48 protein-coding genes, 1 pseudogene, 1 riboswitch and 1 other annotated feature (2 of these 51 cut by a window edge) are annotated in these 52,157 nt (G+C 45.2%); of the genes and pseudogenes, 45 read left to right on the top strand and 4 right to left on the bottom strand.

The annotated features are described in order from the left end of the window. The 4 genes from DWW60_RS09175 to DWW60_RS09190 all read left to right on the top strand — a co-directional run. A protein-coding gene (locus DWW60_RS09175; protein WP_117875139.1) for an HD domain-containing phosphohydrolase crosses the window boundary here: on the top strand, nt 1–1,649 show its 3' portion. Its footprint begins 253 nt before the window's first position; 1,649 of the gene's 1,902 nt are visible here — the last part of the coding sequence; its start codon lies off the left edge, out of view; the stop codon is at nt 1,647–1,649. Between the two features lie 21 nt (nt 1,650–1,670). Beyond that, nucleotides 1,671–2,078, top strand: a complete 408-nt coding sequence (locus tag DWW60_RS09180) for an Hpt domain-containing protein (RefSeq protein WP_158547589.1) — start codon at nt 1,671–1,673, stop codon at nt 2,076–2,078. Between the two features lie 138 nt (nt 2,079–2,216). After that, entirely contained in the window at nt 2,217–2,465 is a 249-nt protein-coding gene (locus DWW60_RS09185) for a hypothetical protein (RefSeq protein WP_117875141.1), read from the top strand. Nucleotides 2,466–2,498: 33 nt separating this feature from the next. Next, a complete protein-coding gene (locus DWW60_RS09190) occupies nt 2,499–2,717 on the top strand; it encodes a hypothetical protein (protein ID WP_147341855.1) in 219 nt (72 codons plus the stop codon). A 139-nt stretch (nt 2,718–2,856) separates the two neighbouring features. On the opposite strand, the gene DWW60_RS09195 is transcribed toward DWW60_RS09190, so the two are convergent. Further along, entirely contained in the window at nt 2,857–4,152 is a 1,296-nt protein-coding gene (locus DWW60_RS09195; protein ID WP_117875145.1) for a serpin family protein, read from the bottom strand. Nucleotides 4,153–4,421: 269 nt separating this feature from the next. Here DWW60_RS09195 and DWW60_RS09200 point away from each other — a divergent pair. The 16 genes and pseudogenes from DWW60_RS09200 to DWW60_RS09275 form a co-directional block, all read left to right on the top strand. Continuing rightward, nucleotides 4,422–4,799 (top strand): annotated as a pseudogene (locus DWW60_RS09200) (DUF4186 domain-containing protein); the annotation flags it as partial. Nucleotides 4,800–5,471: 672 nt separating this feature from the next. Continuing rightward, complete coding sequence (locus DWW60_RS09205; RefSeq protein ID WP_015534224.1) at nt 5,472–5,726, top strand: helix-turn-helix domain-containing protein; 255 nt, start codon at nt 5,472–5,474, stop codon at nt 5,724–5,726. A 230-nt stretch (nt 5,727–5,956) separates the two neighbouring features. After that, nucleotides 5,957–6,361: a MerR family transcriptional regulator gene (locus DWW60_RS09210; protein WP_117875147.1), complete on the top strand. Its 405-nt coding sequence runs from the start codon at nt 5,957–5,959 to the stop codon at nt 6,359–6,361. A gap of 21 nt (nt 6,362–6,382) precedes the next feature. Then, nucleotides 6,383–8,134 carry a 1-deoxy-D-xylulose-5-phosphate synthase gene (locus tag DWW60_RS09215; protein ID WP_117875149.1) on the top strand — a complete coding sequence of 584 codons (1,752 nt, stop codon included), beginning with the start codon at nt 6,383–6,385 and terminating at the stop codon, nt 8,132–8,134. A 310-nt stretch (nt 8,135–8,444) separates the two neighbouring features. Beyond that, entirely contained in the window at nt 8,445–9,782 is a 1,338-nt protein-coding gene (locus tag DWW60_RS09220) for a TrkH family potassium uptake protein (RefSeq protein ID WP_117875151.1), read from the top strand. Between the two features lie 15 nt (nt 9,783–9,797). Continuing rightward, nucleotides 9,798–10,445: a potassium channel family protein gene (locus tag DWW60_RS09225; RefSeq protein WP_015534220.1), complete on the top strand. Its 648-nt coding sequence runs from the start codon at nt 9,798–9,800 to the stop codon at nt 10,443–10,445. A 15-nt stretch (nt 10,446–10,460) separates the two neighbouring features. Beyond that, a complete protein-coding gene (locus DWW60_RS09230; protein ID WP_015534219.1) occupies nt 10,461–10,715 on the top strand; it encodes a hypothetical protein in 255 nt (84 codons plus the stop codon). Nucleotides 10,716–10,778: 63 nt separating this feature from the next. Then, nucleotides 10,779–12,755 (top strand): ATP-binding protein, encoded by a 1,977-nt coding sequence (locus DWW60_RS09235; protein WP_015534218.1) that lies wholly within the window; start codon nt 10,779–10,781, stop codon nt 12,753–12,755. Next, nucleotides 12,748–13,449: a response regulator gene (locus tag DWW60_RS09240; protein ID WP_015534217.1), complete on the top strand. Its 702-nt coding sequence runs from the start codon at nt 12,748–12,750 to the stop codon at nt 13,447–13,449. Before DWW60_RS09235 ends, DWW60_RS09240 begins: the two co-directional genes overlap by 8 nt. A 322-nt stretch (nt 13,450–13,771) precedes the next feature. Then, a complete protein-coding gene (locus tag DWW60_RS09245; protein WP_117875153.1) occupies nt 13,772–14,713 on the top strand; it encodes an EamA family transporter in 942 nt (313 codons plus the stop codon). 160 nt (nt 14,714–14,873) lie between these two features. Beyond that, nucleotides 14,874–15,071, top strand: coding sequence for a zinc dependent phospholipase C family protein (locus DWW60_RS13690; RefSeq protein WP_243002943.1), 198 nt, complete (start codon nt 14,874–14,876; stop codon nt 15,069–15,071). Between the two features lie 262 nt (nt 15,072–15,333). Further along, nucleotides 15,334–16,578: an ammonium transporter gene (locus tag DWW60_RS09255; protein WP_117875155.1), complete on the top strand. Its 1,245-nt coding sequence runs from the start codon at nt 15,334–15,336 to the stop codon at nt 16,576–16,578. A 247-nt stretch (nt 16,579–16,825) separates the two neighbouring features. Next, complete coding sequence (locus DWW60_RS09260; protein WP_004850656.1) at nt 16,826–17,173, top strand: P-II family nitrogen regulator; 348 nt, start codon at nt 16,826–16,828, stop codon at nt 17,171–17,173. Between the two features lie 327 nt (nt 17,174–17,500). After that, entirely contained in the window at nt 17,501–20,167 is a 2,667-nt protein-coding gene (locus DWW60_RS09265; RefSeq protein ID WP_117875157.1) for a cation-translocating P-type ATPase, read from the top strand. A 363-nt stretch (nt 20,168–20,530) separates the two neighbouring features. Further along, nucleotides 20,531–20,899 (top strand): CidA/LrgA family protein, encoded by a 369-nt coding sequence (locus DWW60_RS09270; RefSeq protein ID WP_022216747.1) that lies wholly within the window; start codon nt 20,531–20,533, stop codon nt 20,897–20,899. After that, on the top strand, nt 20,892–21,584 hold the full coding sequence (locus tag DWW60_RS09275) for an LrgB family protein (RefSeq protein ID WP_117875160.1): 693 nt from the start codon (nt 20,892–20,894) through the stop codon (nt 21,582–21,584). The genes DWW60_RS09270 and DWW60_RS09275 overlap by 8 nt, the downstream gene beginning before the upstream one ends. On the opposite strand, the gene DWW60_RS09280 is transcribed toward DWW60_RS09275, so the two are convergent. Continuing rightward, nucleotides 21,577–22,755 (bottom strand): helix-turn-helix domain-containing protein, encoded by a 1,179-nt coding sequence (locus DWW60_RS09280; RefSeq protein WP_442871948.1) that lies wholly within the window; start codon nt 22,753–22,755, stop codon nt 21,577–21,579. The genes DWW60_RS09275 and DWW60_RS09280 overlap by 8 nt on opposite strands. Here DWW60_RS09280 and DWW60_RS13920 point away from each other — a divergent pair. The 3 genes from DWW60_RS13920 to DWW60_RS09290 all read left to right on the top strand — a co-directional run bounded on the left by DWW60_RS13920 (nt 22,652) and on the right by DWW60_RS09290 (nt 24,118). Then, nucleotides 22,652–22,885: an iron-containing alcohol dehydrogenase gene (locus DWW60_RS13920; protein ID WP_055224435.1), complete on the top strand. Its 234-nt coding sequence runs from the start codon at nt 22,652–22,654 to the stop codon at nt 22,883–22,885. The genes DWW60_RS09280 and DWW60_RS13920 overlap by 104 nt on opposite strands. Then, complete coding sequence (locus tag DWW60_RS13925; protein WP_022216750.1) at nt 22,840–23,166, top strand: iron-containing alcohol dehydrogenase; 327 nt, start codon at nt 22,840–22,842, stop codon at nt 23,164–23,166. Before DWW60_RS13920 ends, DWW60_RS13925 begins: the two co-directional genes overlap by 46 nt. A 280-nt stretch (nt 23,167–23,446) precedes the next feature. Further along, complete coding sequence (locus DWW60_RS09290; RefSeq protein ID WP_015534207.1) at nt 23,447–24,118, top strand: YoaK family protein; 672 nt, start codon at nt 23,447–23,449, stop codon at nt 24,116–24,118. 147 nt (nt 24,119–24,265) lie between these two features. Here DWW60_RS09290 and DWW60_RS09295 read toward each other — a convergent pair whose 3' ends face one another. Further along, nucleotides 24,266–25,738 (bottom strand): DUF1846 domain-containing protein, encoded by a 1,473-nt coding sequence (locus tag DWW60_RS09295; RefSeq protein ID WP_015534206.1) that lies wholly within the window; start codon nt 25,736–25,738, stop codon nt 24,266–24,268. A 287-nt stretch (nt 25,739–26,025) separates the two neighbouring features. Between DWW60_RS09295 and DWW60_RS09300 the strand changes: the two genes are divergently transcribed. The 6 genes from DWW60_RS09300 to DWW60_RS09320 all read left to right on the top strand — a co-directional run bounded on the left by DWW60_RS09300 (nt 26,026) and on the right by DWW60_RS09320 (nt 30,056). Continuing rightward, a complete protein-coding gene (locus DWW60_RS09300; RefSeq protein ID WP_055147786.1) occupies nt 26,026–26,502 on the top strand; it encodes a methylglyoxal synthase in 477 nt (158 codons plus the stop codon). A 190-nt stretch (nt 26,503–26,692) separates the two neighbouring features. Then, nucleotides 26,693–26,830, top strand: coding sequence for a hypothetical protein (locus tag DWW60_RS13410; RefSeq protein ID WP_158565899.1), 138 nt, complete (start codon nt 26,693–26,695; stop codon nt 26,828–26,830). A gap of 132 nt (nt 26,831–26,962) precedes the next feature. Next, the gene (locus tag DWW60_RS09305) at nt 26,963–27,898 is read left to right on the top strand and encodes a DUF4097 family beta strand repeat-containing protein (RefSeq protein ID WP_158565901.1); all 936 of its coding nucleotides are present in this window, start codon (nt 26,963–26,965) and stop codon (nt 27,896–27,898) included. Nucleotides 27,899–27,924: 26 nt separating this feature from the next. Next, complete coding sequence (locus DWW60_RS09310; RefSeq protein WP_117875167.1) at nt 27,925–28,455, top strand: GNAT family N-acetyltransferase; 531 nt, start codon at nt 27,925–27,927, stop codon at nt 28,453–28,455. 289 nt (nt 28,456–28,744) lie between these two features. Next, nucleotides 28,745–29,281: a TIGR01440 family protein gene (locus DWW60_RS09315; protein ID WP_117550523.1), complete on the top strand. Its 537-nt coding sequence runs from the start codon at nt 28,745–28,747 to the stop codon at nt 29,279–29,281. A 28-nt stretch (nt 29,282–29,309) separates the two neighbouring features. Beyond that, entirely contained in the window at nt 29,310–30,056 is a 747-nt protein-coding gene (locus DWW60_RS09320) for an HAD family hydrolase (protein ID WP_158564600.1), read from the top strand. 78 nt (nt 30,057–30,134) lie between these two features. Here DWW60_RS09320 and panD read toward each other — a convergent pair whose 3' ends face one another. Further along, a complete protein-coding gene (panD, locus tag DWW60_RS09325; RefSeq protein ID WP_015534201.1) occupies nt 30,135–30,521 on the bottom strand; it encodes an aspartate 1-decarboxylase in 387 nt (128 codons plus the stop codon). 163 nt (nt 30,522–30,684) lie between these two features. On the opposite strand from panD, the gene DWW60_RS09330 reads away from it, so the two are divergent. The 16 genes from DWW60_RS09330 to DWW60_RS09405 all read left to right on the top strand — a co-directional run. Next, complete coding sequence (locus DWW60_RS09330) at nt 30,685–32,433, top strand: alpha/beta hydrolase fold domain-containing protein (RefSeq protein ID WP_022216758.1); 1,749 nt, start codon at nt 30,685–30,687, stop codon at nt 32,431–32,433. A gap of 55 nt (nt 32,434–32,488) precedes the next feature. Continuing rightward, nucleotides 32,489–33,454 (top strand): glycoside hydrolase family 25 protein, encoded by a 966-nt coding sequence (locus tag DWW60_RS09335; RefSeq protein ID WP_022216759.1) that lies wholly within the window; start codon nt 32,489–32,491, stop codon nt 33,452–33,454. 82 nt (nt 33,455–33,536) lie between these two features. Beyond that, nucleotides 33,537–34,070 (top strand): N-acetylmuramoyl-L-alanine amidase family protein, encoded by a 534-nt coding sequence (locus DWW60_RS09340; RefSeq protein WP_117875171.1) that lies wholly within the window; start codon nt 33,537–33,539, stop codon nt 34,068–34,070. An 84-nt stretch (nt 34,071–34,154) separates the two neighbouring features. Then, nucleotides 34,155–34,292, top strand: a sequence feature (ribosomal protein L10 leader region). A gap of 36 nt (nt 34,293–34,328) precedes the next feature. Further along, a complete protein-coding gene (gene rplJ, locus DWW60_RS09345) occupies nt 34,329–34,817 on the top strand; it encodes a 50S ribosomal protein L10 (protein WP_015534197.1) in 489 nt (162 codons plus the stop codon). Nucleotides 34,818–34,983: 166 nt separating this feature from the next. Beyond that, the gene (gene rplL, locus DWW60_RS09350; protein ID WP_015534196.1) at nt 34,984–35,352 is read left to right on the top strand and encodes a 50S ribosomal protein L7/L12; all 369 of its coding nucleotides are present in this window, start codon (nt 34,984–34,986) and stop codon (nt 35,350–35,352) included. A 287-nt stretch (nt 35,353–35,639) separates the two neighbouring features. Continuing rightward, the gene (rpoB, locus tag DWW60_RS09355; RefSeq protein WP_022216760.1) at nt 35,640–39,542 is read left to right on the top strand and encodes a DNA-directed RNA polymerase subunit beta; all 3,903 of its coding nucleotides are present in this window, start codon (nt 35,640–35,642) and stop codon (nt 39,540–39,542) included. A gap of 17 nt (nt 39,543–39,559) precedes the next feature. Continuing rightward, nucleotides 39,560–43,282, top strand: coding sequence for a DNA-directed RNA polymerase subunit beta' (gene rpoC, locus DWW60_RS09360; protein WP_015534192.1), 3,723 nt, complete (start codon nt 39,560–39,562; stop codon nt 43,280–43,282). A 179-nt stretch (nt 43,283–43,461) separates the two neighbouring features. After that, nucleotides 43,462–44,004, top strand: coding sequence for a hypothetical protein (locus DWW60_RS09365; RefSeq protein ID WP_015534191.1), 543 nt, complete (start codon nt 43,462–43,464; stop codon nt 44,002–44,004). A gap of 93 nt (nt 44,005–44,097) precedes the next feature. Further along, complete coding sequence (gene rpsL / locus DWW60_RS09370; protein ID WP_004850608.1) at nt 44,098–44,517, top strand: 30S ribosomal protein S12; 420 nt, start codon at nt 44,098–44,100, stop codon at nt 44,515–44,517. A gap of 166 nt (nt 44,518–44,683) precedes the next feature. Continuing rightward, nucleotides 44,684–45,154, top strand: coding sequence for a 30S ribosomal protein S7 (rpsG, locus tag DWW60_RS09375; protein ID WP_004850607.1), 471 nt, complete (start codon nt 44,684–44,686; stop codon nt 45,152–45,154). A gap of 92 nt (nt 45,155–45,246) precedes the next feature. Then, on the top strand, nt 45,247–47,364 hold the full coding sequence (gene fusA / locus DWW60_RS09380; RefSeq protein WP_071849530.1) for an elongation factor G: 2,118 nt from the start codon (nt 45,247–45,249) through the stop codon (nt 47,362–47,364). A 202-nt stretch (nt 47,365–47,566) separates the two neighbouring features. After that, nucleotides 47,567–48,754, top strand: a complete 1,188-nt coding sequence (gene tuf, locus DWW60_RS09385; RefSeq protein WP_055147771.1) for an elongation factor Tu — start codon at nt 47,567–47,569, stop codon at nt 48,752–48,754. Between the two features lie 266 nt (nt 48,755–49,020). Further along, nucleotides 49,021–49,590 (top strand): helix-turn-helix domain-containing protein, encoded by a 570-nt coding sequence (locus DWW60_RS09390; protein WP_117875173.1) that lies wholly within the window; start codon nt 49,021–49,023, stop codon nt 49,588–49,590. A gap of 161 nt (nt 49,591–49,751) precedes the next feature. Continuing rightward, nucleotides 49,752–49,849: riboswitch (purine riboswitch) on the top strand. 77 nt (nt 49,850–49,926) lie between these two features. Beyond that, nucleotides 49,927–51,300, top strand: a complete 1,374-nt coding sequence (locus DWW60_RS09395) for an NAD(P)/FAD-dependent oxidoreductase (RefSeq protein WP_117875175.1) — start codon at nt 49,927–49,929, stop codon at nt 51,298–51,300. A gap of 267 nt (nt 51,301–51,567) precedes the next feature. Then, complete coding sequence (locus tag DWW60_RS09400) at nt 51,568–51,867, top strand: MurR/RpiR family transcriptional regulator (RefSeq protein ID WP_255415669.1); 300 nt, start codon at nt 51,568–51,570, stop codon at nt 51,865–51,867. Beyond that, a protein-coding gene (locus DWW60_RS09405; RefSeq protein ID WP_117875179.1) for a Gfo/Idh/MocA family protein crosses the window boundary here: on the top strand, nt 51,864–52,157 show its 5' end (the start). It continues 678 nt past the right edge of the window; 294 of the gene's 972 nt are visible here — the first part of the coding sequence; its start codon is at nt 51,864–51,866; the stop codon falls past the right edge of the window. Before DWW60_RS09400 ends, DWW60_RS09405 begins: the two co-directional genes overlap by 4 nt.

A 52,157-nucleotide genomic window follows, 5' to 3' on the forward strand; every position in this document is an offset into this window, starting at 1 on the left:
TACTGAACTTTCTCACGAATGAATCGGATTATTATCTCCAGGATATAGATGCGGCGTTCACAGGTGTATATGGCGTTATAAACGGCGAATACCTGGATGGCATAGGCTGGGTTCCCGGCGATGATTATGTGCCTCAGGAGCGCGCATGGTATAAGGCAGCAGTGGCGGCAGACGGCCAGCCAACCCTGGGCCAGCCGTACATCGATGCGCAGACAGGAGATATTCTGATGTCAGTCAGCCAGTTACTCTACGATGGCGAGAGTGTAATATCTCTGGATGTAACACTGGATCCAATACAGTCAGAGACGGAAAATATCAAATTAAATGGTCAGGGATATGCATTCGTCTGCGACAAGTCAGGATTGGTGATAACCCACTCGGACAAGAAAGAGGTAGGCCAGAACTACACTCAGGGAGAAATGTCTGTACTCATGAAGGGGATAGCGGACAATGACGGCGAACCGTTTCAAACAGTTGTTAATGATAAGAAGGTGACAGTTTTCAGCTATTCCATAATAGATGAATGGTATGTGGTCATGGTCATCACGAATGAGAAGCTGTACCACGGAATAAGAAAACTGATAGGCCACGATATAGGCGTTGGAATAGTTCTATACATAATTATAGTGTTCTTCTGTACCAGATCCAAGAATAGTACGGATGCGATCATGAGCCGGCTCGATGAGACAAATAACGAACTCACAGACCTGAATAATATGGTCATGCAGGCATTTGCCAAGACGATAGATGCAAAGGACAAATACACAAAAGGTCATTCTGTGCGAGTCGCCAGATACAGCCGTGAGCTGGTGAAACGGATGGGCGGCACGATCAAGGAGCAGGACGAGATGTATCAGATAGCACTGCTCCATGATATGGGCAAGATACGTATTCCTGACAACATAATCAACAAGCCGGGAAGACTTACGGATGAAGAATTCTCCATGATAAAGCTTCACTGTGTAAATGGATACCATATTCTCAAGAATATAAATGCATTTCCGGACCTGGCGGTGGGCGCAAAGTATCACCATGAGAGGTACGATGGAACAGGATATCCAAGTGGGCTCAAGGGAGAAAATATACCAAGGTGTGCAAGGATCATAGCGGTGGCAGACAGCTACGATGCCATGACATCCAACCGAAGTTACAGATACGCCCTGCCGCAGAAGATAGTGCGCGATGAGATGGAGAAGGGCAAGGGCAGTCAGTTCGATCCGGACATTGCAGAAGTCATGCTCAGGATGATAGACGAGGATGAAGACTACCACATGAGACAAGCCGAGAAGATGGTAAGCAATATCCTTGTTGTAGATGACGAGAAGATAAATATCAGACTTATAGAGAATATCTGCAAAAATGAGCCTCTCTACAAGGTTATTGCGGCAGAGAGCGGAAAGCAGGCCATAGACATAGTGGGAAATCAGCAGATAGACCTGATATTGCTCGACATCGAGATGCCAGACATGGATGGATTCCAGACGCTGGAAGAGATACGCAAGATCACAGACGTACCGGTCATATTCGTAACAGCTTATAAGGATTATAAGCTGATAGAGAGAGCGAGACAGATGGGGGTTGAGGATTATATTACGAAGCCGTTTCTTCCAATAGTATTCCTTGAGACCTTGTACGGAGTTATCGGTTAAATACAGATGGGGGGGACGACTTTGGAAAAGAAGCTGGTGAGGGATGTGTTGGATTTAGACGTTATGGGAAAACAGGATTCAGACACATCCTGTAAAGAAGTTAACATTGACCATGAGAAGGGCCTTACATACTGCGGGGGCAGTGAAAGCTTTTTGAAGGAAATAATTTCAATGTACGCAGCTGACGACAAGCGCACAGAGATACAGAAGGCTTTTGATGAAAAAGATTGGGACGGCTACAGGATATTGATACATACGGTAAAAAGTACATCCAGAACGATCGGAGCCATGGAGCTGGGCGATGAGGCGCAGGAGCTGGAGAATGCGGTTAAAGAATTTGATGTGGATATGATCTGCAAGATGCATGAGAGTGTGATGGCTTCTTACTCGGCTGTACTTGACTGGTGCCGTGTGACAACCGCTCAGTAGGTCCGATATTTTCACAAGACGATAGAATGTAGAACATAGTGCACATATGCAATATTGCAATATGCACAAAAACAGATTACTAATACATGAATACTTGTCATTTTCCCATATAATAATACGTCATTATGATATACAATATTGTATTATTTGAAAAATGGGGGAGACCAGACATTTGTTAAGCAGACAGATCCGGCATCCATACATGAGAATGATGTCATATCATTTTATTCATCGGATCCGGCTCTTTCTGGTGCGGTAAATACACATAGAGTTGTCTCGATAGAGACGGATGGTAATAATTACAGGTATATTACAAAAGGCGATGCCAATAATGTGGTGGACCGTTACGGTGTGGACTCAAGAGATCTGCTTGGCAAGGTGGTGTGATCATCGCTCATACTTGGCAAGATAGTGAGGCTTGTGTCCAACCCACTTATATTTGTACCCATAATTCTTGTTCCGCTTGCCATTATACTCATAGCCAACCTCGTAAAGACTGTATCCTATGCAAGAAAGATAGCAAAGGATGAGGAGGAAGCAGCTATAAAAGAGGCAATCCAGTATATACGGGAGAAGAATCTCAGAGAAACAGGTGACACGACAGAATCCAATGAGAATTCAGAGAGAAAGTTGGAATAGTGGGTCTATAGAAAAAAGCACACAAGATTTTGAGATCTTGTGTGCTTTTTTGATATTCGCAAAGAAAAGTGAAAATGTTCCATTCCTTTGCGAGTAAAAGCTGCTGAAGCAAGTCCTGGTATGTGTCGATAATCAAAAATTACAGCGAATTCACCCTGCCCATGAACAGGATCATGCCAGTGCTCTGATCTTCAATCACATACACAAATGGCTTGTCCACAATAAAGTTATATGTTTCCTCACTTGGCATCATTGCTGTTTCCTTGATCATGATGTCTGTCTCTGCTGCGGCTTTGGTTCCGTTCTCGTCCACGATCACCTTTGCTTTGTGGTTGACTGATGAAACGGCTATGCCATCGGCGATCTTGGAGAAGTCAGCACTCTCCGAATATGCCGACTGGATTCCCATGTTTTTCAGAATGTCGTCAAGACCGTCGATACTCTGCTCATCTGTGAATTTTGGGAGCTGGAGGGTATCGATCTCTACGTTGCTGGCATCATCCAGAGAGTCGATGAGTTTCTGTTTTTCTTCGTTGCTTAGTTTGTCAAAGAGTTCATTTATGTCTCCGTCATCGGCGGTTGGCATGAACACCTTCATGACAACATTGTCGCCGTCGTATGGAAGTGTGATTCCCTTGATCTCGCCGTTGTCCATGTATGCGAAGTGCTCACCGTAGAGATGCATCATATCAACAACGCTTTCCTTATCGGTTCCGTAGAAACTGCTCTGAAAAGTTTTATCCTCGGTAAAAGGAGTATCCCATTTTCCTTCGAAATAAACTGCGTTTATGAGCATCATCACGGTTCCACCAGGAATCTCCTTTAAGATTTCAGGGATCATCTTGTTGGTGTTGTCACTCACCCAGTTGTTGACATTTTGAACGACCTTGTCTGCCTGACCATCGAAGTCGGCTTCGTAGATTTCACCGGAGTAATAATCCTTGGCAGGTGTAAGAAAGTCGGAATTTATATTGGCCGCCCAAGTCGTTCCCTTGTTCATCCATACTGAATTTGCTGTGTTGACAAATGTATTCTGAGACCAGTCCTTTGACAGATATGCCTTCATCTCATCGTTCCACTCATCAAGGTCTGTTATGCCGAGAGCGTTTTCTAGCTCATTTTTTGTTGTACCGCCGGCACCTACATCCAGCATGGACAGTGCACTTGCAATGCTGTAAGGCGAGTAAAATATGTTCTTGTCAGTTGGAAGTGCAGAATACATATTCATAGAGAATTCGTTGATTCCGTTCTTTAGCTGGTCAAATGATGTTATATCCGTTTTGACCGAAGTCACAGTGATGTTGTCAGTGAGGGAAGTGACCGACGAATCAGTTTTGGTGTGACCGGGATTATTCCCCGGTGTATTTGTGCCGCAGCCGGCAAGACCTGCACACATACAGGCGCTGAGTAGTAAAGCTGTCATTCGTTTTTTCATAGTTGAAACCTCCTTATTGTAAAGCCCATCGTATCGTCCCGATGATTTATTGTAACTGGTATATCATTAACTCTCAATATATATACGAGTATCAAGAGTTTTTTTATGGTCTTTAAAAAATTTTTTTTATAAGATTCGTGAGGCAGTGAACAATGAACTTGGAAAATGTACGGATTAGATATATATTAGACACAGAGGCTTAATCAGCTTCTATAATCAGTTTTCATACGGAGGAAATACGATGGCACTTATAAATGGAGATGATAGGGTTGACAAAGGAAGAATGGTACGCCCGGCTTTTTGAGCGTCTGGGAAGGTCGAAATTTCGCAGTGGATTTCATTTGACACAGAAAGATATCGACTATATACATGAAAAGGGGCTGGATACCATAAGACAGCATGCACGGGATTTCATAGCGCAGAGGGAAGCTCCGGCATTCATACCAAATGACGGAAAGCAGACTCCCATGCGGGGACATCCGGTGTTTGTGGCACAGCATGCCACGGCTACATGCTGCCGGGAATGCATACGTAAGTGGCATACATTTGCCCCGGGAGTGGAGCTTGGTCCAAGACAGCAGGAGTATCTGGTGGATGTTATCATGACCTGGATAGTGAGGGAGCTGGCAGCTGCGGAAGAGAAAGTGGCAGAAGAAACAGCGACTGAAGATGCAGTGACATCGCAGACTGGAAAAGTGATGGCAGATGAGGCGGTGACGTTGCAGGCCAGAAAAGAGATGTCAAATGATATAAAAAGGCCATAAAAATGTATGTTTTCTACCAGTAGTGTAATGACAAATAATTATATCTGTGGTAGAGTACATTTTAGGTGGTCAAATAAAAGAAGAAAATCAGGACACACCAATAAAAAATGACTTAGGAAAAGGAACCCGGAAGGGTAGTCAGGAAAGGAAAGAATCATGTTAAGTATAGTTTTCGCTAAATACATAACCCGAGAGTTTAATAGTGATGTGGCAGGGAATACTTTACATACAGATGATAAGCTGCGTGAACATATGTACTCATATGGTACAGGGCGAGAGCGTACGGAACATGATCATACAAATATGCTGACCTGAATGATCTGAGCAAATACATAACAGATCAGATAGGTTTCGATAGACTGAGATCAGCCAGATCTATCAGCATTTATAGATTGGAATCATGATGTACGAAAAAGCGTCCATCCATGTGAGTATTATAGAAGTATTCATGTGGATGGGCGTTTTTTGCGTGTTTTTTAACTCGTCTTTGTGAAGAAGAAATCTGTCACAATTGTAGCAATGCAGATGAGATGAGAATTTTGGGAGGGAAGTATTATGTGTAATGTACCAACAATTGACATGACAGGAACAGGCAGAAATATTGTGAAGCTTAGACAGAATGCAGGTTTTTCTGTAAAGGATCTGCAGGATATATTTGGATTTGCCACTCCAAATGCGATATACAAGTGGCAGAAGGGTATGGCTATGCCAACCGTAGATAACCTGATCATTCTGGCCGCCATCTTTGGTGTAACAGTGGATGATATCATTGCAGTAAATATCTGCTCGACAGTTGGAATCAGTGCGTAGCATAAAAATTTACATATTCATGTATATAAAGGCGGACAGCGGTAACTACGTTGCCCGCCTCTTTTATATCCTGTATGGGGTCAGGCACCTCCGTCCCCAGGGGGGAGAAAATTGGGGGTTGACTTGGAGTGAGCTCCAAGTGATATATTCAATGTAACATATAGGTATTGTGTGAGTGCATATAGCTATAAATAGAAAGGTTTTCTTGAAATTAGGAAAGAGGTGGCAATATGACTATCAAAGAAGTAAGTGAAAAGTTTGATATCACCGCTGATACGCTCAGGTATTACGAGAGGGTTGGGCTTATCCCTCCTGTTGCTAGAAATGCTAACGGTAACAGGGATTATCAGGAAAATGATGTCAGTTGGGTTGAACACACTGTATGCATGAGAAATGCTGGTGTTCCGATAGAGGCGCTTATTGAATATGTAAAACTGTTCCAGATGGGAGATGCTACATTTGGCGCGAGGCTGGATCTCCTTAAGGAGCAGTATGAGAAACTTGAGGAGCAGAGAAAACAGATCGAAGCCACCATGGATAGATTACATTACAAGATATCCAAATATGAGGAGGCCGTGAAGACCGGCAAGCTTGTATGGGACGGGAAAATTACCGATGGCGAATGCACTATGTAAAAACAGGAGGATAAAGAAAAAATGTATATTGAAAATATCAACGGACCACAGGATGTAAAGAAACTGACAGTAGACGAGATGGGAACACTTGCAGACGAGATGAGACATGCACTTCTCATCAGAGCCAGCAAACACGGCGGACATTTTGGACCGAACTTTGGTATGGTTGAGGCAACCATAGCACTTCACTATGTATTTGAGTCACCTAAGGATAAGATTGTGTATGACGTGTCACACCAGAGCTATCCGCACAAGATGCTTACTGGAAGAAAGGATGCCTACCTCTATGAGGAGCACTATGATGATGTGACTGGTTACAGCAACCCGCATGAGAGCGAGCACGACTTCTTCGCGGTTGGACATACTTCAACATCCATCAGTCTGGCTGCAGGCCTTGCAAAGGCAAGGGACCTTCAGGGCGCAGAGGGCAATGTGATAGCGGTGATAGGCGATGGCTCCCTGTCAGGAGGAGAGGCCCTTGAAGGCTTGGACTACGCTAAAGAACTGGATGGCAACCTCATCATAGTTGTAAATGACAACGATATGTCCATAGCTGAGAACCACGGAGGACTCTATACAAATCTCAAATTACTCAGAGATACTAAGGGAACAGCAGAGTGCAATCTGTTCCGCGCCATGGGACTTGATTATTATTACGTGCACGAAGGCAATGATGTGGCAGCCCTCATAGACACATTCCAGAAGGTAAAAGATTCAAAGAAGCCTGTTGTGGTCCACATCAGAACCCTCAAGGGAAAGGGTTATGCACCAGCCGAGGAGCACAAGGAGCAGTGGCACTACAGCGGACCATTTGACATAGAGACAGGAAGATCGTTATTTGAAGGTGACGAGGAGGACTACTCAAGCGTGTCCTGTGATTACCTGCTTGACAAGATGAAGAAGGATCCAAAGGTCGTTGCCATCACAGCGGGAACACCGACAGTTATAGGATTTACAGAGGATAAGAGACGTGAGGCCGGAAAGCAGTTTGTTGACGTGGGAATCGCAGAGGAGACAGCGGTGGCACTTGCGTCGGGAATTGCAGCAGGCGGCGGAAAGCCAGTGTTCGGTGTGTACAGCTCATTTGTGCAGAGAACATTTGACCAGATATCCCAGGATCTCTGTATCAACAACAATGCAGCCACTATAGTGACATTTGCAGGGTCTGTATATGGAATGAACGATGTGACACATCTGGGCTTTCAGGATATCCCGATGCTTTCAAATATCCCGAATCTTGTATATCTTGCTCCGACAACAAAGGAAGAGTATATTGCCATGCTTGACTGGAGCATAGAGCAGAATGAGCAGCCGGTGGCCATCAAGCTTCCAGGTGGTGCGATGGTAAGTGGAAGACCTGTTACGAAGAACTTTGGAGATCTGAATAAATATGAGGTGACACAGAAGGGAAGCAAGGTTGCCCTACTCGGCCTTGGAACCTTCTACAGTCTGGCAAATGCCGTGGCAGACGAGATGAAGAGTGAGCTTGGAATAGATGCCACTGTCATCAATCCTTATTATATCACAGGGCTTGACGAGGAGCTTCTCGAAAGCCTCAAGGTAGATCACTCGGTTGTCGTCACCATCGAGGATGGTATACTGGACGGCGGATTTGGCGAGAAGATTGCAAGATTCTATGGTGATTCGGATATGAAGGTACTGAATTATGGTCTTAAGAAGGAATTCCTTGACAGGTACGATGTCGAAGAGGTTCTTAAGGATAATCGTCTTGATGCGGAGATGATCGCAGAGGACGTTAAGGGATTGTTGTAAAGTATATGATTATCTATGATAGATATGTTTATATGAATAATTTATTAGTAGAAATATAGAACAGACATAAAATGCCCCATATAATTCTGAAATTATTTATTCCCAGAAATTATATGGGGATATTTTATTCAAATGTCTGATCATGATATGATGCCGAGTTCTGTCAGAATTGATATGGCTCCTTCGGCGGTGTCTTTGTCAAAGCCGAGAGCCTTAATGCAATCTTAATACAGCACACCGGATCATTACACCGTTTTTTTATATTTCATGATATACTCTTTGTAAACAAACAAAAATAGGAGAAGTATATATGTCTGAAATTACACATAGAAAAAAGCGACTGTCATCCTTTAAGCTGATCGTTTTGGGCTTTGCCGGGGTTATTCTGCTCGGAGCACTGATATTGATGCTGCCGTTTTCATCGACTGCCGGAGTTGTTACGCCGTTTCACGAGGCGCTGTTCACATCGACCTCGGCCGTTTGCGTTACGGGGCTGGTCGTGCAGGATACGGGCAGTTATTGGTCCGCTTTCGGGCAGACGGTAATACTGCTGATGATCCAGATAGGCGGGCTCGGTGTTGTGACAGTTGCGGCATTTTTCGCCATGCTGTCCGGCAGAAAAATATCGCTGATGCAGCGCAGTACCATGCAGGACGCCATCTCTGCCCCGAAGGTCGGCGGGATCGTCCGCCTGACCCGCTTTATTGTACGGGGAACTTTTTTGATCGAGCTTATCGGAATGATCGTCATGCTGCCGACATTTTGTGGAAACTTCGGTATCAAGGGAATTTGGATGGCGGCATTTCATTCGATTTCCGCCTTTTGCAACGCCGGCTTTGACATACTCGGCACCGCAGAAAACAAATACCCGTCTCTTACGGGATACATCGGAGAGCCTACAATAAACATTGCAATTATGCTTTTAATTATTGTGGGCGGTATTGGATTTTTGACCTGGGATGATATTTACACAAACAAGTGGCATTTCAAAAAATACCGTATGCAAAGTAAGGTCATATTGGTAACAACGGCAATCCTCATTATCGCTCCCGCAGTATTCTTTTTCTTCTGTGATTTTACGGGGCTGCCGCTCGCCGAAAGGATTCTTGCGTCGCTTTTTCAGTCTGTCACACCGAGAACCGCCGGTTTCAATACCGCCGATCTTCCCGCTATGACCGGTTCCTCCAAGGCAATTATGATTCTGCTGATGCTCGTCGGCGGATCGCCCGGCTCCACGGCAGGCGGTATGAAAACGACCACGCTTGTCGTTCTGATTCTGAGTGCATTCTCCGTCTGTTGCAAAAAGGACGATGTCGAAGTCTGCGGCAGGCGCATTGACGGTTCGGCAGTGAAAAACGCCGCAGCCGTTGCCGTAATGTATTTCCTGCTGTTTTTTGTCGGCGGCATTGTTATCAGCACGGCAGAAGGTCTGCCGCTTAGCACCTGCCTTTACGAAACGGCGTCCGCTGTCGGAACGGTCGGGCTTACCCTTGGGATCACACCGCAGCTCGGTGTTCTTTCTCAGCTTATTTTGATCGTCTTGATGTATCTCGGCAGAGTCGGCGGACTTACCCTGATTTACGCGGCGATCTCCAATAAAAATCAGAGCGGTGCAAAGCTGCCGCTCGAAAATATCACAGTCGGATAAAGGAGTTACTATATTATGAAAAACATATTGTTGATAGGTCTCGGCAGATTCGGTAGGCATATCGCTTTGCAGCTGAATAAGCTCGGGCATGAGGTGATGGCGGTAGACAGCAACGAAGAAAGGGTCAATAAAATTCTGCCGATCGTTACTAACGCACAGATAGGTGACAGCACAAACACGGAATTTTTAAAGTCGCTCGGAATCGGAAACTTTGATGTGTGCATAGTCACCATAGGAGGAAATTTTCAAAATTCGCTGGAAACCACTTCTTTGCTGAAAGAACTCGGCGCAAAATTAGTTGTATCCCGTGCCGAGCGTGATGTGCAGGAGAAATTTCTTCTGCGTAACGGAGCGGACGAGGTCGTTTACCCAGAAAAACAGGTAGCAAATTGGGCTGCTATTCGGTACACCGCCGATCACATACGGGATTACATCGAGGTCGATGAGGCTCATGCCATTTTTGAGGTAGAGGTTCCGGAGGGGTGGATCGGAAAAACCGTCGGAGAGCTGGATATCCGCAGAAAATACAGCATCAATATCATGGCGACCAAGGAGAACGGAAAAATCAATATGGCAGTTTCACCGGAAACCGTTCTTACGAACAAGACCACTCTTTTGGTTCTCGGTGCTTACAAAGAACTGCAAAAGTGTTTTCGCATTTAACAGAGGTGAGTGAGGATGGCTGAACTATTGCTGATCGTCAGCCTGCTTGGCATATTTGCTTTCGGATTTTATCTTATGAGCAGGCTGGATCGATTTCTTGAAGAAAACAGAAAAGCATTGTTAAAGGAAAACGAATCCCGTGAGCCTTCCGAAATTCTGCTGCCGCAGGGGCTGTCCGAAAGTGAAATATTATGTGAGATCCGCCGTTTTCGTGAAACGCACGGAAATGTCGATATTATTCTTTCCGATGGGCAGAAGAATGATTTTTAGACTGCGGTAGATTTTTTTACAGTTTTACTGTATAATAATAAAATAAAAATGGCGGTGAAACCGATGAAAGTACAAAACGAACAGTCAAAATTCGATACAGACGAGCATATCCTTGTCTGCCTATCCTCTTCTCCGTCCAATGCAAGGATCATACACACCGCCGCAAAGATGGCTAAGACCCTTCATGCAAGATTTACCGCCATCTATGTGCAGACGGATACGGTCATAAATGATGAGGATCAGTCCCGACTTTCGCAGAACATACAGCTCGCGCAAAGGCTCGGCGCCGAGATCGTTATGACGCACGGCGAGGATGTACCGCTGCAGATCTCGGAATATGTCAGGCTTTCCGATGTCACAAAAATTGTGATCGGGCAAAGCAGTGCCAGACGCAGATGGCTGTTCGGAAGACCGACTCTCACTGAAAAGCTGATCTCCTCCGCCCCCGATGTTGACATTCATATTATTCCCGATGCACTGAACTACACAAAGCCGCACAGACGCCGTCTGTTCTTAGGTGCAGAGATACCGTCGCTGCGGGATATTGCCGTGACCGTCTTGGCGCTTGCCGTATGTACGGCGATCGGGTTTCTGTTCGACCATCTCGACTTTCCCGATACCAATATCGTTACGGTATACATCCTAGGTGTGCTGATGATCTCCGTTTTGACCAAAGGATACCTTTGCAGTATGGCAGGCTCACTTCTAAGTGTTGTATTGTTCGGATTTTTCCTTACCGAACCCAGGTTGTCCTTTCAGACATATGCCGTAGGCTATCCCGTTACCTTTGCAGTCATGCTGGCGTCTTCCGTTCTCACCGGCACGCTTGCCTCGAAGCTGAAAGATCATGCAAGGCTCTCGGCTCGCTCCGCGTTCCGTGTGCAGGTGCTGTTCGACACTGATCGTCTGCTGCAAAAAGCAAAAAGCAACGATGATGTTTTAAGCGTGACCTGTATGCAGCTCTCGCGGTTGCTTGACCGAAGCATTGTTGCCTATACGAAAGGCGAAAACGGAATGTTGTCCGGGCGGCTGTATGCCGAAAAAAAGGATACACACGCTGAAAAGCTGCTAAGCGATGCAGAGCGGCAGACCGCAGAATGGGTGCTTCAAAACGGTTGCCGTGCAGGAGCAGCGACAGCACAGTTTGGAAAATCCGAATGTCTTTATCTTGCGATCCGTGCAGGCGGCAGAGTATACGGTGTAATCGGGATACCGATGAAACCCGAAAAGCCCGATTCATTTGAGAGCAGCATCGTACTTTCGGTTGTGAACGAATGTGCGCTGGCAATGGATAATGCTCACAACGCCGCCGAAAAGGAACGGGCGGCAGATCTTGCAAAAAGCGAGCAGCTGCGCGCCGACCTTTTGCGGTCGATCTCACACGATCTGCGCACGCCGCTTTGCTCCGTTTCGGGTAATGCGGACACGCTTTTGCATAACGGAAACTGCCTGGACGAAGCAACCAAGCAGCAGATCTATAAAGATATTTATGACGATTCCGAATGGCTGATCGGCGTGGTGGAAAATCTGCTGTATGTTACACGGCTGAATGACGGACGCCTGAAGCTGGAGCTTACCGACCAGCTTGTAGACGAAGTGGTCAACGAAGCCGTTTCGCACTTGAAGAAAAAATCCGTCGGACACAAGGTGACGGTAAGGTGCGACGATTTGATCCTTGCCCGTATGGACGCACAGCTTATCGTGCAGGTCATTGTCAACCTTATTGATAATGCTTTGAAATATACCGAACAAGGCTCCGAGATCTGCGTAAGTGCCGAAAAACAGGGCGGGGATGCCGTAATCCGAGTCGCCGATAACGGAAACGGAATTGCAGACGATATGAAACCGCATATTTTTGAGATGTTTTACACCGGGAAAAATACCGTTGCAGACAGCCGCAGAAGCTTCGGGATCGGGCTTACCCTGTGTAAATCTATCGTAGAGCTGCACGGCGGAACGCTGACGCTTACGGATAACGTACCGCACGGCTGCATATTTACCTTTACTTTACCGCTCAGCGAGGTGACTCTGAATGAATAAACCCCTTGTTCTCGTTGTGGAGGACGACCGTCCCGTCCGCAATCTGATCGTAACAACATTAAAGGCGCACGATTACCGCTACCTGACCGCGGAGAACGGACACAGCGCTATTATAGAAGCGACCTCCCATAACCCGGATATCGTTCTGCTGGATCTGGGGTTGCCGGATATCGACGGCACACAGGTGATCGAAAGCATCCGCTCATGGTCAAATATGCCCATTATTGTGATCAGTGCGCGCAGCGAGGATAAAGACAAAATCACGGCGCTGGATGCCGGGGCGGACGACTATCTGACAAAGCCCTTTTCCATAGAGGAGCTTTTGGCACGCCTTCGGGTCACGCAAAGACGGCTGCTGCTGCTTCAGGCAAGCGGCGACGCCGACTCACCCGTTTTCCAAAACGGCAAGCTTAAAATTGATTATGCTGCCGGCTGTGCTTATCTAAATGGGGAGGAATTGCACCTGACCCCGATTGAATACAAGCTTTTGTGTCTGCTCTCTCATAATGTCGGAAAGGTGCTGACGCACACCTATATCACGCAGCAGATTTGGGGCAGCAGCTGGGAAAAAGATATTGCTTCTCTGCGGGTGTTTATGGCGACCCTGCGCAAAAAGCTGGAGTCGCAAAAGGACAGTCCGCAATACATTCAGACGCATATCGGCGTCGGTTACCGTATGCTGCGGGTAGACTGAGAAAAGCGAGAAAACAAGGATTTGAACCGATATGCAATAGAAAAGTGCTTGGCTTTGCTTTGGGGAGTATAAACACAGCCTGTGCCAATTTGCCGTCCGAAACCGGGCGGCTTCACTGTTTTTACGGAAATACACTGCTCACTATTCCAGACTGACGGACGCCGCCGTTGTAGAATAAATCACTTTGCAGTAACTGTTACGCCCGCAACCTTAATCAAAGATCAAAATTTTTTCTAATCATTTTCCTGTTAGCTATAAAGATGATACAAAATGATAAATGTAAATGTGGCTTACGGTCACATATAAATGGGAGGCGCGTAAAATGTGGATATTATTTGCTGTTGGTTCTTCGTTCTTTGCGGGAATCACGGCGATACTTGCAAAATGCGGTATAAGAAAGACGGATTCTGTTGTGGCGACGGCCATAAGGACAGTTGTGGTTCTGCTGTTTGCTTGGCTGATGGTTCTTGTCACAGGAGCCTGGACTGCAGACACATATATCAGCGGCAAGACTTTGCCTTTTCTGGTTCTCTCCGGCCTTGCAACCGGCGCATCCTGGCTGTGTTATTTCAGGGCGCTGCAGAAAGGGGATATCAACAAGGTCGTTCCCATAGACAAATCAAGCACCGTGCTCACGATTCTGCTTGCCCTTATATTCCTACATGAGGGGATCACCTGGGTTAAGGGTATCTCAATAGTTATGATAGGTGTGGGCACTATGCTTATGATCACCAAAAAGAAAACTGCAGATGATCAGGAGCTGTCAGGGAAAGATGTCGAACATATGTCAACAGACGGTGGCAGTGTGGCACAGAAACAGCGGGGAATGGGACTTTTGCATGGCAGCTGGCTGTTGTACGCCGTGCTCTCAGCTGTTTTTGCCAGTCTGACAGCGATACTCGGCAAGGTAGGGATATCGGATATCAACTCAAATCTGGGCACGGCGATCAGGACAACGGTGGTTCTTGTCATGGCTTGGCTTATGGTGTTTGTGTCAGGAAAACAGCATGAGATAAATGGCATAGAGATGAAGGAGCTGCTGTTTATTGCGCTCTCCGGAATAGCCACGGGAGCATCCTGGCTGTGTTATTACAGGGCACTTCAGGACGGACCGGCAAGCGTGGTAGTACCGATAGACAAGCTGAGCATGCTCATCACCATTGCATTTTCAGGAATCGTGTTCCATGAAAAGCTGACCAAGAAAGCGGCTGTTGGCGTGGTATGCATCACTGCTGGAACTCTCTTAATTGCCATGAATTTCTGAATATTTTACGGTCTATTTAGAAAGTATTTATAGTTTCTTCCTGTGGATTTTATATCTATCGTTTACACTATATACAACGAAAAAGGTATAGAGGATACATTTGTACATGAGAAGCTTATCAAGCTGTGCTTGATGGCAGAACAGGCAGGAGGCGTTAAATATGAGAACAGCAGACCACATGAATCTGAGCAGATATATTATGGATCATATGGATGCCGGCACATCTAAGCTGCAGAAGGCGGCGTTCATATTTGGCAGCATAGAGCCGGATATCAATATGGATGCCGGTTACGGCAAATGCAAGTATGGCAGCAGCTGGCAAGATTGGAATGGAGTCTACAGGGGTGGCGTAGGATAGCACGCCGTAAAAAAGTCCAGTATATCGAAATTGAGCCGACAACAAAGACTTGGTTAAGAAACTTCATAAAAACAACAAAACAGCTTGAGAAAAACAATTTAAAATTACCTCTTGCATTATTTTCTGAAGTCTGCTATTATAAATCACGACAAAGGCGTCAAATGAATCGAAAAGATTCGTTTGGCGCCTTTTCGCGTATGTAGTACCGGGAGAATGAGATATCGCATCCTTCGGGTGAATAAAGGTTAAGGAGGAAGAAACTATGAATACGGGAGATACTGGTTTTATTATGATCTGTGCGGCTCTGGTGTTCTTCATGACACCCGGACTTGCATTCTTCTACGGAGGCCTCGTCAGGAGGAAAAATGTTGTAAATACCATCATGGCATGTACAGCCATCATGGGACTTTCAGTTGTCATGTGGGTGCTGTTCGGTTACTCACTCTCATTTGGCACGAACCACGGAGGTGTTATAGGAGATCTCAAGTGGTTTGCACTTAACGGGATAAAGATGGATGAGGCTGGTCCTTATGCGGACAATATACCTCACCTTGTATACGTTGCATTTCAGATGATGTTCGCCATGATCACACCGGCGCTTATCACCGGCTCACTGGTCGGACGTGTGAAGTTCAAGGCGTTGTTCTTCTTCATCATGCTCTGGTCGATCATCGTTTATTACCCAATGGCTCACATGGTATGGGGCCAGGGTGGTTTCCTCGGAGAGATCGGATCAGTTGATTTCGCGGGAGGAAATGTAGTGCATATAAGCTCAGGTGTGAGCGCCCTTGTATTCTCTATCATCCTTGGAAGAAGAAAGGGATACGAGAACACAGCATACAGAGTTCACAACATTCCATTTGTCGCACTCGGTGCATTCATTCTTTGGTTTGGATGGTTCGGTTTCAATGCCGGAAGTGCCCTCGGTGCAAATGGCCTTGCAGCACATGCATTTATGACAACAGCGATTGCCAGTGCCAGCGCAATGCTCTCATGGATGATAATAGATGTTATAAAGGACGGAAAGCCTACTCTGGTCGGTGCATCAACAGGTCTTGTAGTTGGTCTTGTGGCTATAACACCTGGTGCAGGATTCGTACCGATCTGGTCATCATTCATCATCGGTGCACTTGTCAGCCCGATCTGCTGCTTTACAATCTCATTCCTGAAGGGTAAGCTGAAGATAGACGATGCACTTGATGCATTTGGATGTCATGGTATCGGAGGTATCTGGGGAGGTATCGCAACAGGTTTATTTGCAAAGAGTTCGATCAACAGTGTAGCCCGTTGGGATGGTCTGGTATTTGGCGATGTACATCTGTTCCTGATGCAGCTTGTAGGTATCGTTGTAACGATCGCGGTAGCCATAGTCGGAACACTTATCTGTCTTGGAATCGTGAGACTCTTCACACCACTCCGTGTAACAGACAGAGAAGAGAAGGTAGGTCTGGATATCTCAGAGCACGGTGAGAGTGCATATCCAACATTCAATGGACTTGATTCGTAGGAGGATGCAATTGCGAACCAGATATGTATAGATTGTTGAACTGATTTAGAATACCAATCAGGGAGCGCTTCCGCTTAACTCAGGCTGCAGCGGTACTAAGGCGCTGCCTGGGGGCACCACCTAAGGACCGGCGCCTTCGTATATCCCTGAGTTGGTAGTTCTAAATCAGCTCAACAAAATAAGAATACTATGTTCGCAATTGCCTGCATATTCTGGAAATTTGGCAAAGTGAAAGGAGAATATCATTATGATGATAAAGGTTGAGGCTATCGTGCGCGAGGAGGTCTTTGAGGACGTCAAGGAAGCACTGAACGCTATAGATGTAAATGGAATTACAGTGTCTCAGGTTATGGGATGCGGGGCACAGAGAGGATATAAGAAACTTGTCCGTGGTACTGAGGTAGATGTGGTGATGCAGCCGAAGATCAAGTTTGAGATAGTTGTGTCATCTGAGGAATGGGAGAAGAAGACCATCGAGGCTATCCAGAAGGCGGCATATACAGGCGAGGTTGGAGACGGCAAGATATTCAGCTACGAGATCCGTACTGCAACTAAGATCCGTACAAAGGAGAGCGGATATGATGCGCTGAATTAAAAGTTTATAAATTTTTTACCAAATACTAGTCGGGAATCCTTTGACAATCAAAGGGCTCCCGTGTTATTATGTCAGAAATATCAGGGAGTAGTTCACATCGGTTATAAGATGTTGTGCGATCTCGTCATCACGTTTTCTGGCTGGGACATACCTGTGCAGGGAACCGGGACGCACGCTTTCGGAGTATATATAGTAGTGTATATAGAACTTGAAAGGAACGAGACTTTTATTGTGTGTTTATCATGCAATGAAGGTCTCGTTCCTTTTTCTTTGCATGACACACACAACCTGTTTACAGAGATTAAGAAGAAAAGGAGTCTGGTGTGTATGACAGAGAAAAATTTTTGGAACTGTTCCGGTGATGAATTACTAAAAGAATTCAAGACAGACAGCCGCGGACTGTCGACGGAGCGGGCAGAGGAGATCCGCAGTGAAAAGGGAGAAAATGTTCTCCAGGAAGGCAAGAGAAAGAGTACATTACAGGTGTTCCTCAGCCAGTTTTGTGACCTGCTGGTGATCATACTGATCATAGCAGCGGTCATTTCTATGTTTTCTGACAATATCGAGAGTACCATAGTAATCTTGGCGGTACTCGTCATGAATGCTGTGCTTGGAACGGTGCAGCATGTGAAAGCCGAGCGTTCGCTTGACAGTTTGAAACAGCTTTCATCCCCAAATGCAAAAGTTATGAGAGATGGTGTGAAGCAGGAGCTTCCGTCCCGTGAGATAGTTCCGGGTGATATCGTGCTGCTCGAGGCGGGCGATATGATAGTTGCCGATGGAAGGATACTCAGGAACTTCTCACTCCAGGTAAATGAGAGTTCACTCACCGGAGAATCTACAAATGTGGAAAAGAATGATGCAATAATAGAAGGTTCCGTGCCTCTTGCAGACAGGACAAATATGGTGTATTCAGGAAGTCTTGTTACATACGGACGAGCAGAGGTGCTTGTGACCGGAACAGGAATGGATACGGAGCTCGGTAAGATCGCAGGACTTATGAATGCGGCAAAGGAGAGAAAGACTCCGCTTCAGGAGAGCCTTGACAAGTTCAGTGCAAGGCTTGCGGCATTCATCATGATCGTGTGCGCGCTGGTATTTGTCCTCTGTATATACAGGAAGATGGCGGTGCTTGATTCCATGATGTTCGCAGTCGCCCTTGCAGTTGCAGCTATACCTGAGGCTCTTGGTTCGATAGTTACCATCGTGCAGGCATTTGGCACCCAGAAGATGGCGAAGGAGAATGCGATCATCAAGAACCTCAAGGCGGTTGAAAGCCTTGGATGCGTGTCAGTCATCTGCTCAGACAAGACCGGAACACTTACACAGAACAAGATGACCGTGCAGGAGATATATCTGGATGGAAAACTTTACAAGCCGGAGGAGCTTGATTCCCATAACCAGCTCCACAGATATCTGCTATATGATGCGGTTCTCACCAATGATTCCAGCATAGTGGATGGAAAAGGAATAGGAGATCCGACGGAATATGCATTGCTTGAGATGTTCCGTCAGGTCCACATGATGCCAGGCATGGAGACGGATGGTACAGGTATCTCTGTTCCTGCGGAGACTGTAAAATGGAGTCTGAAGGAGGATGTACTCAGGGACTGCATGGACAGAATGGAGGAGGTTCCGTTCGACTCGGACAGAAAGCTTATGAGTACAAAGTATCTGCTTCATGGGGTTCCGACCATACTCACCAAGGGTGCTGTGGATGTGCTGCTTGACAGATGCGTGAGCGTGAGATACAGCGATGGCGTAAAGCCTATGACAGATGAAGAAAAAGCGAAGATCAAGGCTCAGAACAAGGCATTCTCAGAGAATGGCCTCCGTGTACTGTCATTTGCATATAAGGAAAGTGATGAGGTACTGGGAGTTGATACTGAGTATGGATTTACATTCCTTGGACTTGTGTCCATGGTGGATCCGCCACGCCCGGAGTCTATGGCAGCGGTTGCCGATGCAAGGCGTGCGGGCATAAAGCCGGTCATGATAACCGGAGACCACAAGATCACAGCGGTTGCCATAGCGAAGCAGATCGGAATATACGAAGATGGGGACATGGCACTCACGGGAGAGGAGCTTGACGCTCTGTCTGATGAGGAGCTTGCACGTGACATAACAAAGATATCTGTATATGCCAGGGTGTCACCGGAGAATAAGATAAGGATAGTCGATGTATGGCAGAAGAACGGCAATATAGTAGCCATGACAGGCGATGGTGTCAATGATGCCCCTGCACTCAAGAAGGCAGACATAGGTGTTGCCATGGGAATAACCGGCACGGAGGTGTCCAAGGATGCGGCGGCTATGATCCTCTCAGATGACAACTTTGCAACCATCATCAAGGCGGTGTCAAATGGACGAAATGTATACAGGAACATAAAGAATGCGATACTGTTCCTGCTGTCGGGAAACACAGCTGGAATACTGGCGGTGCTTTATACCTCGATAGCGGCCCTGCCTGTTCCGTTTGCACCTGTACATCTGTTGTTCATCAACCTGCTCACAGATTCTCTTCCTGCGCTCGCGATAGGAATGGAGCCGGCTGATCCATCGTTGCTCTCAGAAAAACCGAGGGATCCTAAGAAGGGAATACTGACATCTGACTTTATGGCAAAGATGCTCTCGGAGGGCCTTCTCATCGCTATAGCGACCATGACAGCATTCCATCTTGGCCTGCCGGTGAGTTCGGCAAAAGCCACTACCATGGCATTTGCAACACTGACACTCGCCAGACTGTTCCACGGTTTTAACTGCAGAAGTGAGGAGTCGATGTTTAAGCTTGGATTTAGATCAAATAAATACAGCGTATATGCATTTTTAGCCGGAGTGGCATTTCTGGCTGCGGTCCTGTTCATACCGGGACTTCACAGTCTGTTCAGCGTGGTAAGTCTTGGAGCGGCGGATGTGCTGAAGATAGCGGGACTTGCATTTGCACCAACTGCGATAATACAGATCATTAAGGCCATACAGGACAAGAGGAGATAGATTGTATGTGGAGAATATCGTGAACACCGTGATCATGAAAAATTCATAGGATGAGATTCCTGCAAAAAATAATAGTCAATAGAAATATTTACGAAATATTTTCAGATTGAATTAAAAAATTTGTTATATTTATCAAAAATTAGAAAAAGCAGAATATTCTATTGAATAAAATTAGAGTGAGAATATAATAATCAAAGGGTTAAAGGGTGGTTTGAATATACAGAGTAACTATATCTGTGTATCGAACCTCCTTTTTTATGAAAAAGGCCCGATATGTGGAGGTTGTATACAGGCATGTATACCAAAGTTGTGAATCGTTGCTCCATATGTGCATGATAAATATATAGAAGGAAGACAAAAAAGATGAAATATTTGAAGCAGTTTCTTATAATCCTCGCCATATCCTTTATCGGTGAGATACTTAAGTACATAGTTCCACTACCGATTCCGGCGAGTATATATGGTATGGTTATCATGTTTATCTGCCTACAGACCAAGATCCTCAAGCTGGACGATGTGAAGAGTGTGGGCAAGTTTCTCATAGAGATCATGCCGGTCATGTTCATACCAGCTGGTGTGGGCCTTATGTCGTCGTGGGGAACGCTTAAGCCTGTGCTTGTGCCAGTCAGCGTCATAACGGTGGTCGTCATCATCACGGTCATGCTTGCTTCAGGCTGGGTATCACAGCTTATAATAAGGAGAGACAAGAAGAAGGAGACTGAAAATGAGTGATCTGTTTGAATCGTCCATATTTGCAGGGGTGACTATAAGCCTTCTGGCATATATGTTTGGAAGTGTACTTAAAAAGAAACTTAAGATAGCTATACTTAACCCACTGCTGGTGTCCATCATAGTGACTATAGTGGTGCTGGTTGTGGCTGATGTGGATTACGATGTGTACAATGAAGGCGCAAAGTATCTGAGCTGGTTCCTCACACCGGCTACAGTGTGTCTTGCAATCCCACTCTATGAGCAGTGGGAGCTTTTAAAGCACAATTATAAGGCTGTGCTCGGCGGTATATTTGCCGGAGTTATAACGAGTCTGACTACAGTCCTTGTGTTGTGCAAGGTCATGGGACTTTCCCATAAAGATTATGTGACACTTCTTCCGAAGTCCATAACCACAGCTATCGGAATGGGTGTTTCGGAAGAACTTGGCGGATATGTGACCATCACGGTTGCAGTCATAGTTGTGACCGGAGTGATCGGCAATATAATCGGAGAGATCGTATTCAGGATATTCCGTATCGAAGAGCCTATATCCAAGGGACTTGCCCTGGGATCATCAGCCCATGCCATCGGAACTGCCAAGGCTATGGAGATCGGCGAGGTTGAAGGAGCCATGAGCAGTCTGTCGATTGCAGTTACGGGAATACTTACGGTTATACTTGCATCGGTGTATGCACATTTTATGTAATAGATATAATTGGAGAGAGATATACTTTTCGTATCTCTCTGAGCTTATATGCAGCCATGAGCTGGAATCTGACCTCCGCATTGGAGAGATCATATTCCAGCTCTTCTTTTATTATCCGGAGCCTGTAATTTATCGTATTCCTGTGGCAGAACATTTTCTCAGAGATGTGCTGAACACTGCCGCTGCACTTAAGATATTCGTACAGAGTGTCCGTCAGAGCTGAGTGATGGGTTTTGTCGTACTCTATGACACCACCGAGCTGCTCTGCGATAAATGAGTTTATGAGCTGGGCATCATTAACTTCCAGAAGAATACGTAGGAATCCAAGACTGTTGTAATCACAGTATATGTTGTCTGCAGCAAATTCCCTTGCGGAAATTGCACGGCGGTAACTCAAGGAGAGTTCTGTAAGGGACAAAACCGTGCTTCCGGAACCCATATGTATGCTGCGGTCCGGGAATCTTGCCACCAGAGCTTCTGCGATGTCACTACATTTGTCTGCGATGGATCCGGAGGAAGGGCATCTCAGGATAACTGTCGGATTGCCATCATATACAAATGCATGGAAGACAAGATCTGTATTGTTGCAGACCTTCTGCAGGATATACATGAACTCATCTGTTGCTTCTGTATCGATGGACAGAACGTTGTAGCAGCCATTGTTGAATCCGGAGCCTTTTATTGTGTCAGTCTGCTCGTCGGTCAGGGAATTCCCCATGAGGATATTCTGGAATGCTGCGGTCATGTTGCCATCATCCCTGGAGTCTTCAAATATCCTGTTGTAGTAGTCGTGGGTGATATCGAATATCCTTGTGTCCCATGGCATGGTAAAAAGAGGAAATGAATAGCGGTGGCACAGTCTGACGATCTCATCGGTTATGTCCTCCTCAAATATATATCTGCCGGTATTCAGAATAAGTCCGCAGGTTCCCCTCCGTTCAAGAATGTGGATGTGGATATATCCTCTGATATGTATACCCAGCTTACGATGTTCTCCATTCCCTTTCCGCCGGATATCAGGTTGAGGTTGTATTTTCGCTTGGGTCAGCGATACGGCACTTCCGCTTGTGCTTATTCCTACAACCTGCGGAACAGGTTCAGAGGGAAATGGATTTGCGGTTCTCACCAATCCGGAAAATGGCGACAAGAAGTCACTCAGATGCAATGCCATCGTGGCAAAGGTATCCATCGTGGATCCGGACTGCATGAAGACCATGCCAAAGCATGTGCTTGCAGCAGTTGGATTTGATGCACTGTGCCACTGCATGGAGGCATACACATCAAAGATCTCGCAGCTCTGACACCAGTTATCATCGAGGCATCCTACAAGGGAGATCACTTCAAGTTCGCGAAGATCGCCAGAATATTTGGAGGTATCACGGCGGATGATCTGGCACCGAAGATCAGAACTCTTCTGAAGAATCTTGATCTTGACGTCAAGCTTTCAGACCTCGGCATAGAGGAGAAGGATATTCCTTGGATGGCTGAGAACTGTATGAAGGTTTCGGCAGCCAGCATAGCTAACAACCCTGTGGTATTCACACAGGAGGAGATCGCTGAGATATACAAGAAGGCAATGTAGATAAAATAATTTAAAATATTGATGAATCGCCAGGACATGCGAGAGTGTATCCTGGCGGTTTTTATGTTTGAGAATTATAGCGTTTGCAAATTTCTTCCAATTCTATAATATTTAAACAATCATATCAATTCTAGATAATTGATTTGTTTCGACTGGAATCATTCTGCTGTATGTCCACTTGTAAAAAAAGATTTTTGTGCTATCTTATTTAATTGAATTGCGATTTAGTGGGCGGAGTGTGCCCTATCGATTCAATAAGGACAGAAAAGAGACAAATACCATGCTAAGAAAGAAACATGAACTCAGACAGACATCCGAGACATTTCTGTTAAGTGCCATACTTGCACTGTCAGGAGGTTTTCAGGATGCATATACATACAATGCCAGAGATGAGGTGTTCTCCAACGCCCAGACAGGAAATGTGGTTCTCATGAGCCAGCATCTTATGATGGGAGATTTTAAGATTGCATTGAGATACCTTTTTCCGTTGATCGCATTTGCACTTGGCGTGCTGGTGGCGGAGAGGATAAGCCATAGATACAAGAATGCATCCCGCATACATTGGAGACAGATAGTTGTGCTGGTGGAGATCGTGATATTGTTTGCGGTTGGATTCATACCGGTGAGGTTCAATCTGCTTGCCACGATGCTTGTGTCATTTGCCTGCTCCATGCAGGTTCAGACTTTCAGAAAGGTAAATGGCTACGGCTATGCCAGCACGATGTGTATAGGAAATCTCCGAAGCGGAACGGAGAGTCTGTCGGTATACCTCAGGGACAAAGAGCCTGGGGCACTCAGAAAGGCCATGCACTATTATGGAATCATCATCATATTCGCACTTGGCGCCGGAGCTGGCGGCGTGTGCACGCTGCATCTGGGGTTCAAGTCGATCTGGATATCCAGTGCACTTCTTATGGTGGCACATCTCATGATGTATAAGGAGAAGAGATAACGCACTGTTTTTATCTGAAGAGTAGCTGGATGCTCAAAATATCACAAAATTATCGCTAAACAGCAAAAAAGCGGCAGAAAGATACAATTTTAAATTATTTTGTATCTTTCTGCCGTTTTTTCATAAAAATGCGAAAATATTATGCGCTTACATCCTACCCTCATACACCGCTTCGTTCGTGAACTCGATTCCAAGCTTCTTGAATGTGTTCATATCAACCGCCGACAGTATGGCAGATGTGTGAAGCTGGCATCCGGCAAGCTTTGGAAGCTGCTGCAGAGCAAGCTTGGCATTTGGATCTGATACTGCACACATGGACAGGGCGATGAGAACCTCGTCTGTGTGGAGTCTTGGATTCTTGCTGCCAAGGTACTGAGTCTTGAGCTTCTGTATAGGCTCGATAAATGTTCTTGAGATCAGGTGTGTCTTCTTGTCGATGCCGCCAAGTATCTTGATGGCATTCAGGAGGACTGCTGATGAAGGTCCGAGAAGGTCTGAGGTAGAACCTGTGACGATGGTTCCGTCTGGCAGCTCAAGTGCAGCGGCAGCAGAACCGGTCTCTTCGGCAAGCTTGTTAGCAACAGGGACAACGGCGCGGTCATCCACGGTGATCTTTGCCTGCTTCATGATGAGTTCTTGCTTGTAGACCTCATCCTTTGTAGCCTCGTCTCTGACAAATCTGTTCACGGACTGATAATATCTTCTGATGATCTCCTGCTTTGAAGCCTCCTGACAAGCCTCGTCGTCAACGATGCAGTTTCCTGCCATGTTGACACCCATGTCTGTAGGTGACTTGTATGGGCAGTGTCCGTAGATTCCCTCGAACATAGCCGCAAGGACAGGGTAGATCTCTATATCACGGTTGTAGTTGACTGTGGTCTCACCGTATGCTTCCAGATGGAACGGATCGATCATATTCACATCGTTGAGGTCGGCAGTTGCAGCCTCGTATGCCAGGTTTACAGGGTGCTTGAGAGGAATATTCCAGATAGGGAATGTCTCAAACTTTGCATAGCCAGCCTTCACACCACGCTTATTCTCATGGTAGAGCTGGGAGAGGCATGTAGCCATCTTGCCGCTTCCAGGGCCAGGTGCTGTGACGATGACGAGAGGTCTGGTAGTCTCAACATACTCGTTCTTGCCGTATCCCTCATCGCTGACGATCTTTTCTACGTTGTTTGGATATCCGTCGATTGAATAGTGGTGGTAAACCTTGATCCCTATTGCTTCAAGCTTCTTCTGGAAAACATCCGCAGAAGACTGTCCAGCGTATCTGGTGATTACCACACTGCTCACATACAGTCCCTTTTCTTTGTATACGCCTATAAGTCTGATGACATCCTGATCGTAAGTGATGCCGAGGTCGTGTCTGATCTTGTTGCGCTCTATGTCGGCAGCATTTATAGATATGATCATCTCAGCCTGGTCTGCAAGCTGGAGAAGCATCTGAAGCTTACTGTCCGGAGCGAATCCTGGAAGGACTCTGGATGCGTGATAGTCATCGAATAACTTTCCACCAAATTCCAGATACAGCTTGTCTCCGAACTGTCCGATCCTCTCTCTGATATGCTCAGACTGCATGGACAGATATTTGTCATTGTCAAAGCCAATTTTTCTCATCTTGTGAATCTCCTTAAACTATAATTGAACAGACATATGGTTTTGTCTGTGTATCTCTTTATGAAATAATGTAATAAGTAAGAATGCTTAAATTTATAAAGCGTCCTATAAGAGAATACCACACAGATGGGAGAAAAAACAGAGGAAAGTTCGGCAAAATTGCAAATGTAATAATGCAGTAAATTTTTTCTGTATTATAGTGTTTTATATTGAAAATGATGGATGGATTGGGTAGAGTAAGGGTATGGGAGTAATGCTCGCAAATAGCAGGAACAGGAGGTACAGACATGAGTGCAGATTACATCACAATGACCATACCAAAGCAGAAGAGAATAGCTCTTATCGCCCATGATGCGAAGAAGGAAGAGCTCATCAGATGGTGCGAGGACAACAGGAACATACTGAGCCAGCATGAGCTGTGTGGAACGGGAACTACAGCCCGCATGATAACAGACAGGACAAATCTTCAGGTGAAGGGCTACAACAGCGGTCCGCTTGGAGGAGACCAGCAGATCGGTGCGAAGATTGTTGAGGGAAGGATAGATTTCGTGGTTTTCTTCTCGGATCCCCTGACCGCAGCTCCACACGATCCGGATGTGAAGGCTCTGCTCCGTATCGCTCAGGTGTACGACATACCGATGGCGAACAACAAAGCCACAGCGGACTTTATGATCCAGTCCAAGCTGATGGATGAGCCATACGACCATAAGGTCATCAACTTCCAGAAGAATATCGACAACAGGGCGAACACGCTGGGGAAATAATTGTATAGTGATAATGAAGTCTAAGGATCCACAGGATATCTGGCAAATGTCAGCCGACCTGTGGATTTTTTCTATTTTAGGCAGAGATAGTGGAGGGGTCTGGTTCCATCGGCGGTATAATTTTTCCGGAATGTTGTCAAAAAAATTATGTGAATAAAATGAGCGGCTTATGAGAAGGATGAAACGATTTATGGCATTTGCACTGTCGGCGGCTATGATGCTGACCACGGTGAATATGCCGGAAGTGACCGCCTGGGCACAGGATACCGGCAAGGTGACATATTATTCAACATGGAGTGCTGCAAAAAATACTGTGGTTAAGAAATAATGAACCACATGGCACTGGATATATAGAATTATAGAGTTACAACACGCGGATGTATTGCAGGATTTGCAATACATCCGTTTTGTATATATAATGGGGTGGATGTAAAACATATTTGTATTGAGGTAAATGCATTTGAAAGTTGCAAAATGGATCATGCGGGCCATAGTTGTTCTGGTGGTCGGAGTCATGCTGACTGCGGTGATCATATCCGCCGGGCTTGGAAGACAGGCGCGTATGACGATGAAAGAAGAAAAAAAGGCAAAAGCGAAAAGTTCTTACACAGAAAAAGAGATGACCATAACTGAGAAGTTCCGGAACATTAACATACAGGTGGCAGACGACATGGATGTGAAACTGGTGGAATCCGACGATGACAAATGTCACATCACATATTTTGATTCGCCCGACGTCATACATTCCGTGACGGTGCAGGATGATGCGCTGGTCATGACCTGTGCCGACAACAGGACATTTGGCTCAGACATGGGTTTTGGAGACGATCCTTATGTCGTGGTGAGTATACCGGAGGGAGAGTATGGAGATATATCCATGACCTCGAAGACGGGAACTCTGGTGTCCAGTGTGCAGATATCCTGTGGGACATTTGAAGTAACTGAGGTGAATGGCGGAGCGTATCTGTCCAATATAACCGCAGAAAATGTAAATGTCGTCACAGATTCCGGTGAGGTCACCATGGCTTCTGTGGATGCGGATAGTGTGAAGGTGAATGGCAGCAGCGGCGACTTTTCGATAATGAACGTCCACGGCGACAATGTCATAATATCTGCGGGCAAGGGTTTGCTTGAGGGGTATAATATAAAGGCGGCAAAGGTTGGACAGTTCATGACATCTTCAGGAGATATAAATGTAGATGCGTGCGATGGACATATGCTCTGGTTTGCGACGGAGAGTGGTAACGTGGATATATCATTCTTGTCGGAGAAACGTTTCCTTGTGAACAGCAAGAGCGGAGAGGTGGACATACCTGAGTCCCATATGGAAAATGAAAACAAGTGCATTGTCGATACCACATCGGGAGATGTCCAGATAAAATATGTTGACAGATAGAACGACTGAGTTTAGAAGGTTATAATATGGAATTAAAATTTGTTGATATTGATAATTATAGAAAACAGGTAAAACACCTGTTCGTGACTGCGTTCCCAAGGGAAGAAAGACCTCCTATGTGGATGCTCACCAGAAGATGCAGACAGGGAAAGGCGAGGTTTCGTGCGGTTGTGGACTCGGGCAGGTTTGTCGGACTGACATATGTGATAGGTGATGACAGGGTGAAAACGCTCATGTTCCTTGCGATAGATGAATCGGCAAGAGATGGTGGATACGGCTCTGCAATATTAAAAAAGGTGAGAGCAGAGTATCCGGATCAGAAGCTGTTTCTGAATATCGAGCCCCTTGATGAGAATGCACCGAATTACGACCAGAGGTGCCGGAGAAAGGCGTTCTACGAGCGCAATGGCCTGTCCTGCCTGGATTACCAGGTCAGAGAAGCCGGTGTTACATATGAGATGATGACCTACGGGGAGTACGTGACACGGGACGAATACGAAAAGGTTATGAGAGTCATGTATGGCTCTCTTCTATATAAGATAATAAAGCGCATGTAAATGCAAATGTACAGGAAAGGAGATCTGTGACATGGCAAAGATGGTGAAGATAATAAAAAAGAAAGATGAATACTCAATGGAATATGAAGTGGGCGATGTGCTCAAGGTGGACAGCACATGGTACGGCGGCGTGACTGTGCTCGGCAAGACCGGTGTGCCGGTGTCCATAGATAAGGATGAATATGAGGAGGTTCAGGATATTTCTGAGCCGGAGAAAGCTGAACCTACGAGCATTGAGGAAGGACTCAGACCTGCGGGACAGGGCGTTTCAACAGAAGCCTTTGACCATTTGAAGGAGATCGAAGATGAGGTCCGCGGCGCTGTGAAGGATCTTCTTGCAGTTGCGGGACTTGAACCCGGCGATGCACTAGTGGTCGGCTGCTCATCCAGCGAAGTTGCAAATATGAGGATAGGCTCATTCTCCAGTGAGGAGATCGGCAAATGTATAGCGGGAGCAATACTCGATGAACTCAAAGACACAGGTGTCTACATGGCGGCGCAGTGCTGTGAACATCTGAACAGGGCAATAATAGTTGAGAAGGAATATGCAAAGGCGAACAGGATACCGATAGTCAATGTTGTGCCACAGCTCAAGGCGGGCGGTTCATTTGCCACAGCGGCATACGCAGATATGAAGGAGCCAGTGGCTATCGAGGCCATACAGGCACAGGCAGGCATTGATATAGGAGATACTCTCATAGGCATGCATCTTGCGCCGGTGGCCGTTCCGGTCAGATCTGAGCACAGCATGGTTGGAAGTGCACATGTGGTTATGGCGAGAACCCGTGCAAAATACATTGGCGGTGCGAGAGCCTGCTATCGCTAAAAAATAAAGAATTACCCGGAGGTATGACGTGTACGACAATATTATATTTGACTTATATGGAACATTGATAGACATTCACACTGATGAGGAGGACATCGCTGTGTGGAAACATATGTGTGAGTTCTATGCGCAGCACGGAGTGAAATACAATCCGGCAGGACTCAGATCAAGGTACAAGAGACAGATCAGACGCGCAGAACAGGCCATGGCAAAGAAGAGATTCAAATTCCCTGAGATACAGATACTTGAGGTATTTGAGCAGCTCACGTTGAAAAAAGATCAGACACCGTCCGATTGTGCAGAGCTGACAGTGGCTGCGGCTCAGGAGTTCCGCAAGGCGTCTACAGGATATATAAGACTATATGACGGCGTGACGGATATGCTCGAACAGCTCAAGCAGGCCGGAAAGAAATTATACGTTCTGTCAAATGCACAGAGAGTTTTCACCTTCCCTGAGGTTCAGTCACTTGGCATAGAGGGATATTTTACAGATATATCGCTCTCTTCGGATTTCGGTGCAATGAAGCCGGATGCAGCGTTCTATCAGCAGCTCCTGGACAGAAATCATATCAATCCGAACAGATCCATAATGGTGGGAAATGACGCGGTATGTGATGTGCTGGCGGCGAAGCAGGTCGGACTCCACACCTGTTATGTACACTCCAATATATCCCCGGTGGATGATGCCGACAGAGACATAAAAGCAGACATAATTATGGATGAGGTAAATGTGCCGGAGATGTGCAGACTTATCCTTGAAGATGCCGACAGATAAGACCGGTCATATCCGAATATAAAAAAGAACTATTCGTCTTTAGTTAAAACGAATAGTTCTTTTTATTCTATATAGGATCTAGCTGAAAAGCTCTCCGTGCTTCTCGTAATCGGTAATACGTGAGATGGAGTTGTCATCATTTACAAATACGACCTTAGGCGTGTGCTCCTTTGCCTCCTCAGGTGTCATTGATGCGTAGCACATGAGAATGATGTGATCTCCGACCTGGACCTGACGGGCAGCAGCACCGTTGAGGCACATAACTCCTGATCCCGGCTCTCCGGCTATGGTGTATGTCTCGAAACGATTACCATTTTCTATGTCAACAATCTGTACTAATTCATACTCAAGGATTCCGGCGGCCTTTAAAAGCTCAGAATCTACAGTTATACTGCCGACGTAATTGAGCTCAGCCTGAGTTACAACTGCGCGGTGTATCTTACTCTTTAACATCGTAATATTCATAAGATTTGCCTTTCTATGCTGTATGCATCCTGTTTACCGCAATTATAATATCATAAATTGACAATATTGCAACAGTAAATAAAATCATTTCTTGATTATATTATTGACATGTGCAAAAATAACTGAAAGAGAGTTGTAGACCGGACATTTGGAAAGGTGGACAATGGAGAGTCAGAATTACTTAACTATTGCAATAGAAAAGATGGGGCACGTCATGCTTGATGACAGGCATATGAAAGCCTCTGACATATATAAAACAGCGGTTAAGCTTCACAAAAAAGAGGATTATAATCCGCCTTCTTATAATGAAGATAAGTTTAAGGTCAGATCGGTGTTTGAGAAGGGCGGACTGTGCTTTTATGTGATGCCTAAAGACGGCAGGGCGACGGAGTTCTTCATGTATATACACGGCGGAGGATTTGTGTCGAGGATAACACACAATGAATGGAAGTTTGTGTTCGACACGGTGGAGAGAACCGGCTATGGGGCGGTGGTTCCGATATACCCGCTTGCGCCGGAGCATTCGGTGACAGAGGCACTGGATATGCTTACGGGTGCGTATGACAAGCTGTGTGACTCGGAGGATGTCCAGCGTCTGGTGCTTCTCGGACATTCATCCGGAGGCTGTCTGGCGTTATCGCTTGCCATACAGTTGTGGAAGAAGGGCAGGAGAAGACCGGACAAGCTCATACTGTGCTCCCCGGTTCTTGACACGGAATTTGAGGACACGGAGCTTGAACAGAAGATGAGTGACAAGAGCCGTTTTATGTACAGATATTACTACACGCCGGGGATAAAGCATTTCCTCTCTGCTTACTGGGTGAAGGATGCGGCAGGCAGGACGGATATGACAAGTCCCGTGTATTACGACATAACGGATATATGCGATGAGATGGATATATTCACGACAAATGACGACATGCTCAACTGCTATGCCAGAAGGCTGTATGATAACGCGAGCAGGACGAATATGAAGGTGCATTACTATCAGTATTATGCGGTGACACACGATTATCTCGAGCATCCCCTCATACCGGAGTGCAAGACCATCATGAAGAAGATCGCCGGCTGCATCAAGGGAGATTCGGATTTTGTACCTGCTGACATAGAGAATGACATCTGGTGCAGGGCGATGATGGCGGAGCGTTATCCAAAGTTATATGAGGACAACGAGGCCATAAAGCTCACGGACAAATTAGGCATCGAGCATAAGAAGAGGAATGCCAGATACACATTTTACGACAGGACAGTCATGATGGAGAGGCTGGTCGCTGTGGACGAGAGGGTCCGAAACTTCATAAACAGATATGCGGACGGAATTATCGTCAATGTCGGATGCGAACTGGATACCATGTTTTCCCGTGTGGATAACGGCCGTATAAAGTGGTACAATGTTGATCTCCCGGAGCGCATAGATATAAGAAGAAAATACATGGAGATCCGGGACAGAGAGGTCAACATAGGAAGTTCAATATTTGATTACGAATGGCTTGATGAAGTGCAGAAGCCTCAGAATGTGGCGATCCTGTTTGTTGTATACGATATGATGAGATATTTTGACAAGGACAAGCTGAAGTTGTTCCTGGATGCGATATGGAAGAAGTATCCGGGGGCTGAGGTTGTATTTGATGCCAAGAATTCGGTTGCAAAACACAGATGGAACAGAAGCGTGTTCATGGGTAAAAACAAAGGAACGATGCTGCGGGTGAGCATAGATAATTGCACAAGTCTTATGTATGACTGGAACATCAAGTACAAGATACTCTGTGATGAACCGATACTCAGAGAAGCGGATCTTGAGAGAATGTTCTCACACAGTGAGGCGAGAAGGTTCAGACATGCCATAAAGAAGAAGTATGACAAGGTCATACATTTGCGGCTTGGCACGGAACATTTCCTTGATAATATGTAATCAGTGTATGCGGACTAAGGCGGACTAAGCTAAGAAGGAAGAGACAGGTAGAGATATGGACACACAACAGATAAAGAAATTTACCAGAAACTGGTGCATACTGGTTGGATCGGTATGTCTTATTGCTGGAATTGTTATAGGAATATTTATAGGAAGAGCGGGAGGATTTACCAACTCCAAGGCATCTCCGGGGCTTTCCTATGAATCGGGATATACGCTCGAGGATACGGAGATAACCAGTCTTATATATGACAATTACTGGAACTATATACCGACAGCGTACATCAATGTCGGAGAACTCGGCCCTGATGCGCTGCTGTACAAGATCAGCGACAAGGTGGAGAGAAACAATCTCGATGTTGAGAAGTTCTACACGGGCGACGATGGATATATGCATTACAGCGATGACAATATAAAGGACACACTGGTGGGTGTGGATCTGTCAACATTCCAGTCAGACATAGACTGGGAGACTCTGGCGAAGAACAAAGACATAGATTTTGTTATGCTCAGAGTGGGTTACAGAGGCTACACGCAGGGCGGACTGATGCTGGATTCAAGCTTTGAGGACAGCAAGGCGGCCGTCATCAAATACAAAATACCGACAGGGCTTTACTTCTTCACCCAGGCGATAACATATGACGAGGGTGTAGAGGAAGCGAATTTTGTCCTCAAACAGATAGGCAAGATGAACGTCAAGTATCCTATAGTTATCGACTCGGAGCTTATCGGCGACAGTGAGGCGAGAGGCGACAACGCATCGAATGATGAGAGAACGGATGGCATAGTCGGCTTCTGTGAGACGATAAAGGCGGCAGGCTACACGCCGATGATATATGCCAGCAGGAATATGTTTGCACAGTGCCTTGACATGGACAGACTCGGGGATTACGAGCTGTGGCTTGCACATTATGCAAATGTTCCTAATTTCCCATACAAATATACAGGATGGCAGTACACCGAGTCCGGAACCGTTGACGGTATATCCGGAGACGTGGATCTGGATCTCTGGTTCAAATAATAAACCTTGAATAAACGTGTTATCACAGCCCCGGTTGTTACATATTATAAATGGAATAAACAACCGGGGCTGGATGTTTTATATGGCAACAAAAATTATGATAGATGCCGGGCACGGCGGATATGACAACGGTGCATCGTATGAGGGCAGGCTTGAGAAAAGCGATAACCTGAACTTGGCGCTGGCACTTGGGGATGAACTCACCCGCAGGGGATATGATGTGGTATACACCAGAACGGAGGATGTATACGATTCTCCGGTCCGCAAAGCACAGAAGGGAAATGAGAGCGGAGCAGATTATTTTATATCGCTTCACCGCAACTCTGCACCGGAGGCCAACAAGTACAGCGGAGTGCAGACCCTTGTCTACGATAAAAGCGGAGTGAAATACAATCTTGCACAGGAGATCAACAGCGAGCTTGAAAAGCTGGGCTTTCGAAATATAAATGTTGAGGAGAGGCCGGGGCTGGCGGTGCTGCGCCGGACTGAAATGCCCGCAGTGCTCATAGAAACAGGCTTTATCAACAACGATTACGACAATTACCTGTATGATTACAATTTTGAAGCCATAGCAGACGCAATAGCAAATGCTGTGGATGAGACGATCGGCGCGTGAGTGTGAGCCTGGCAATAAACGGATTTGAGTCAGGTCGGGTAAAAAATAAAAAAATTGTTGACATTGCATTTGCAGTGTGTTACATTAAGCAACGATGAACTGCCGAAGACAGTAGGTGCCCTAGGGCGTAAGATGTTATATCACCTACCGAGGAAAGATATCGTTATTGAATTAACAATCTACTCTCAGGTCTTAGGGCTTTGAGAGTTTTTTTATATCTTGGAATGTGCAGTCATTAGTAAAATAAGGAGGCGCATTATGGCAAAGGTAGAGTTAAAGAAGCCAATAGTAGAAGAGATCAAGGCAAATCTTGAAGGCGCTGCTACTGCAGTAGTTGTAGACTATCGTGGTCTTACAGTTGAGCAGGATACACAGCTCCGTAAGAATTTAAGAGAAGCTGGTGTTGTATACAAGGTATATAAGAACACAATGGTTAACTTCGCTATCGAGGGAACAGAGTTCGAAGGCCTTAAGGGTTGTTTAGAGGGACCAACTGGTCTTGCAATCTGCAAGGATGACGCTACAGCAGCTGCAAGAGTTCTTGCAGACTTCGCAAAGAATGCCCCAGCTCTTGAGCTTAAGGGCGGCGTTGTAGAAGGTACATTCTACGATGCAGAAGGAATCCAGGTTATTGCAAAGATCCCTTCAAGAGACGCGCTTATTTCCAAGTTCCTTGGAAGTATCCAGTCACCTATCGCAAACTTCGCTCGTGTTATCAAGCAGATCGCAGAGCAGAAGGAGGCTTAATATTAAGCCTGATAGAACATCTGATGTATATATCGGCACTGCCGGGATCATATGCTGTCAGATATTCAACTGTCTATATCATGGACAAAGGGTATCCGCATGATACGAGAATGATGTGTGGATGCATTACAAAATAACAAATTATATTATATGGAGGAAAAACATAATGACAACTCAGGAAATTATTGAAGTAATCAAAGGTTTATCAGTATTAGAGTTAAACGACTTAGTTAAGGCTTGTGAAGAGGAGTTCGGCGTATCAGCAGCAGCAGGTGTTGTAGTTGCAGCAGCAGGTGCAGACGGTGCAGCAGCAGCCGAGGAGAAGGATTCATTCAACGTAGAGCTTACAGAGGTTGGTCCTAACAAGGTTAAGGTTATCAAGGTTGTTCGTGAGCTTACAGGCTTAGGTCTTAAGGAAGCTAAGGACGCTGTAGATGGTGCTCCAAAGGTAATCAAGGAGGACGCTACTAAGGAAGAGGCTGAGGAAGCTAAGACAAAGCTCGAGGCTGAGGGCGCTAAGGTTACATTAAAGTAATTTGATCCTTATTTTATTATCAGACTTTATTCGGCCTGGCGGAGATGGATCTCATCCCGCCGGGCCGGTTTTTCTATACATCTTTTCTCAATTAATAAAAAAATCTAAAAAATTTCCAAAATATAGTTGACAAATATTGCATTTGCTGTTAGGATAGTAAACTGTCACTATTATGGCTTCGTGTGCATACACATCATAATATGGTGATAAATGGCTTTAAAACACTTATTTAAACTAAGGTTTGTCTTAAAAAGCATAAAAATAAATTCCAAGGGGTGAATGTGTCGATGGAAAAGAACAGAATTAGTCCTGTCAAGTCTGGAAAAGGCTACAGAATGAGCTACGCTAAGCAGAAGGACGTCCTGGAGATGCCTAACTTCATAGAGGTTCAGAAGAATTCATACAACTGGTTCTTAACTGACGGTCTGAAGGAAGCATTCAGGGATATTTCTCCTATCACTGATTACTCTGGACAGTATAGTCTTGAGTTCGTAGATTTTCAGTTCTGTAAAGATGACTTGAAGTACAGTATCGAGGAATGCAAGGAGAGAGATGCAACATATGCGGCGCCTCTCAGAGTCAAGGTCAGACTCAGAGTCGGAGATGCTAAGGAGATGTCAGATCATGAGATATTCATGGGTGATCTTCCTCTTATGACAGAGACAGGAACATTCGTTATCAATGGTGCAGAGCGAGTTATAGTAAGCCAGTTAGTGCGTTCACCTGGTATTTACTATGATATAACACATGATAAGGTTGGTAAGAAGCTGTATGCATGTACAGTAATTCCTAACAGAGGTGCATGGCTGGAGTATGAGACAGATTCCAACGATGTATTCTATGTTCGTGTGGATAGAACCAGAAAGGTACCTGTGACTGTTCTTATCCGTGCACTTGGTCTTGGAACAGATCAGGAGATCATAGATTTATTTGGCGAGGAGCCAAAGATCATGGAGAGTCTTAACAAGGATCCTGCAAAGTCATATGCAGAGGGCGTGGTAGAGCTTTACAAGAAGATCAGACCAGACGAGCCTTCAGTAGTTGAGAATGCAGAGAGCCTTATTAATGCTATGTTCTTTGATGCGAGAAGATACGATCTTGCAAAGGTTGGACGTTACAAGTTCAACAAGAAGCTTGCTCTCAAGGCTCGTATAGCAGGACATGTCCTTGCTGAGGATGCTATCGATCCTAGCACAGGAGAGGTTATCGCTGAAGCTGGAACAACAGTATCAGAGGAGCTTGCAGACACAATTCAGGATGCAGCAGTTCCTTATGTTATGATCCAGACAGAGGAGAGAAACGTTAAGGTTCTTTCTAATATGATGGTCAACATTGCCAACTATGTGGATTTTGATCCTGCTGAGCTTGGCATTGTGGAGAGAGTATATTATCCGGTTCTCGAGGGACTCCTCGAGGAGTATGGCGATGATACAGAGAAGCTCAAGGCTGCCATAGAGAGAGACATGTCAGACCTCGTACCAAAGCATATTACAAAGGAAGACATATTTGCTTCCATAAATTACAACATTCACCTCGAGTATGGCATTGGTAATGACGATGATATCGACCATCTGGGCAACAGACGTATCAGAGCGGTTGGAGAGCTTCTTCAGAACCAGTATAGAATCGGTCTTTCAAGACTTGAGAGAGTTGTAAGAGAGAGAATGACAACACAGGATGCTGAGTCTATCACACCTCAGTCCCTTATCAATATCAAGCCTGTAACGGCTGCTGTTAAGGAGTTCTTCGGAAGTTCACAGTTGTCACAGTTTATGGATCAGAATAACCCTCTGTCAGAGCTGACTCATAAGAGAAGACTTTCAGCCCTTGGCCCTGGTGGACTTTCACGAGACAGAGCCGGATTCGAGGTCCGAGATGTACACTATACACACTACGGTAGAATGTGTCCTATCGAGACCCCTGAGGGTCCTAACATCGGACTTATCAACTCACTGGCTACATATGCGCGTATCAACGAGTATGGTTTCGTTGAGGCTCCATATAGAAAGCTTGATAAGACAGATCCTTCTAACCCTGTTGTTACAGATGAGGTTGTTTACCTTACAGCAGACGAGGAGGACAGATACAGAGTAGTACAGGCTAATGAGCCTATAGATGAGAATGGACACTTTGTCAAGAACAATGTATCAGGAAGATTCAGAGCTGATACAACCGAGTTCCCTAAGTCAAAGGTTGATCTCATGGATGTATCACCTAAGATGGTATTCTCAGTTGCTACATCGATGATCCCATTCCTTCAGAACGATGATGCTAACCGTGCCCTCATGGGATCAAACATGCAGCGTCAGGCGGTTCCTCTTATGATGACAGAGTCAGCAGTGGTTGGAACAGGTATGGAGGCAAAGGCTGCTGTAGATTCAGGTGTCTGCGTCGTTGCCAAGAGAGACGGTGTTGTAGAATATTCAAACAGCACAGAGGTCTGTGTAAGAGCAGATGAGGATGGAACAAAGGATGTATATCACATCATCAAGTTTGCACGAAGCAACCAGGGTAACTGTATGAACCAGAGACCTATCGTGTTCAAGGGTGACCACGTAAAGGCTGGAGAGGTTATCGCAGATGGCCCTTCAACATCTGGCGGAGAGATCGCACTTGGTAAGAACCCACTGATCGGTTTCATGACATGGGAAGGTTACAACTACGAGGATGCGGTTCTTCTCAGCGAGAGACTTGTACAGGATGATGTATACACATCAATTCATATAGAGAAATACGAGTGTGAGGCTCGTGATACCAAGCTTGGTAAGGAGGAGATCACAAGAGATCTTGCAGGTCTGTCAAATGATGTCCTCAAGGATCTTGATGAGAATGGTATCATCAGAATCGGCGCAGAGGTTCGTGCCGGTGATATCCTCGTTGGAAAGGTTACTCCAAAGGGAGAGACTGAGCTGACAGCAGAGGAGAGACTTCTTCGTGCCATCTTCGGTGAGAAGGCAAGAGAGGTAAGAGATACATCACTGAAGGTTCCACACGGAGCATTCGGTATTGTTATAGATGCAAAGGTATTTACACGTGCTGATGGAGACGATCTTCCGGCAGGCGTAGACAAGAAGGTCAGAGTATATATAGCACAGAAGAGAAAGATCCAGGTCGGAGATAAGATGGCTGGTCGTCATGGTAACAAGGGTGTAGTTTCACGAGTGCTCCCTGTTGAGGATATGCCATTCCTTCCAAACGGACGTCCTCTTGATATCGTGCTTAACCCACTGGGCGTTCCTTCACGAATGAACATCGGACAGGTCCTCGAGATCCATCTCGGACTTGCTTCACAGGTCCTTGGATTCAAGGTATCCACTCCTGTATTCAATGGTGCTACAGAGTTTGACATCATGGATACACTGGAGATGGCCAATGACTATGCAAATGGTACATGGGAAGACTTCGAGGCTAAGTACAAGGATACAGTAAAGCCTGAGGTTATGGATTACCTCTACACGAACAGAGACCACAGAGCAGAGTGGAAGGGCGTGCCTATCAACAGAACAGGTAAGGTTCAGCTCCGTGATGGTAGAACAGGTGAGAACTTTGATGCCCCTGTAACTATCGGTTACATGCATTACCTCAAGCTGCACCATCTGGTTGATGATAAGATCCATGCTCGTTCAACCGGTCCGTACTCACTGGTAACACAGCAGCCACTGGGTGGTAAAGCTCAGTTTGGTGGACAGCGTTTCGGAGAGATGGAGGTTTGGGCTCTTGAGGCTTATGGTGCTTCATACACACTGCAGGAGATTCTGACGGTTAAGTCTGATGATGTTGTAGGACGTGTTAAGACATATGAGGCTATTATCAAGGGCGACAATATACCAGCACCTGGTGTGCCTGAGTCATTCAAGGTACTTCTCAAGGAGTTCCAGGCTCTCGGACTTGATGTAAGAGTCGTAAGAGAGGAAGAGGACGAGGAAGGCAACAAGAAGATGGTTGAAGTTGATCTCAGCGAGACCATGGAAGCTTATGATTACAACACAAGTATCAAGAGACTTCTCAGCGACAGATCATCAGACAGAGACGATGATATGGATGAGAGCGATGCACCTGAGGTGTTCAGAGGCGATGACGCAGATGAGCTTCAGGCAAGCGGATTCTCAGAGGTTGATGAGAACGGCGATATAAGTGATATGGAAGACCTCGGCGATTCAGATTATATGGATAATAATGAGGAAGAATAAGAAAGGAGCTTTGTAAGATGCCAGAATACAATGTAGACAATGCAGAACAGGAAAAGTCATTGAACTTTGACGCAATAAAAATCGGACTTGCATCTCCTGAAAAGATAAGAGAATGGTCACATGGTGAGGTAAAGCGCCCTGAGACTATCAACTATAGAACACTTAAGCCTGAGAAGGACGGTCTGTTCTGTGAGAGAATATTTGGACCACAGAAGGACTGGGAGTGTAATTGTGGTAAGTACAAGAAGATCAGATTCAAGGGAATCGTGTGTGATAAGTGTGGAGTTGAGGTAACAAAGTCCAACGTTCGTAGAGAGCGTATGGGACATATTGAGCTCGCTGCTCCTGTATCACATATATGGTACTTCAAGGGAATCCCTAGCCGTATGGGACTGATCCTTGATATATCACCAAGAGTGCTTGAGAAGGTACTGTACTTCTCATCATATATAGTAACAGATCCAAAGGATACTCCGCTTGCTTACAAGCAGATCCTCAACGAGCAGGAGTTCAGAGAGGCAGAGAAGGAGTATGGTTACGGTTCATTCGTTGCAGAGATGGGCGCAGAGGCTATACAGAAGCTTCTCAAGGCAATAGACCTTGATGCCGAGAGCGCAGAGCTTAAGAAAGAGCTTGAGACATGTAGCGGCCAGAAGCGTACAAGGATCATCAAGAGACTTGAGGTAATGGAGGCATTCAGAACATCAGAGAACAGACCTGAGTGGATGATCATGAATGTAATACCTGTTATCCCACCAGATATCAGACCTATGGTACAGCTTGAAGGTGGAAGATTTGCAACATCAGACCTCAACGATCTGTACAGAAGAATCATCAACAGAAATAATCGTCTCCGCAGACTCCTTGATCTCGGTGCTCCTGAGATCATCGTGAGAAATGAGAAGAGAATGCTTCAGGAGGCAGTTGATGCACTTATAGATAACGGTAGACGTGGACGTGCGGTAACAGGCCCTGGTAACAGAGCACTGAAGTCACTTTCAGAGATGCTGAAAGGTAAGCAGGGACGTTTCCGTCAGAATCTTCTTGGTAAGCGAGTTGACTACTCAGGACGTTCAGTTATCGTAGTTGGACCAGAGCTTAAGATTTACCAGTGCGGTCTCCCTAAGGAGATGGCTATCGAGCTGTTCAAGCCATTTGTTATGAAGGAGCTTACAGCTACAGGTAAGGCAAACAATATCAAGCAGGCAAAGAAGATGGTAGAGAAGCTTGAGCCACAGGTTTGGGACATTCTTGAGGATGTCATCAAGGAGCATCCGGTTATGCTTAACCGTGCCCCTACACTTCACAGACTTGGAATCCAGGCATTTGAGCCAGTGCTTGTAGGTGGTAAGGCTATAAAGCTTCACCCACTCGTATGTACAGCCTTCAATGCCGATTTCGATGGAGACCAGATGGCTGTCCATCTTCCACTTACAGTAGAGGCACAGGCTGAGTGTAGATTCCTTCTGCTTTCACCTAACAACCTGCTGAAGCCATCAGATGGTGCGCCTGTTGCCGTTCCTTCACAGGATATGGTACTTGGTATCTACTATCTGACAATGGAAAAGGAAGGCGAGATCGGAGAGGGAAGATATTTTAAGTCCAAGAATGAGGCAATACTTGCATATGAGAATGGTGGAATTACACTTCACACCAAGATCCATGTAAGAAGAACCGGTGAGTTCGAGGGCGAGGAAGTTACAGGTGTTATCGATACAACACTTGGAAAGCTCCTCTTCAATGAGATCATTCCACAGGATCTCGGATATGTAGACAGAACTGTTCGTGAGAACGCTCTGAAGCTTGAGATAGATTTCCATGTAGGAAAGAAGCAGCTCAAGCCAATCCTTGACAAGTGTATCAATACACACGGTGCAACAAAGACTGCAGAGGTTCTTGATGATGTCAAGGCAATAGGATATAAGTATTCAACAAGAAGTGCTATATCAGTATCTATTTCAGATATGAAGGTGCCTGATGAGAAGAAGGATATCCTTGAGGATGCACAGAAGCTCGTTGACCAAATCACCAAGAAGTTCAGACGTGGTCTTGTATCAGACGAGGAGAGATATCAGGCAGTAGTTAAGATCTGGGAGAAGGCAGATAAGCATCTGCAGGATCTCCTGTTCGCAGGTCTTGATAAATATAACAATATATTCATGATGGCTGATTCTGGAGCCCGTGGTTCTAATCAGCAGATTAAGCAGCTTGCAGGTATGCGAGGACTGATGGCAGATACAACAGGTAAGACCATTGAGCTCCCAATCAAGTCTAACTTCCGAGAGGGACTTGACGTTCTGGAGTATTTCATTTCGGCGCATGGTGCTCGTAAGGGTCTGTCAGATACAGCTCTCCGTACAGCCGATTCAGGATACCTGACAAGACGACTTGTAGATGTATCACAGGATCTTATAATCAGAGAGCCTGATTGTAGTATAGGAAGAGATTCAATTCCGGGTATGGTCATTGAGGCCTTCAGAGAGGGCAAGGAAATGATCGAGGAGTTTCAGGAGAGAATCACAGGACGTTACCTTGCAGAGTCTGTATATGATGCAGAGGGCAACATGCTTGTCAAGATAAATCATATGGTAACTCCTAAGAGAGCTGAGCTCATTGTTAAGAAGGGTGTCGATGCCAACGGCGTTCCATTCACCGTTAAGGATGACGATGGAAACGAAGTTGTAAGATCAGATGCAAAGCTTAAGATCAGAACAGTCCTCACATGTAAGTCACACCTCGGTGTGTGTGCAAAGTGCTACGGTGCGAACATGGCAACAGGAATGCCTGTACAGGTTGGTGAGTCAGTTGGAATTATCGCTGCACAGTCAATCGGTGAGCCTGGTACACAGCTTACAATGAGAACATTCCATACAGGTGGTGTTGCCGGTGGCGATATCACACAGGGTCTTCCAAGAGTTGAGGAGCTTTTCGAGGCCAGAAAGCCAAAGGGACTTGCAATCATTGCAGAGTTTGGCGGAAAGGTACAGCTCCGTGACAACAAGAAGAAGAGAGAGGTTGTCATAACAAACGATGAGACAGGTGAGTCAAAGGCATATCTTATTCCTTATGGTTCACGTATCAGAGTTCTTGATGATCAGGTACTTGAGGCTGGTGATGAGCTTACAGAGGGATCAGTTAATCCACATGATATCCTTAAGATAAAGGGTGTTCGTGCAGTTCAGGATTACATGCTCCGTGAGGTTCAGAAGGTTTACAGACTTCAGGGTGTTGATATCAATGATAAGCACATTGAGATCATCGTAAGACAGATGCTTAAGAAGATCATAATTGATGAGCCGGGAGATTCAGATTATCTTCCAGGAACACAGGCAGATCTGCTTGAGTTTGAAGATACAAATGAGAAGCTTATCGCAGAGGGCAAGGAGCCTGCAACTGGAACACAGATAATGCTTGGTATAACAAAGGCATCACTTGCAACTGATTCATTTATGTCGGCTGCATCATTCCAGGAGACAACAAAGGTTCTTACAGATGCTGCGATCAAGAGTAAGGTTGATCCACTTATCGGACTTAAGGAAAACGTTATCATCGGAAAGCTTATACCTGCTGGTACAGGAATGAAGAGATATCGTTCAGTAAAGCTTGACACTGATATGGAAGAGCTTAACTTCTTTGATGAAGATGAGGATACAGATGATTACGAAGAGTTAGAGAATGTAAATTCAGAGGAGATCGTATTTGAGACCCTCGATACAGCCGGAGATGCTGACGAAGAGTAATCACTCATTTGCTTGGATGTATATAAAAAAGTAGTGGCTGCGTAGCTGCTCGACATGAAGGATATAAGGGGAATCCGGGATATGTCAATTTCTCATAAAGGTATTCAGATATACCTGTGAGAAATAGAATATGCCGGATTTCTTTTTGGAAATATTTAGTAAGAAAGAAATGGAATAATATGGCTGCTGTAAAGAAAATCAATAAAGAAGGTATATTAGAAGCGGCGTATAACCTTGCCAGAAGAGAAGGAATTGCCGCAATAACAGCAAGAAAACTGGCAAAAGAGATTTCCTGTTCGACACAACCAATATATGAGAATTTTGTTGATATGGGAGCTGTTATAGAGATTACAACAGAGCGTATAAATGAGGTTTACGGTTCCCTGAAGACAAGTCTGTGTAAGAAAGAGAATGCGGATTATGTCAGCCAGACCACTATTGTCTGTGAGTTTGCAGACAGTGAGAGGGTATTGTTCAGACAGCTCGTTGCAGACAATGACTCGGGACATGGACTGTTTAAGGATACCAGGACAGAGAAGATGTTAGTTGAGACACTTCACTGTGATGAGATTGTTGCAGATCAGATAAATGAGGAAATGCACAAATATATAATGGGACAGGCGTTTCTTGTAAATGAAGGTTATACAGAATTTGATCAAGCCAGACTGGCAATGGAAACAGAGAGAGTCTTTGAGTTCGTTAAGAAAATATTTGTCAAATAAATGCTTGACAGAGAAAATACTCGACTATATAATGATAAAGCATGCGTAAAAACATGCTTTATCATTTTTAATTTATATACAGGAGGTGAAAACATGCCAACATTTAACCAGTTAGTTAGAAAAGGAAGACAGACAGTAGAGAAGAAGTCAACTGCACCAGCTCTTCAGAGAAGTTTCAACTCACTCAAGAAGAAGCCAGTAGAGACAAGCTCACCACAGAAGAGAGGAGTTTGTACAGCAGTTAAGACAGCTACTCCTAAGAAGCCTAACTCAGCTCTTAGAAAGATCGCCAGAGTACGTCTTTCAAACGGAATCGAAGTAACAAGTTATATCCCAGGTGAGGGTCATAACCTTCAGGAGCATAGCGTTGTACTTATCCGTGGTGGAAGAGTAAAGGACTTACCTGGTACAAGATACCATATCATCAGAGGTACTCTTGATACAGCAGGTGTAGCAAAGAGACGTCAGGCTCGTTCAAAGTATGGTGCAAAGCGTCCTAAGGATGCAAAATAAAACATGCTAGAACACAATTCTAATTTGTGCTGGTAAGGTCATGTTTTTATATAGATAATAATTCAGATAGAAACAATTAAGACAGATAACAGCACGAACACATTCCATAATTATAGAGAGAATGTGAGTACCGAAGATTTAATAAATAATTAAGGAGGGAAGAACCGTGCCACGTAAAGGACATATCGCAAAGAGAGACGTATTAGCGGATCCAATTTACAACAATAAGGTCGTTACAAAGCTTATCAACAACATTATGTTAGATGGTAAGAAGGGTGTAGCACAGAAGATCGTCTACGGTGCATTTGATCGTATCGCAGAAGAGACTGGTAAGCCTGCATTAGAGGTATTCGAAGAGGCTATGAACAACATCATGCCACTCCTCGAGGTTAAGGCTAGACGTATCGGTGGTGCAACATATCAGGTACCTATCGATGTAAGACCTGACAGAAGACAGGCTCTCGGACTTCGTTGGTTAACAGCTTTCTCACGTGCAAGAAGTGAGAAGACTATGGAAGAGAGACTTGCGAAGGAGATCATGGATGCAGCTAACAACACAGGTGCATCTGTAAAGAGAAAAGAAGACATGCACAAGATGGCAGAGGCAAACAAGGCATTCGCTCACTACAGATTCTAATTATCTGTGTGAGAATGCATTTGCATGCATGCTTATGTGTATATGGGACACAATAGATGTGTTACGAAAATTAGCAAAAGGAGGACAATCCGTTGGCTGGAAGAGAATATCCATTGGACAGAACAAGAAACATTGGTATTATGGCTCATATCGATGCAGGTAAGACAACTCTTACAGAGCGTATCTTATACTATACTGGTGTTAACTATAAGATTGGTGATACTCATGACGGTACAGCTACCATGGACTGGATGGAGCAGGAGCAGGAGAGAGGTATAACAATTACTTCAGCTGCTACAACATGTCACTGGACACTTGAGGATCATCACAAACCAAAGGCTGGCGCGTTAGAGCACAGAATCAACATCATCGATACTCCGGGACACGTTGACTTCACTGTTGAGGTTGAGCGTTCACTTCGTGTACTTGACGGAGCTGTAGGTGTATTTGATGCTAAGGCTGGTGTAGAGCCTCAGTCAGAGAACGTATGGCGTCAGGCTGACACATACAATGTACCTCGTATGGCATTCATCAACAAGATGGATAAAATGGGTGCAGACTTTTTCTACTCAGTTCAGACAATCATTGATCGTCTGGGCAAGAATGCAATTCCAGTACAGATCCCTATCGGAAAAGAGTCAGATTTCATCGGTCTGATCGATCTGTTCGAGATGGAAGCATACTACTACAAAGATGATAAGGGCGAGGACATCGAGATCACAACTATCCCTGATGACCTTAAGGAGCTTGCAGACAAGTGGCATGAGAACCTTGTCGAGAAGATCTGCGAGTTAGATGACGACTTAATGATGATGTACCTTGAGGGCGAGGAGCCATCAATCGATGAGATGAAGAAGGTTCTTCGTAGAGCAACTATCGCATGTGAGGCAGTTCCTGTATTCCTTGGTTCAGCTTACAAGAACAAGGGTGTTCAGAAGATGCTTGACGGTGTTATCGAGTACATGCCGGCACCAACAGATATCCCTGATATCACAGGTGTTGATCCAGACGGTAACGAGGTTGTTCGTCATTCATCAGATGATGAGCCATTCTCAGCTCTTGCATTCAAAATCATGACAGATCCATTCGTTGGAAAGCTTGCATTCTTCAGAGTTTACTCAGGTACACTGAACTCAGGTTCATATGTACTGAATGCAACAAAGGATAAGAAGGAGCGTGTAGGACGTATCGTACAGATGCATGCCAACGCTCGTAAAGAGATTGATAAGGTTTACTCAGGAGATATCGCAGCTGCTGTAGGTTTCAAGCTTACAACTACAGGTGACACAATCTGTGATGAGCAGCATCCAGTTATCCTTGAGTCAATGGAATTCCCAGAGCCAGTTATCGAGCTTGCTATCGAGCCTAAGACCAAGAATGATCAGGGTAAGATGGGTGAGGCACTCGCAAAGCTTGCTGAGGAGGATCCTACATTCAAGGCTCATACAGACAAAGAGACAGGACAGACAATTATTGCCGGAATGGGTGAGCTTCACCTTGAGGTTATCGTTGATCGTCTTCTCCGTGAGTTCAAGGTTGAGGCAAACGTTGGTGCACCTCAGGTTGCTTACAAGGAGACATTCACAAAGCCAGTTGATATCGACAGCAAGTATGCTAAGCAGTCAGGTGGTCGTGGACAGTACGGTCATTGTAAGGTTAAGTTCGAGCCTATGGATCCTAACGGTGAGGAGACATTCAAGTTCGAGTCAACAGTTGTCGGTGGTGCTATTCCTAAGGAGTACATCCCAGCAGTTGGAGAGGGTATCGAAGAGGCAGCTAAGGCTGGTATCCTTGGCGGCTACCCAGTACTTGGTGTTTATGCTAACGTATACGATGGATCATACCATGAGGTCGATTCATCAGAGATGGCATTCCACATCGCTGGTTCTATGGCATTCAAGGAGGCTATGGCTAAGGCTGACCCAGTTCTTCTTGAGCCTATCATGAAGGTTGAGGTTACAATGCCTGAGGAGTACCTCGGTGATGTAATCGGAAGCTTAAATGCTAAGAGAGGCCAGATCGAGGGTATGGATGATATCGGCGGTGGTAAGATCGTCAGAGCATTCGTTCCACTTGCAGAGATGTTCGGATACTCAACAGAGCTTCGTTCATCAACACAGGGTCGTGGTAACTACTCAATGTTCTTTGAGAAGTACGCTCAGTGTCCAAAGAGCATTCAGGAGAAGGTTATCGCAGAGCATTCTAAGTAAGATATTTGACGAAAGACATTTTCCTGGTCTTTCAGGTCATATAAATAAAAAATTATATATGCTGGCAGGTTAAAGATTACATATCGTTAGCCTGCTGGTATAAAGAGATAAAAAATGGTTGAAAATTTCTAGTATTTTCTATATAATGATTTTTAGCCGAGTAACCCGCGTGGGGTATAATTTTTAAGGAGGATTTTATATCATGGCAAAGGAAAAGTTTAATAGAAGTAAGCCACATTGTAACATCGGTACAATCGGACACGTAGATCACGGTAAGACTACTCTTACAGCTGCTATCACAAAGGTTCTTTCAGAGAGAGTTGCTGGTAACACAGCTACAGATTTCGAGAACATTGATAAGGCTCCAGAGGAGAGAGAAAGAGGTATCACTATCTCTACAGCTCACGTTGAGTACGAGACAGAGAAGAGACATTACGCACACGTTGACTGTCCAGGACATGCTGATTACGTTAAGAACATGATCACTGGTGCAGCTCAGATGGATGGTGCTATCCTTGTTGTTGCTGCTACTGATGGTGTTATGGCTCAGACAAAGGAGCATATCCTTCTTTCACGTCAGGTTGGTGTTCCTTACATCGTTGTATTCCTTAACAAGTGTGATATGGTAGACGATGAGGAGCTTATCGAGCTCGTTGAGATGGAAGTTACAGAGCAGCTTGAGGAGTACGGATTCAATGATTGTCCTATCGTTAAGGGTTCAGCTCTTAAGGCTCTTGAGGATCCAATGGGACCTTGGGGAGACAAGATCATGGAGCTTATGGATACAATTGATTCATATATTCCAGATCCACAGAGAGATACAGATAAGCCATTCATCATGCCTGTAGAGGACGTATTCACAATCACAGGTCGTGGTACAGTTGCTACTGGTAGAGTAGAGGCTGGTGTAATTCACCTCAATGATGAAGTTGAGATCGTTGGTATCAAGCCAGAGATCCAGAAGACAACAGTAACAGGTATCGAGATGTTCAGAAAGCTCCTTGACGAAGGTCAGGCTGGTGATAACATCGGTGCCCTTCTTCGTGGTATCAAGAGAGAGGATATCGTAAGAGGACAGGTTCTTTGTAAGCCAGGTTCAATTACATGTCATACAAAGTTCACAGCACAGGTTTACGTTCTGACAAAGGACGAGGGTGGTCGTCATACACCATTCTTCAACAACTATCGTCCACAGTTCTACTTCAGAACAACAGACGTTACAGGTGTATGTAACCTTCCAGCTGGTACAGAGATGTGCATGCCTGGTGATAACGTAGAGATGACAATCGAGCTCATCCACCCAATCGCTATGAGCCAGGGTCTTACATTCGCTATCCGTGAGGGTGGTAGAACTGTAGGTTCAGGAAGAGTTGCATCTATCATCGAGTAATCTTTGATAAACCGCATAAATAAAGGATTTTCAGACCTTCGAGGGTTCGCCCTCGGAGGTCTTTTTTTCTGCTTGAAAATGGGTTTTGACCTCATATTTAGCTGAAAATAGCCAATTCCCGCATCATGTCCTGTAAAAAACACCCGAAAAACACTATTCTGTCAATGAATGTGTCAAGTTTTTAGCAAAAGCTTGACATGTAGCATCAGCCCTTGCCGAAGGCAACTTAAAATGGGCTGATGTTCAATAGAAAGGAGGCAACAGATATGGATCAGAAAAAGTTCGGTTCATTCCTAAGAGAACTGAGAAAGGAAAAACAGCTTACCCAGGAACAGCTTGCTGAGCGGTTTGGAGTAACAAGCCGCAGTGTGTCAAGGTGGGAGACAGGCAGCAATATGCCGGATCTCAGTATCCTGGTGGAACTGGCAGATTTCTATGATGTTGATATCAGGGATATCATTGATGGAGAAAGGAAGGGTGAGGACATGAATAAGGAAGAGAAAGAGAGATTGCAGCTTGTAGCGGATTATGCAGAAACTGAGAAGAATACATTGTTGATGAGGTTGCGTATATTTAGCATAGTGGGGTTGATTTCACTGATTGCAGGATTGACGATGATGGTGATCAGCAGAGATAACAATCTTCCGGTCTATGATTATTTGATGGGGACGCTTATGGGAGTTGCTATAGGTGCGTTGCTGGTTGCGGTGTTCTATTCAACCGGAGTTTTAGAAAACATGAGGAAGCGAAAAAGAACACTTATGAAAGTGCTTTTGGTAATAAGCATATTAATCCTGCTTGGAACATTCATCGCGGCAATCATAGCATCGTTATGATATATATAATGAGCATTGCGACGGGGCGCTTGCGCAAACTAAATGTAATATGCTATAATTTTTAAGGATGCAATGTGGACGATCAGTTTGTGGCATCCACATGAGCACAGATATTTTGCGTGAGATATAGTAAATATGAATAGTGCAATCATTTTTTATGACGAAAGAATTACAATTATATATGTATAAGCCCATAATATGGTTGGGCGTATCTACCAGCTACCAATAATAGTTGACTACAACAATGAATGCCGTGGTCAACTATATTTTTATGCAAAAATATCTGAGACGTTATAGGTTTATAAAAATTATAAAATTAAATTGGAGGGCGAGTGCATGAAGTATGACGTGATAATTATTGGAGCAGGACCAGGAGGAATATTTTCTGCATATGAGCTGACAAAGCAGGCTCCGGATCTCAAGGTTGCAGTGTTTGAGGCTGGACATGAGCTTAAGAGAAGAAAATGTCCGATAGACGGCACAAAGATCAAGAGCTGCGTGGGATGTGATAGCTGTTCGATCATGAGCGGATTTGGCGGTGCAGGTGCATTTTCCGATGGAAAGTACAATATTACAAATGACTTTGGCGGAAGTCTGTATGAGTACATCGGCAAGAACGAGGCCATAGACCTCATGAAGTATGTGGATGATATCAATATGGAGTACGGCGGAGAGGGTACGAAGCTTTATTCCACTGCCGGCACAAGATTCAAGACAGTGTGTCTGCAGAACAGGCTTCATCTGCTTGATGCTTCGGTCAGACATCTTGGCACGGACATCAACTATATAGTTCTAGAGAATCTGTATGCATATCTTCAGGACAAGGTGGATTTCTATTTTGACACTCCTATACAAACGGTGGAAAAGATGGACGATGGAACATATAGTGTATGCTGCAAGAAGGGTACATTTGCTTGTAACAAATGTATCATATCCGTTGGAAGAAGCGGAAGTAAATGGATGGAGACAGTGTGCAAGGATCTTAATGTGCCCACAAAATCTAACAGAGTAGATATAGGAGTCAGAGTAGAGCTCCCTGCAGCTATATTTGCACATTTGACGGATGAGCTCTATGAGAGCAAGATAGTATACAGAACGGAGAAGTATGGAGACAAGGTGCGAACTTTCTGCATGAACCCAAGGGGTGCCGTGGTTACTGAGAATACTAATGGAATCATAACGGTAAATGGCCACAGTTATGAGGATCCTGCAAAACAGACGGATAATACAAACTTTGCGCTCCTTGTGGCAAAGCATTTCTCAGAGCCGTTCAAGGACTCCAACGGATACGGCGAGAGCATAGCGAGACTCAGCAACATGCTGGGCGGAGGAGTAATAGTGCAGAGATTTGGCGACCTCATAAGGGGACAGCGCTCCACCCAGAGCAGGATAGAGGAAGCGTTCATCACACCTACGCTCAATGCCACACCGGGAGATCTGAGCCTTGTCCTTCCAAAGAGAATTCTGGATGGAATAATCGAGATGATCTACGCTCTTGATAAGATAGCCCCAGGAACGGCAAATGAAGATACACTGTTGTATGGAGTTGAGGTCAAATTCTACAACATGGAGGTTGAAGTAGATGATAAGCTTGAGACAAGATACAAGGGGCTGTATATCATAGGAGATGGCAGCGGAATAACACACTCCCTTTCACACGCATCTGCAAGCGGTGTATACGTAGCAAGAAATATTGCACATGGCGAATAAAACGAATAGATATTTATATAGAAGAAAGTCATTCAAAACAGAGTATCGTGATAGGGGTTCCAGATACTCTGTTTTTATTTGATAAATGAGTTTCAAGTGAAAATACATTTGTTTGACTGGATGGGAGAAGAATGGTAGAGTTGTAAATGGCATGAAAATAGATTTAAAGTCTGCAACAAATATGAAAACAAATTTAACTAAGAAAACTATTAGTGGCATTGTATAGAAGACACTATATGATGGATTATTTTCGAAAGAAGAAAGAAAATAGGCGATTATATCGTTAGGAATCCCAAGAAGGTTGTGGATATGACAGTTGGGGAGCTGGCAAAGGAGTGCGGTGTCAGCGAGGCCTCGGTGTCGAGATTCTGCAAACGAATAGAGCTGAAGGGATTTCACCATCTCAAGATATCGCTGGCGAGAGAACTCGTGGATGCCAAGGATGACGGAGAGATATCTGGACATATATCTGTGGATGATATGGAAGGTTCTCTGAGAGGAATACTGTCGAATAAAAGTGTATATACAATCCAAATACATAATTATATACGGAGGAAACAGACATGAAAGATATCAAATGGGCAGTTCTCGGAACAGGAGTTATCGCAAATGAGATGGCAGTGGCACTCAAAAAGAATGGCAGGAACATTTATGCGGTTGGTAACAGGACGTATGACAAAGCGGTGGCATTTGCTGAGAAGTATGGCATAGGTAAGGTTTATTCAGACTACAATGAGATGTTCACGGATCCGGAAGTGGACGTGATATATATAACGACTCCACACAATACACACATACAGTTTATGAGAAGAGCGATAGAGAATGGAAAACATATACTTGTGGAAAAATCTATAACA

The sequence above is a fragment of the Coprococcus sp. AF16-22 genome (assembly GCF_003461545.1).
Classification (GTDB): Bacteria; Bacillota; Clostridia; order Lachnospirales; family Lachnospiraceae; genus Coprococcus; species Coprococcus aceti.

Excerpts from the sequence above, each read along its gene's own strand:
- DWW60_RS09195 (WP_117875145.1), bottom strand. The coding sequence starts at position 4,152 with ATGAAAAAACGAATGACAGCTTTACTACTCAGCGCCTGTATGTGTGCA.
- DWW60_RS09205 (WP_015534224.1), top strand. The coding sequence starts at position 5,472 with ATGTGTAATGTACCAACAATTGACATGACAGGAACAGGCAGAAATATT.
- DWW60_RS09210 (WP_117875147.1), top strand. The coding sequence starts at position 5,957 with ATGACTATCAAAGAAGTAAGTGAAAAGTTTGATATCACCGCTGATACG.
- DWW60_RS09215 (WP_117875149.1), top strand. The coding sequence starts at position 6,383 with ATGTATATTGAAAATATCAACGGACCACAGGATGTAAAGAAACTGACA.
- DWW60_RS09220 (WP_117875151.1), top strand. The coding sequence starts at position 8,445 with ATGTCTGAAATTACACATAGAAAAAAGCGACTGTCATCCTTTAAGCTG.
- DWW60_RS09225 (WP_015534220.1), top strand. The coding sequence starts at position 9,798 with ATGAAAAACATATTGTTGATAGGTCTCGGCAGATTCGGTAGGCATATC.
- DWW60_RS09230 (WP_015534219.1), top strand. The coding sequence starts at position 10,461 with ATGGCTGAACTATTGCTGATCGTCAGCCTGCTTGGCATATTTGCTTTC.
- DWW60_RS09235 (WP_015534218.1), top strand. The coding sequence starts at position 10,779 with ATGAAAGTACAAAACGAACAGTCAAAATTCGATACAGACGAGCATATC.
- DWW60_RS09240 (WP_015534217.1), top strand. The coding sequence starts at position 12,748 with ATGAATAAACCCCTTGTTCTCGTTGTGGAGGACGACCGTCCCGTCCGC.
- DWW60_RS09245 (WP_117875153.1), top strand. The coding sequence starts at position 13,772 with ATGTGGATATTATTTGCTGTTGGTTCTTCGTTCTTTGCGGGAATCACG.
- DWW60_RS13690 (WP_243002943.1), top strand. The coding sequence starts at position 14,874 with ATGAGAACAGCAGACCACATGAATCTGAGCAGATATATTATGGATCAT.
- DWW60_RS09255 (WP_117875155.1), top strand. The coding sequence starts at position 15,334 with ATGAATACGGGAGATACTGGTTTTATTATGATCTGTGCGGCTCTGGTG.
- DWW60_RS09260 (WP_004850656.1), top strand. The coding sequence starts at position 16,826 with ATGATGATAAAGGTTGAGGCTATCGTGCGCGAGGAGGTCTTTGAGGAC.
- DWW60_RS09265 (WP_117875157.1), top strand. The coding sequence starts at position 17,501 with ATGACAGAGAAAAATTTTTGGAACTGTTCCGGTGATGAATTACTAAAA.
- DWW60_RS09270 (WP_022216747.1), top strand. The coding sequence starts at position 20,531 with ATGAAATATTTGAAGCAGTTTCTTATAATCCTCGCCATATCCTTTATC.
- DWW60_RS09275 (WP_117875160.1), top strand. The coding sequence starts at position 20,892 with ATGAGTGATCTGTTTGAATCGTCCATATTTGCAGGGGTGACTATAAGC.
- DWW60_RS09280 (WP_442871948.1), bottom strand. The coding sequence starts at position 22,755 with ATGGCATTGCATCTGAGTGACTTCTTGTCGCCATTTTCCGGATTGGTG.
- DWW60_RS09290 (WP_015534207.1), top strand. The coding sequence starts at position 23,447 with ATGCTAAGAAAGAAACATGAACTCAGACAGACATCCGAGACATTTCTG.
- DWW60_RS09295 (WP_015534206.1), bottom strand. The coding sequence starts at position 25,738 with ATGAGAAAAATTGGCTTTGACAATGACAAATATCTGTCCATGCAGTCT.
- DWW60_RS09300 (WP_055147786.1), top strand. The coding sequence starts at position 26,026 with ATGAGTGCAGATTACATCACAATGACCATACCAAAGCAGAAGAGAATA.
- DWW60_RS13410 (WP_158565899.1), top strand. The coding sequence starts at position 26,693 with ATGGCATTTGCACTGTCGGCGGCTATGATGCTGACCACGGTGAATATG.
- DWW60_RS09310 (WP_117875167.1), top strand. The coding sequence starts at position 27,925 with ATGGAATTAAAATTTGTTGATATTGATAATTATAGAAAACAGGTAAAA.
- panD (WP_015534201.1), bottom strand. The coding sequence starts at position 30,521 with ATGAATATTACGATGTTAAAGAGTAAGATACACCGCGCAGTTGTAACT.
- DWW60_RS09330 (WP_022216758.1), top strand. The coding sequence starts at position 30,685 with ATGGAGAGTCAGAATTACTTAACTATTGCAATAGAAAAGATGGGGCAC.
- DWW60_RS09335 (WP_022216759.1), top strand. The coding sequence starts at position 32,489 with ATGGACACACAACAGATAAAGAAATTTACCAGAAACTGGTGCATACTG.
- DWW60_RS09340 (WP_117875171.1), top strand. The coding sequence starts at position 33,537 with ATGGCAACAAAAATTATGATAGATGCCGGGCACGGCGGATATGACAAC.
- rplJ (WP_015534197.1), top strand. The coding sequence starts at position 34,329 with ATGGCAAAGGTAGAGTTAAAGAAGCCAATAGTAGAAGAGATCAAGGCA.
- rplL (WP_015534196.1), top strand. The coding sequence starts at position 34,984 with ATGACAACTCAGGAAATTATTGAAGTAATCAAAGGTTTATCAGTATTA.
- rpoB (WP_022216760.1), top strand. The coding sequence starts at position 35,640 with ATGGAAAAGAACAGAATTAGTCCTGTCAAGTCTGGAAAAGGCTACAGA.
- rpoC (WP_015534192.1), top strand. The coding sequence starts at position 39,560 with ATGCCAGAATACAATGTAGACAATGCAGAACAGGAAAAGTCATTGAAC.
- DWW60_RS09365 (WP_015534191.1), top strand. The coding sequence starts at position 43,462 with ATGGCTGCTGTAAAGAAAATCAATAAAGAAGGTATATTAGAAGCGGCG.
- rpsL (WP_004850608.1), top strand. The coding sequence starts at position 44,098 with ATGCCAACATTTAACCAGTTAGTTAGAAAAGGAAGACAGACAGTAGAG.
- tuf (WP_055147771.1), top strand. The coding sequence starts at position 47,567 with ATGGCAAAGGAAAAGTTTAATAGAAGTAAGCCACATTGTAACATCGGT.
- DWW60_RS09390 (WP_117875173.1), top strand. The coding sequence starts at position 49,021 with ATGGATCAGAAAAAGTTCGGTTCATTCCTAAGAGAACTGAGAAAGGAA.
- DWW60_RS09395 (WP_117875175.1), top strand. The coding sequence starts at position 49,927 with ATGAAGTATGACGTGATAATTATTGGAGCAGGACCAGGAGGAATATTT.